This is a genomic window from Providencia heimbachae ATCC 35613, assembly GCF_001655055.1.
Lineage (GTDB): Bacteria > Pseudomonadota > Gammaproteobacteria > Enterobacterales > Enterobacteriaceae > Providencia > Providencia heimbachae.
Map to the genome: position 1 here is coordinate 57,672 of NZ_LXEW01000016.1, position 57,671 is coordinate 115,342.

The window sequence follows — 57,671 nt, forward strand, 5'->3', positions numbered from 1 at the left end:
ACCCGGCATTTACAGCCTCTGACTTGCTTTCCCAAGCAGAGCATGGGCCTGATTCTCAGGTCATCTTACTGACAGACGACGCAGCTTTTGCACAGCGTGTTATTGATGAAACTGAAAAACAGTTAATACAACTTTCCCGTGCATCAATAGCGAGAGAAGCACTCAGCGCAAGCCGTGTCATTATTGCTGACTCTATCGAACAATGTGTTGAAATCAGCAACCGTTATGGTCCTGAGCACTTGATTTTACAGACACGCAATGCCGATGATTTAGTCGATTCAATCATTAATGCAGGCTCTGTATTTGTTGGGGATTGGTCTCCTGAATCTGCGGGAGATTATGCATCCGGTACCAACCACGTATTGCCAACTTATGGGTATACCTCAACTTATTCAAGCCTTGGCTTAGCTGACTTTATGAAACGTATGACGGTACAAAAACTTTCACCACAAGGTCTATTGGGACTGGCAACAACTATCGAAACATTGGCGCAGGCGGAGCAACTCACCGCACACAAAAATGCCGTTACCTTACGTGTTACAAAATTAAAAGAACAAAATAAGGAGTAAGTGATGAGCCAGAATTTTAATGCTGCGAGCCTTGCACGCGAAAATGTAAAAACCATGACACCTTATATGTCTGCCCGCCGCTTAGGGGGAAAAGGTGATGTTTGGTTGAATGCTAATGAATACCCAATAGCGCCAGATTATCAATTTAATGATGCAACACTAAACCGTTATCCCGAATGCCAACCTGCGGCCGTGATCCAAAATTACGCCGCCTATGCAGGTATCGCCCCAGAGCAAGTTCTGGTATGCCGTGGCGCAGATGAATCGATTGAATTATTAATCCGTGCATTTTGTGAGCCGGGCAAAGATGCCGTGATGTTTTGCCCACCTACCTATGGCATGTATAGTGTTAGTGCAGAAACTTTTGGCGTCGAACAAAAAAAAATCATGGCATTGCCAGACTGGTCACTCAATGTTGAAGCTATTCGCGAAAACTTACCCAATACCAAATTAATTTATATTTGTAGCCCAAATAACCCAACCGGCAATATCATCGACAACAAAGATTTACTTGAAGTATTGGAAATGGCTGCTGGTCGCGCTTTAGTAGTGGTTGACGAGGCTTATATTGAGTTTTGCCCGCAATACAGCGTTGCTAATTGGTTAGATCAATTCCCAAATTTAGTGATTTTGAGAACCTTGTCTAAAGCATTTGCCTTGGCAGGTTTACGCTGTGGATTCACCTTAGCGTCACCTGAAGTAATTGAAGTCTTGCTTAAAGTGATCGCACCTTACCCATTATCAACCCCTGTCGCGATCATTGCAGCACAAGCTTTAGATATTAACGGCATTGCCACCATGAAAAGCCGTGTCGCTACGGTGACTGAAAATCGTATCGCGTTATCGGAAGCATTAAGTGGTTTATCGGTCGTTGAAAAAGTCTATCCAAGCGAAACCAACTATATTCTCGTGCGCTTTACTGATGGCAGTAAAGTATTCAAAGCACTTTGGGATCAAGGCATTATCTTACGCGATCAAAGTAAACAACCGGGGTTAATTAATTGCCTGCGTATTACTATCGGAACAGAGACAGAAAATGTCCGCGTTATTGAAGCTATTGAAGCACTTTGTTAATTAGGAATAACTCATGAGCCAGAAAATTCTATTTATCGACCGTGACGGTACATTAATTACAGAACCCCCGACAGATTTTCAGGTCGATAGTTTGAGTAAACTCGCCTTTGAAAAAGCCGTTATTCCTAGTTTACTGGCCTTACAAAAAGCCAATTATCGCTTGGTGATGATAACCAACCAAGATGGATTAGGAACCGATAGCTTTCCAACCGCAGATTTCGAGCCACCACATAATCTCATGATGCAAGTTTTTGAATCACAGGGAATAAAATTTGATGAAGTGTTGATTTGCCCTCATAAACCTGAAGAAAACTGCACATGCCGTAAGCCAAAAGTAAAACTGGTTGAGCGTTATTTAAAAGAAGGCACGCTTGATACAGAAAACAGTTATGTGATTGGCGATCGTCAAACGGATATCCAACTTGCTGAAAACATGGGTATTAAAGGCCTACTTTATGATGCAAAATCCTTAGATTGGTCTGCAATTACTGAGCAATTAACCAAACGTGATCGTCATGCACGTGTTGAGCGCGTGACCAAAGAAACCCATATCCTTGTGGAAGTTTGGCTAGATCAAGAAGGTGGCAGCAAAATAAATACCGGTGTTGGCTTCTTCGATCATATGCTAGACCAAATCGCTACCCATGGTGGTTTCCGCTTAAATGTTGAAGTTAAAGGTGATTTATTTATCGATGATCACCACAGTGTTGAAGATACCGGCCTAGCATTAGGGGAAGCACTTCGACTTGCCCTTGGGGATAAGCGTGGAATTGCTCGCTTTGGTTTTGTTCTGCCAATGGATGAATGCCAAGCACGCTGCGCCCTTGATATTTCAGGCCGCCCACACTTGGAATATAAAGCCGAATTTAAATATCAACGCGTTGGTGATTTAAGCACTGAAATGATTGAGCACTTCTTCAGCTCTCTTTCTTATGCCATGGGCTGCACCTTACACTTGAAAACCAAGGGTAAGAATGATCACCACAAAGCAGAAAGTCTATTCAAGGTGTTTGGCCGCACGCTACGCCAAGCTATTCGTGTCGAAGGGGATACTTTACCGAGTTCGAAAGGGGTTCTCTAATGAAGGTTGTGATCCTAGATACTGGTTGTGCAAATTTAGCCTCTGTGGCTTATGCGGTAAAACGTTTAGGTTACGACCCAATCGTTAGCCGTGACACCAATACTATTTTGCAAGCAGATAAAGTCTTTTTGCCCGGTGTTGGTACTGCGAGTGCGGCAATGGAAAAGCTCACAGAGCGTGAGCTAATCCCACTGATTAAAGCCCTAACTCAACCCGTTTTAGGTATTTGTTTAGGCATGCAGTTGCTGGGAAGTTTTAGCGAAGAAGGCCAAAATAATGTTCCGTTACTGGGCTTGATTGATAGCCCAGTACAAAAAATGGATGCCAATGGTTTGCCTGTCCCCCACAGTGGCTGGAATCAAGTTAAAGCACTCGCAGGTAATCCGCTATTTAGAGAGATTAGCGATGACGCTTACTTCTACTTTGTTCACGGCTACTCGATGCCAGTATCGACCAACACCATTGCACAAACTGAATATGGCAACATCTTTAGTAGCGCGGTGAATCAAGACAATTTCTATGGTGTGCAATTTCACCCAGAACGCTCGGGTGCTGCAGGCTCTCGCTTGATTCAAAACTTTTTGGAGATGTAAGCACTATGATTATACCTGCATTAGACTTAATCGATGGCACTGTCGTCCGGTTACATCAAGGGGACTACGCCAAACAAACAGATTATGGCACTGACCCTCTTCCACGCTTACAACAATATGAAAAAGAAGGTGCAAAACTACTGCACTTGGTTGATTTAACGGGTGCAAAAGACCCGCAAAAACGCCAAATTCCATTACTCAAAAAATTATTAGCCGGTGTTAGCGTTCCAGTGCAAGTTGGCGGTGGTATCCGTACCGAAGACGATGTAAAAGCCTTACTCGATGCAGGTGCAACCCGTGTCGTGATTGGCTCTACCGCAGTCACTCAGCCAGAGTTAGTTAAAACTTGGTTTGAGCGCTATGGTGGTGAAGCTATCGTATTAGCTCTTGATGTACGCATTAATGCCGACGGCGTTAAAGAAATCGCTATCAGTGGCTGGCAAGAAAACTCAAATTTATCCCTTGAGCAAGCTATTGAAATCTATCGCCCTTACGGGTTAAAACACGTTCTTTGTACCGATATTTCAAAAGATGGCACATTAACGGGTTCGAACGTCGATTTATATAAAGAAATTAGCCAAAAATTCCCTGATATTGAAATTCAAGCATCGGGTGGAATTGGTAATTTAGATGATATCGCTGCAATCCCAGCCTCTGGAGCCGCAGGTGTGATTGTTGGGCGTGCATTACTTGAAGGCAAATTTACCGTTGCGGAGGCAATCGAATGTTGGCAAAACGCATAATTCCTTGTTTAGATGTTCGTGACGGGCAAGTGGTTAAAGGGGTGCAATTTCGCAACCATGAAATCATTGGCGATATCGTTCCTTTAGCACAACGCTACGCAAAAGAAGGGGCTGACGAGCTGGTTTTTTATGATATTACCGCGTCATCTGATGGCCGAGTGGTCGATAAAAGCTGGGTATCTAAAGTTTCAGAAGTGATTGATATCCCTTTTTGTGTTGCCGGTGGCATAAAAAGTGTCGAAGATGCCGCGCAAATTCTGTCATTTGGTGCGGATAAAATCTCGATTAACTCCCCTGCGCTGTCAGACCCAACCTTGATCACTCGCCTAGCCGAACGCTTTGGTGTGCAATGTATCGTGGTAGGTATCGATACTTGGTTCGACCAAGAAACCAACGAATATTTAGTTTATCAATTTACCGGTGATGAAAAACGCACCACGCAAACCCGTTGGAAAACGTTAGATTGGGTAAAAGAAGCCCAACAACGCGGTGCCGGTGAAATTGTATTAAATATGATGAATCAAGATGGTGTACGTCAAGGTTACGATCTGGTACAACTGAAAAAAATTCGTGAAGTTTGCCAAGTCCCTTTAATCGCCTCCGGTGGCGCAGGTGAAAAAGTGCATTTCCTTGATGCCTTTACCGATGCCGGTGTCGATGGGGCTTTAGCCGCATCCGTATTCCACAAACAGATCATCAATATCGGTGACTTAAAACAATACCTAGCCGAAAATGGAGTTCAAATTAGAGTATGTTAACCACAGAGCAATGCAAGCAACTGGCTTGGCAAAAAGTTGATAACCTGATGCCGGTTATTGTCCAGCACGCAACATCTGGCGATGTCCTGATGCTTGGGTATATGAACCCTGAAGCACTACAAGTGACTTTAGATAGCCGCAAGGTAACGTTTTTTTCCAGAACTAAACAACGTTTATGGACAAAAGGTGAAACCTCAAACAACTTTCTTAATCTTGTCGATATCTTTGCCGATTGTGATAGCGATACCCTACTCGCTTTAGCGTTACCTGACGGACCAACTTGTCACAAGGGAACACAAAGCTGTTTTGCACCCGCGCAAAGCGATTGGGGATTTTTATTCGAGCTGGAAACCATCCTCAAAGCACGTAAAACTGCTGATCCGGAAAGCTCTTACACTGCTCGCCTTTACGCCAGCGGCACCAAGCGTATCGCACAAAAAGTCGGTGAAGAAGGGGTTGAAACCGCATTAGCTGCTACGGTCAACGACCGCGCCGAACTAACTAACGAAGCTGCCGATTTGATGTATCACCTAATGGTATTACTGCAAGATCAAGACTTAGATTTAAGCACCATCATTAAGCGTTTGAAAGAACGCCATCAGTGATTATCATAACCACCCGTACTGCGGGTGGTTTTAACTTACCAACAACTCACTCGTATTTGCTATTCCCCCACCTGTTTCAGCCTGTTGTATATCAATCCAATCTTGCTATCATTCCTTTTATTTATTATGGATTAAAAGGGAAGTATTCGTGTCAGAGAATCCTATTTTTAAGCGATTAACGCAGTTACTTGATGAAAATAACGCGGCATATCGTGTGATGGAACACCCGACTGCGGGTAAATCAGAAGAAGTGGCAAAAATAAGAGGAACGCAGTTAGGCCAAGGTGCAAAAGGATTAGTTTGCCATGTTAAAGGCAATGGTATTCGCCAACACGTACTGGCTATTTTACCTGCAGATAAACAAGCAGATTTGAGTAAAATAGCGCTCGCGGTAGGTGGAACTCGTGCTTCACTGGCTAGCCCAAAAGAAGTAGATGAATTAACCCAATGTGTTTTTGGTGCTATTCCGCCGTTTAGTTTTCATCCATCATTAATGCTAATTGCAGATCCACATTTATTTGTGCGTTTTGATGAATTAGCGTTTAATGCAGGCACTCTCGAACGTTCAATTATTTTAAGCACGAAAGACTACCAAAGAATAGCATCACCAACCTTAGTCGATTTTATTCGTGCTGAAGAAGAATAATTAGATATTAAAAAAGGGTTATTCAAAATAACCCTTTAAAAACAAGATATGGCTCGCCTTAAATAGCAGCCTGCTTGTCATACTTGATGCTCGCCTTTTTTAAGGCCATAAAATCTGAATTACAAATAAACGATTTTAAAGCGTTAAATTTTTCTTCCGGCCAATCGTAGATTTTTAACGCTAATAATGGCTCAATAATTTCCGGTGAAAAACGGCTACTAATTGGCTTCGCAGGGTTTCCGCCAACAATACTATAAGGCTCAACATCTTTAACCACGACACTGTTGGCTGCGATCACTGCACCTTCGCCAATATGAACGCCAGGCATAATAAAAGCACGCATCCCAATCCACACACCATCGCCAATAATCGTGTCTCCCTTTCCTACATAAGCATCTTCAATATGTTCAAGGAAAGGATATAAGCAAAACCAGTCTATTCGGTGGGTATGATTGCCCCCCATCAAAATCACGGCTTCACTGCCGATACAGACATAATTGCCAATATAGAGCTGGTCTACGTTCCAAGCGAGTTGCCAATCTCGGCTTTCTTCGTCCCCTTGTAAATAACGAACAACCGATTTTTCAAATCCTTCATCCCAACAGTCACTGTAATAACTATGATGCCCTTTAATATGAATGTTTGGGTTTTGAACAACTTCATGCAGTAATTCGTATTTTGACCAATGCTTTTTATTCATGGTAAACAACCTTTTAATAATGTTTATCCAAAAAATAATTCAATATGCAGATAACTGAGTATAGTCAACAGCCCTGCAACTTGAAAAATCACGGATATCGTTACCATAGAACGCTGTCTATAGTGATGTATGCACGTTCAACCTACATCACCTCTAGCCAACCCTCGGCTGTTTTAATAATGGGCTATTCATTATGTTTCCTAAATACTCTCTATTATTGCTTCTCGCTTTAAACTGGTTTTTCTTGCAACTAATCCGAATATACAGCCAATCAACATAACCAGTGCTAATGACAACTTAGGCTGTACCGGTAATGCAATGGCTAAAAGACCTAACGTTGCTCCACCAGCCATTTGAACGAATCCAACGAGTGCAGATGCGGTTCCAGCCTCATGACCAAAAGGTTCTAAAGCATAACTTGTTGCCGTTCCCATCATAAAGGCTAAACCGGTACAGGCACAAATAACAGGTAGCATATAAACAAGCCAATGGTTTTGTATATCGATAGAAAGAACAAAAACACCAAATAACAGACCCAAACATCCTAAAGCCATCATGGTGCTACCAATTAACAAACAGGTTGGGCGCCCTATTTTATGGATAAAGAAATTTGCAATATAACTGGCAAACATAATCCAAAAGCCATTGATCCCAAATACAATTGAAAATTCTAACGGACTAAGTTTTGCATCTCCCATTAATACACTTGGCGCAAGGGAAACATAAGTTAATGCCATTCCCATCGTTCCCGCATTGACCAGTGCAAAAATTAAAAAATGATTGCTACGTAAAATACGCAGGTAATTACCAAATTGAATTTTTTTAACTTGCTGCGCACTTACTGGGCGTGTTTCAGGTAAAAACATGACGGTTAAAAGTAAGATAACAACCGCATATAGCGCTAAAAACCAAAAGGGGGCTCGCCATCCCCATGCTTCTGCCAGCAAGCCACCTAATAATGGCGCTAAAGCAGGAACAATATTCAGTGTTCCATTTAAAAAACCAAAAGCGCGTGCAGCTTCCGTTCCATTCATTCGGTCGCGAACACTACTAAAGGCCACCACAGAAGTGCAGCAAACTGCGATACCTTGCAATAAACGCGAAGCGATAAATACGCTTGATGTTGTTGCGAATATTGCCACCACAGAGCCAATAATATAAAGAATAATTCCTGCTATCGCGATGGGTTTACGCCCATATCTATCCACTAATGGGCCTGAAATTAGCTGCCCTAATCCAAGTACCAAAATAAATAACGCAATTGTCGATTGAATAACAGATTCACTACTGTCTAAATCTTTTGCGATTGCCGGTATCGTGGGTAAATATAAATCGATCCCTAAAGGACCGAGTAAAACTAAAAGAAGCAATAAAATAAGAAATTTGCGCATATAACAGATTCTAAGGTTGAAAAATAAAATGAAATTATTAGCCCTACGTTTTAAATCACTTGTAAATATTCAAGTTATCTAAAGTAAGAGCGATTAAGAAAATAGCCAAAATTATCGGGATATTAGCTGAATATAATATTAAATTGTGTGCTAAAAATCTTAAGAAAAGTGACCTTTTAGAAGGCTAGAAAGGCGCTAAGAAATAGCGCCTTTGCGTTATGACCTAAAAATCCAGGCTAATTATTCCATCCATTCAGTATGGAATACACCTTCTTTATCCGTACGCTTATAAGTATGAGCACCAAAGTAGTCGCGTTGCGCTTGAATTAAATTCGCAGGCAATACCGCGGCACGGTAACTGTCATAATACGAAATTGCAGCAGAGAACGTTGGTGTTGGAATACCATTTTGCACACCGTAGCACACAACATCACGTAGTGCTTGTTGGTATTCGTCCGCAATTTGCTTGAAGTATGGCGCTAACAATAAGTTAGCGATCTTCGCATCTTCATTATATGCATCTGTGATTTTTTGCAAAAATTGCGCGCGAATGATACAGCCTGCACGGAAAATTTTCGCAATTTCACCGTAGTTTAAATCCCAATTATATTCATCAGAAGCAGCTTTCAATTGCTGGAAGCCTTGAGCATAAGAAACAATTTTACCTAAGTACAATGCACGACGTACTTTTTCGATAAATGCTTTTTTATCGCCTTCAACCGCTTTTAGAACTGGACCCGTTAATACTTTAGAGGCTGCAACACGTTGATCTTTTAAGAATGAAAGATAACGCGCAAACACAGACTCAGTAATCAGCGTAAGTGGAATGCCTAAATCTAAAGCACTTTGGCTGGTCCATTTACCCGTTCCTTTATTAGCCGCTTCATCTAAGATAACGTCAACAAGGTAGATACCCTCTTCGTCTTTCTTGTTAAAGATATCTGCGGTAATTTCAATTAGGTAGCTGCTTAGCTCACCATTATTCCAGTCAGTGAAAATAGCGGCTAGCGCTTCATTGCTAAGGTTTAATGAACCTTTAAGTAGGGAATATGCTTCTGCGATTAGCTGCATATCACCATATTCGATGCCGTTATGGACCATTTTCACATAGTGGCCAGCACCATCTGGACCGATATAGGTCACACAAGGTTCGCCTTCGGCTTTCGCTGCAATTTCTTTTAAAATTGGCGCAACTAACTCATAAGCCTCTTTCTGGCCACCAGGCATAATTGATGGACCTTTTAGTGCGCCTTCTTCACCACCTGAAACACCAGTACCAATGAAGTTAAAGCCTTGCTCTGATAGCTCACGATTGCGACGAATTGTATCTTTATATAAGGTGTTACCACCATCAATTAAGATATCGCCTTTGTCCAAATGCGGAGTCAGTGCAGCAATTGTTTTATCCGTTGCTTCACCCGCTTTCACCATCAACAAGATACGGCGTGGTTTTTCCAGAGAGTCAACAAACTCTTCGATAGTATAGTTGGGAACTAATTTTTTCCCTGGATTTTCAGTAATGACTTCGTCAGTTTTATCTTTTGAACGGTTAAAGATAGAAACAGAGTAACCGCGACTTTCGATATTTAGCGCAAGATTGCGCCCCATGACAGCCATTCCGACAACACCAATCTGCTGCTTTGACATGAAAAACTCCTGTCTGATTAGGACCAAGTCAGCATCATTTGTGCTGACATTCTGTTAACGGGATCACATGTTAACTCAGGATTGTGCTCCGTGGTAGTTATTGATGCAATCGATGACGTATTCGGAATAATTTTTATAAATAATCATCCAACTTAGATGAATTTTTATTGAAATTTCATTAAACAAACCGCATTATTCATTCGTCGGTATAAGCCGTCATATCAGAAGGTAAAACAAACTGTATGGAATGGATCGCAGATCCTACGATTTGGGCAGGCTTATCGACCCTTATCGTTCTAGAAATCGTTCTTGGTATTGATAACCTCGTCTTCATTGCCATTCTGGCAGACAAGCTCCCGCCAAAACTGCGTGATAGAGCTCGTATAACAGGATTAATGCTTGCGCTTATCATGCGTATAGTGCTCCTGTTTAGTCTGTCGTGGTTAATTACACTTACTAAGCCAGTTTTAACGCTATTCGATCATGCTTTTAGTGCCCGAGACCTCATTATGTTGGTCGGGGGGCTATTCCTATTGTTCAAAGCAACAATGGAGCTAAATGAACGGCTAGAAGGTAAAGACGAACACACTAATACTCAACGGAAAACCTCAAATTTTTGGGCAGTTGTTGCGCAAATTATTGTCCTTGATGCCGTATTCTCCCTCGACTCCGTAATCACGGCGGTCGGTATGGTTGATCATATTGGTGTCATGATTGCAGCAGTCACCATCGCCATGGCATTGATGATCTGGGCAAGCAAACCGTTAACTGCGTTTGTTAACCAGCACCCAACGATTGTCATCTTGTGTCTGAGCTTCTTGCTAATGATTGGTTTCAGCTTAGTGGCAGAAGGCTTCGGCTATGCGATACCAAAAGGCTATTTATACGCTGCGATCGGCTTCTCTATCATGATTGAAGTGCTCAATCAGTTTGCCCAATTTAACCGCCGTAAATTCCTAACCGGAGCCCGCCCGCTGCGTGAACGTACAGCAGAAGCGGTATTACGCATTTTAAGTGGTAAACATGAAAGTGGGGATCTCGACCCTCATACATCAAACTTAATCGCGGATAATAAATCAATTTTTGACCCGCAAGAACGTTTAATGATTGCACGTGTTCTCGGTATGGCTCAGCGAAATGTCGAAAGTATTATGACTTCTCGCCATGATGTGGACTATTTAGACATCAATAAATCATCCAGTGAATTATTGCAATTGATGGAAAAAAATCCACACTCACGCTTTGTGGTTATTGATGAAAATATCAGTGATGAACCGGTTGGCGTTGTGCATGTTCTCGATCTCGTTAGGCAGCAACTTAGCGGTGAACCACTGAATTTACGTGCATTGATTACACAGCCGTTAATCTTCCCTGAAGGTTTATCGTTACTTAAAGCATTGGAACAGTTCCGTAAGGCTCACACGCACTTTGCTTTCGTTGTCGATGAATTTGGTTCGATTGAAGGTATTGTAACCTTGACGGATGTCATGGAAACCATTGCAGGTAACTTACCGGTTGGTGAAGAAGAAAATGATTCACGCCATGATATTCAGAAGCTCGATGATGGTACTTGGATAGCCAATGGCTTCATGCCATTAGAAGACTTAATTATGTTTATTCCAATGGCGCTAGATGATAAGCGTGAATATGAAACCATTGCGGGCTTACTCATGGAACACTTACAACGTGTCCCTGAAGTAGGGGAGCAAGTCACAATCAATGGCTGCATCTTCCAACCTCTAGAAGTTAATAGTCATCGAGTCAATAAAGTTTTAATTACTCCCCCCACTCCGGAAGGTGATGGCTATGAGTATGAAGATGACTAATTAATCATTATCTTAAATACCGGCGATTGCCGGTATTTTTTTGCATGAAATCAGAGTAAATAGCAAAATTAATTTAGCTAAATTCTCAAAACTATAGTGGCGTTTTTTAAAAGAAATAATCATTGGACTATTGAATAATTCGTTCAGTTTAATAATCTAATTTTAATGAGAAAACGACCCATGACAATAAAAACCACCCCCAATCCAATAACAATTCCTCGTGCTAGCATCAGTATAAGTCGTGAGGATAATACAAAGAGCCAATTAACTAGCTCGACGAAGGCGGTAATAAATCACCCAGCTATTTTGCCTAAATCGATTCTAAAAAAAAGTAGCGCCCAACAAAAAAATGCAACAACAGAACCCCAGCATGTAACTTTTTCTGAGCATAGAACAGTAAAAGAATTTCATAAATCTATTCAAGAACAAGTCAACCTACAAGCAAAAACAATAGATCCTAAAAAACTAATAAAGACTGAAAGTAAAACTGTTCATTTTAAGCAGTTAAATAAACTAAGCGCTAACGTCACTGATTTAATCAAATTTATTGGTATGGCTTCTAATGATATCAATGCTAGGAATGAATTGACTAGCAACTCAAGATTTTTTGAGGTTGTACAACAAAAATTAGTCAATTTAACTGATAGCATTACCCATTATAAGGGTGACCTTGTTCGATCTTCTTACGACCATCACAAATCTAAACCAATCACTCTAGCTCAGTTAGATGATAAAATTAAACAAGGCACAGAGATGACGGATAATTTAAAAATAGAACTGATTAAAAATGAAAAATTTGCGGCTATTAAGGCAAAAGAACAAGATTTAGCGCCTAAAGAACAAAGAAACTATTATGATATAAGTGAGCATATTAACAATCAAAAAGCGAAATCATCAAAATATGAGTAAATATTTTTAACTTATCGTCAGTAAATAAAAACGCCAAGTTGGCGTTTTTATTTACTGATACAATCTTATGCTTTCTAAAATTTAAAGTGCATTTAATAAATTATTTAGCCCTTGTTTCTCTTCTTTTTTCAGCCAATTTCCTAATGCTTCTTTCGCTTGGCTTCGTAGCTCATTACGCAATAGTTTTTCCACGTCGAGTTGATATTGAAGGCTGTTCCAACCACCATAAATACGCAGTGGGATCGTCATTGCTTGTAATTGCTGAATAAGACGTGAATCGCCACCCCAGCCACCTGCAATATTGACACCTAAATTAACATCTATGGTCTCTTTTGGAATATTAACCTTTCCTTGACCACTAATATTAATCAGTGGTGAGTTGGCTTGTAACGAAGAAATATTCATATTGCCTTTATTTAACACACCTGACACGGTAAATAAATCTACCTCTGTATAGTTGTTCGTATTTGCAGGTGCATTGATTTTATTAGTGACTCGAGAAATAGATTGTTGAATAAGCTGGGGAATATTCAGTCCAGCAAGACGCGCATTTGTTAATTCAAAACTAACAGGACCTTGCCACTGATTTTTAACCGCATAATCATCATAGCCCGTACCCGATAATGCGGCATTCAATGAAATAATACCACTCAGTTTTTCAGGCATATTAAATGCTTTTAATAGTGGTGTTAAATTAATATTTTTAAAAATAGGTTTTGTTGAAACTTGAGCAGGAATAGCATTGTAATTAAGCGTCACTGGTAATGAAAACTCACCACCAAACGCTTTTCCTTCAAGTTTAGAAATCGTAAAACGCGGAGTCTGATTTTGCGCGCTAAAAATCACATCGGTCACCGTCATACCACGATAAATAAGATGACCAACCGTTAAATCTATTTTTGCTGTAAATGATTTTAGGCCTGATAAATCATATTGCTGTGGATTAGAACCTGAAATTACGGGTTTAACTCCAACTCTTACAGAACCATCAGTGGTATTCGACGAACTCGCATTGAGATTTGAAGCCCCAAGAAGACGGTCTAAATTTAATGAATCAGATGCGAGCGAAACAACCACTTCTGGAATATCCGTCAATTGAACGCTGATATCACCTTTCAATTCATTATCATTCGCTTTGATAATTAAATTACTCAAACTCGCGGCACCTGAGCCCGCTTTAGTATACAGAAAATCGGTAGTAACCTGCCCTGCAATACCACCTTCTGGTAGATCAACACCGCTAAATTGATAATTAAATTGCGTTAATTGCCCGCCAATCTGTTGAGCCAGCGCGGAAAGATCAATTTCAGCTTTCGTATCGAAACTCAGCTCTTGTTGATTCTTATTCAAATTTCCACTGAATTTTACAGTAACTTTTTTATCCGCATTTTTTTTCAATGAAAGATTAATATTGCGCAGGTTGTATTCATCTTTTTGGGTTTGCCAGATCACCAGACTATTAGAAATATCAATTTTTTCTATATCCAACAGCCATTTGCTTTTATCTGTTGAGTCTGTATCAACTTGACTTCCTTGGGGAGGCACTGGGGAGTTATTTTTTGCTTGTGCTTCACTCTCTGGGGTTTTACGGATAACCGCCCCATCTAAAACAATCTGCTCAACCGATAAACGGTGAGAAATTAAAGGCCATAGCTCGACATCTAAACGCATATTTTCTGCGCTCAATACAGGTTGGGTTGCATTATCTGCCGTTAGAGAAACAGGACCGGTAATTATGCTCAATGTTGGCCAAACATGCCAACGCATATCACCTTTAAACTCAAGCTGATAACCACTTTTTTTATCTACTTGTTCAACAAGATATTGCCGAAAATCATTTGGGTTTACTAACATGACTAACGTTGTCAGTCCTGCTACTACCACCACAAGTAAAATAATCAATGTTGTTAAAAACCGTTTCATCCTTCCCTCTCTTAAACTATGTCTGCTACGCCATTTAATTGGCCCACACCATACTTATCCTTCAAAACTAACGAAAATTGTCACTTTAGAGTCCATCATAAGAAACAATTTTCGTCATAGCCGTCGCGATTAGTCCTCGCTAATACGGCTACCAACAGCACCTTGTTGGTTTTTATATTTCGCATCTTGGCGACTATTATAAGGGCGATCCGCACTACCCGACAATGGTTCAAAGCTCAAAGCACCTATCACCATGCCTGGGCGTAATGCTAAAGGTAATTTACCAGAATTATAAAACTCTAGCACTATCTGACCACACCAACCAGGATCGATACGATGGGCGGTGACATGCACCATTAATCCTAGCCTAGCCAAAGACGAACGGCCATCCAACCAGCCAACTAAATTATCAGGAAGCGTGATAGATTCAAGGGTTACTGCAAGCGCTAATTCTCCGGGATGCAGAAAAAAAGGTTCATCATCTTTCAGAACAATTTCATCACTCATCACTCGCTCTAATGCAGCGTTAACTTCATCTTTTGGGCCACTAAGATCGATAAATGCGGCAGTGTGGGCTCGAAAAACACGGAATTGATTTCCAAGACGTACATCTGCTGTAGCACCATTGATCCGTTCAATAGGTGGGCGTGGGTTTATTTCTAATTTACCGTCATCCATCCATTGAATTATATCGCGGTCACAAAGACGCATGGTTATTTCCCCTTTCATTATTTTTATCCCAATAGCAAATTAACCGTCATTATAGTTGGCTAATCGCGCATCTCGACGCATTATCTTGCTATGCCTTATTCTTGGCAAAACTCGCCAATTTTTGCTTTCAGGATATCAATGGCTACGCGGTTTTTACCGCCACGTGGAACAATGATATCAGCGTACTGCTTGGACGGCTCAATAAACTGTAAAAACATCGGGCGAACCGTTTTATTATATTGGTCTATCACCGAATCCAAGGTTCGACCTCTTTCATTTACATCACGTTTGATGCGTCGCATCAAGCAAATATCCAGAGGCGTATCAACAAAAATAGAAAAATCCATTTCTTCACGTAGGCGTTTATCGGTTAGTAATAAAATACCTTCGATAATAATCACTTTTTTCGGTTTAAAGCTGATGGTTTTATCTTTACGGGTGTGAGCGACATAGTCGTACTGAGGAATTTCTACTGATTTACCACTTTTAAGTGATTTGAGATGTTCATACAACAAACTGTGATCCATAGAGTTGGGATGGTCATAGTTTACCTTGAGGCGTTCTTCCATTGGGATATCTGTTTGATCTTTATAATAACAATCTTCTGGAATAACACCGATATTATGATCACCGACCTTCTCTCTTAATTCCCGATATAGAGTGCTTGCAATAAGGCTTTTGCCCGATGCAGAGGCTCCCGATATACCTACAATGGTACAGTGATGCGCTATGTCAGTCATAAAATGATAACCTGGTTAAAAAATTCAGAAATGGAAATGCATAACAGCAAGGTGTTATGGTTTGCGGAATTATAGGGGGTAATCGCGCGCTGTTCCAGCCTCAGTGTGAAAAGACCTACAAAAAACGCACTAAGTTAGGTTAATACTCTATTTATGAAGCGCTATATTTAGCTTTAAAACTCTTTACGGCCTTCTAACGCCGCAATTCGATTCTCAATTGAAGGGTGTGTTGAAAAAACAGAATCCCCCTTATTAAAAATATAAGCCGCTTTACGATAAGCCTGACCTGTAGTTGATTTATCGTAATCATGGGTTTCATGTTGGCCCGATATTTTCTTTAGAGCACTAATCATTGCTTGGTTATCTGATGTCAAATCAACCGCAGCCGCATCGGCCATATATTCACGAGTACGGGATAAGTAAAAATAGAGAATTTGTGTAATCCAAGGCAGAACAAAATTTAAAACTAATAAAATAATCTGCGCTTTATTAGCTGCATTATTCCGACTGCGTCCCGCCGTACGAATAAATATCTGACTAAATAGGTTGGTTACCGTTAAAATAACATTCGCTAATATTCCAACATACAGAGTTAGCTTAGAGTCCCCATGAATAATATGTCCCACTTCATGAGCCATAACCGCTTGGACTTCTTGACGATTTAACGTTTGTAATAACCCACGGGTTACACCCACTAAAGCATTACGTTTATTCCAACCTGCCGCAAAGGCATTGGGTTCTTCACTTTCTAAAATATATAAGCGAGGGATATAACCTAAAGTCGCACTTAAACTGAGTTCTTCTAAAATATTAGATAATTGCTTTTCTTGTGATGTTGTTGCACTTTCAAGTGTCACTTCCTTGGCATTCATACCTGCCAGCATCATTTTATGTCCACGAAAATGGATATAAATAAGGCCAAGAAACGTTAAGCCTAAAATAATAAATGTCGCTACAGGGAGCTGTTTTAACGTAAGAAAATCTAATGCATTATCAAGCAAATCCGCTTGCTCATTAGGATGCGTAGCCGTATCCGCTAGCAAGCCAATGATTAACATTAAAAGTATGTAGCTAACAACCACTAGCCGTGTACGGATATTGTTTTTACGTATAACGTTTCTAAAATCCATAAAGCACCCTGTTATAGCCACATAAAACTTATCAGGATGCGCAAATGCACCCTGATATTGATAATAAATAAAACTCAGCGTGAATTAGTCAAAATTAATACGGCGTGATTCTTCTGTTTTAATGGTTTCCTCATCAAGACGCCAATATTCTTTCGAAATTTTCAGACTCGGAATAATGCCAACAATAATAGCAGCCGGCATTGATGCTATATACGCATTATACGTTTCTAATGTGCGATTATAACCACGCTTAGCAAACGACAGCTTATTTTCTGAAGAAACAATTTCTTCTTGTAAATTAGCCATAATTGCATCTGACTTCAGCTCTGGGTAAGCTTCAACTGCAACATTGATAGCCCCACTGGTCACCATTTTAGATAATGCATCTTCAGCTTCGCGGGCTTTATCACCTGTTGTATTTTGCGCCTGAGTTCTGAGCTCCGTAATTTTACTAAAGACCTCACTTTCATGACTTAAGTATTTTTTAACGGTTGCTAATAGGCTATCAAATACTTTTCCACGACGATCTAATTGAACTGAAATTTCAGTTTCACTTGAAATAACAGCTTCACGTAATGCAACGATGCGGTTATAAAAATAAATAACAATCAGCAGCAATACGACAATAATAATTAAAAATTTCATAATCACCTTTTAGGCATCAGCCAGAGGAGTAAATTTTGCTATGGACACCCTTAATTCAGGTATCTATGAATAGGTTCATAGGTGCATTCTACTCATCATCATGCAATAAAGAAACAATCGAGGAATAAATCAGAAAAGAGGAAAAATAATCGTGGTAAATACGCATAACCAAAAAGAGGTTATTTCTCAATAACCTCTATCTATCAATCTAATTAGACCGCACGGAAAGAAATTTCCGTTGGGATTTTATCCCCTTCCCAATACATTAATGCAGAAATACCCGACGCGATTTCACGGTAAATATCCGCAAACTCACCTTCAGGATCGCGCATTACAGTTGGCTGGCCACGGTCAAGGTCTTCACGTAAAGAGATGTGTAGAGGCACTTGTCCTAATAACTTAGTATGGTATTTTTCAGCGAGTTTTTCAGCGCCACCAGTCCCGAAGATAGGCTCAACATGACCACAATTACTGCAAATATGGGCACTCATGTTTTCGACAACACCAAGGACTGGCACGTTGACTTTCTTAAACATGACGATCCCTTTCATCGCATCCACTAGCGCAATATCTTGCGGCGTAGTAACCACAATAGCGCCCGTTACAGGGATATTTTGGGAAAGTGTTAGCTGTATGTCTCCCGTTCCCGGTGGCATATCGATAACGAGGTAGTCTAGGTCAGGCCATAAGGTATCTTGCAGCATTTGCATTAATGCTTTGCTCGCCATCGGTCCACGCCAAACCATGGCGTTATCATCAGTGACGAGATAACCAATCGAGTTGGTCGCTATACCATACGCCATGATAGGTGCCATGTGCTGGCCATCGGGTGATGTTGGGCGCTCAAGCGTAGTCCCTAGCATATTCGGAATTGATGGCCCATAAATATCCGCATCAAGAATACCGACTTTCGCCCCTTCTTGCGCCAAAGCTAGCGCTAGGTTAACCGAAGTACTGGATTTACCTACCCCACCTTTACCTGAACTTACAGCTAAGATATTACGAACACCGTTAATTCCCGGTAAATCATTAGCGCGTTTAAGTGTTGTCACATTGTGACGTAATTTCCACTCAACAGCGTGAGCACCTGTAAGCTGCTTTAATTCAGCCGTTTTTTCGCTGATCAGCGCCTGAAATGGCCCTTTCCAAACGAATGGCATTACGAGTTCGACATGCAAAACATTGTCCAACATTGCACAGTGATGTAACGCTTTGATAGAAATCAGATTACGCTGTAGCGTTGGGTGTGTAAATGAAGCCAAAACAGTGGAGACTTGTTCAGTCAGCAGTTCTGGTTTGTTCTGCTCGGGAGATTTATTGCTCATCCCTGCTCCTTTATTTTATATTTTTAAACTGTACCCCAAATAATTCAATTTGCTTGTAGGCGCAGAGCAAAGATAGCCGATGAGCATAGACGAACGCTATGATCCGGATAGCTGAGCAAATACAACACCCAAGCAACTTGAAGTATGACGAGTATATATTACTTTGACTGTGATTAATCATAACAGAGAACGTAAAAAATAGTGACCGCCATAAGACTGAAAACCCACGAAGCGTAAAAAATTATTTTCTGTTTTCAGAATAAATGCCGATTAATATTTTATTACCCTAGCAGCATCAGTTTTGATCGGTTAACATCAAAGTCCCTTTTAAATAATGGAAGTAAGAAAGTTACTATGTCTCAAGTCGCGAATAAATTACTGGTAACCTGTGCGTTACCCTATGCTAACGGTTCAATCCATCTCGGTCATATTCTGGAACATATTCAGGCTGATATTTGGGTCCGTTATCAGCGAATGCGCGGCAAAGAAGTTCACTTTATCTGTGCCGATGACGCGCATGGAACACCAATCATGCTAAAAGCCCAACAACTGGGTGTGTCTCCAGAAGACATGATTGCGGAAGTGAACCAAGAGCATCAGAACGATTTTGCTGGTTTTGCCATTAGTTACGATAATTACCACTCCACACACAGTGAAGAGAATAAAGTATTATCGGAACATATTTACAAGCAACTGAAAAATAACGGTTTTATTAAAAACCGCACTATTTCACAGCTGTATGACCCAGAAAAAGGCATGTTCCTGCCAGATCGCTTTGTTAAAGGCACTTGCCCGAAATGTAAAGCTGAAGACCAATATGGCGATAACTGTGAAGTCTGTAGCGCTACCTATAGCCCAACTGAGCTAATTAACCCACGTTCAGTGGTTTCTGGTGCGACTCCAGTAATGCGGGATACAGAACACTTTTTCTTCGATTTACCCGCGTTTAGTGACATGTTGCAAGCGTGGACCCGTTCTGGCGCACTGCAAGAGCAAGTCGCGAATAAAATGCAAGAATGGTTTGAATCTGGGCTTCACCAATGGGATATCACCCGTGATGCTCCCTACTTTGGTTTTGAAATTCCAGATGCACCGGGCAAGTACTTCTATGTTTGGCTAGATGCCCCTATCGGCTATATGGGGTCATTTAAAAATTTATGTGACAAACGTGGCGACCTAAACTTTGATGAGTTTTGGCAGAAAGATTCCAAAACCGACCTTTATCACTTTATTGGTAAGGATATCGTTTATTTCCACAGTTTGTTCTGGCCTGCAATGCTTGAAGGTAGCAACTACCGCAAACCAACCAATGTCTTCGTGCATGGTTATATCACAGTCAATGGTGCGAAAATGTCCAAATCTCGTGGGACATTTATCACTGCACGTTCTTACTTAGATCATTTAGATGCAGATTGCCTGCGTTATTACTACGCCGCGAAGCTTTCTTCACGTATCGATGATATTGATTTGAATTTAGAAGATTTTATCCAACGCGTAAACAGCGACATCGTCAATAAAGTGGTCAACCTTGCTTCTCGTAATGCAGGCTTTATCGCTAAACGTTTTGCTGGCAAGCTTTCGCCGACATTATCTGAACCTGAACTATATCAACAAGTTGTTGATGCAGCCCAAACAATTGGTGATGCTTATACCAGTCGTGAATATGGTAAAGCTATTCGCGAAATCATGGCTCTAGCAGACATTGCTAACCGTTATGTCGATGAAAAAGCGCCTTGGGTTGTCGCCAAGCAAGAAGGTCAAGATCAAGAACTGCAAGATATTTGCTCTATGGGTATTAACCTTTTCCGCGTTCTGATGACCTACTTAAAACCTGTATTGCCGGGTTTAACAAAACGTACAGAAGCTTTCCTCAATGTTGAATTAACGTGGGATTCAATTAACGCACCACTATTAAATCATACTGTTGCCCCTTTCAAAGCACTATTTACCCGTATTGAAATGGCAAAAGTGGAAGCGATGGTTGAAGCTTCAAAAGAAAGCATTAAACCTATCAAAGAACTCACCGGCCCTCTCGCGGAAGATCCGATTCAGGATACAATCACGTTTGATGATTTTGCAAAAATTGACTTACGCATCGCGTTAATCAAACAAGCTGATTTTGTCGAAGGGTCTGATAAACTGCTGAAATTACAACTTGATATCGGTGGTGAAACTCGCCAAGTATTCTCCGGCATCCGTTCTGCGTACCCTGATCCTAAAGCTTTAGAAGGGCGCCTGACCGTAATGGTTGCTAACCTTGCACCACGTAAAATGCGCTTTGGTATTTCCGAAGGCATGGTCATGGCAGCGGGTCCTGGTGGTAAAGATATTTACCTACTTAGTCCTGATAGCGGCTCGCAGCCGGGTATGCAAGTGAAATAAAATAACGAATTTAGTCTTAAACTCGTTATTAATTAAACGGCAGGCGGAGGAATTTAATATCCTCCGCCTTTTTATCATCTTTTTATCTGTGATCTGTAGCACAATTATAAAGTTAATTGTATGATGAATGGATGTCGAGTAACAGGACAAGTCTCATGTCATTTAAACAGGTGATGATAACTGGATGGCAATATTTGCGAGCTTTCGCAATACTTTACCTTTGCCTTATTGTCGGAAACCTTATTTCTACCCTACTTCCATTTTCGATTCCCGGCAGTATTGTCGGTATGCTCATTCTCTTTATCTTACTGGCTCTACAAATTGTTCCCGCTCATTGGGCGCAACCCGGTTGCAGTATTTTATTGAAAAATATGACAATACTCTTTGTTCCGATCGGTGTTGGTATCATGAATTATTACGACCTATTAAGCCAACAGATGATCCCTATTCTGGTTTCCTGTGTTGTCAGTACGCTCATCGTAATGATTGTGGTTGCGATCAGCTCTAACTACGTACATAAAGAGCGCCCTGTTGTTGGTGCAAAACCAGATGAGGTCTCTCTTCCTCCAGAAGAATCTATTTCTTCCGCTATCAATAATGATAAGTCAAAGGGGAATGAGTAATGTTAGCGCATATTTGGTGGTCACTACCGTTAACCATCGCTGTATTTTATTTAGCTCGTGCACTTTCTATTAAAAGTAAATTGCCGATTTTAAATCCTTTATTGATAACAATTGCCGTTATTATTCCTTTGCTTGTGATAACCAGTACACCTTATGAGCATTATTTCGCGGGCAGCAAATTACTCAATGATTTACTACAGCCTGCCGTTGTAGCCTTAGCCTTTCCATTATATGAGCAGATGCATCAAATTCGGGCGCAATGGAAATCCTTATTCAGTATTTGTTTTGCGGGTAGCTTAGTGGCTATGTTCACTGGCGCTGCGGTTGCATTATGGCTAGGTGCGACGCCAGATATAGCTGCTTCTGTATTACCTAAATCCGTTACGACCCCAATCGCCATGGCTGTTGCTGATTCAATTGGTGGGATCCCAGCCATTAGTGCGGCTTGCGTGCTGTTTGTTGGTATATTAGGTGCCATGTTTGGTCATAGCTTATTTGATGTTTTACGTATACGCACTCACGCTTCAAGGGGTTTAGCCATGGGAACGGCTTCACACGCATTAGGAACTGCACGTTGCGCCGAAGTCAATTATATTGAAGGCGCTTATAGCTCTCTTGCTCTAATGACATGCGGTGTAATCACATCTTTAATCGCCCCGTTTATATTTCCTGTCATACTTCATCTTTTTAGCTAAACTTATTAGTAAGATAAGTGAATAAATCATAGGGGTAAGAGAAAAAATCTTTTTCTTACTCCATTACGGATAACCAAAACATGAGATACATCTCTCATTTACAGGATTTGTTTCATGCGTTTCACTGAAAAAGTGATCGCTATCACATGCAATAATCAGTTTATTGAATAGAATGAAAAACTATTAAATAGGGAGGGTAATTTATGCATTCAAGATTTAAGGCCGCTTGGGCCGAGCTTCCAGAAAAACTACAGGCTGTACTTAAACCTATTATCGATCAACCTAACTTTCCAGCCATGTTGACAGCTGAGCAAGTTAAACAAATTAAAGTAGAATGTGGCTGTAATGATTCTGAGCTTGCATTTTCACTCCTACCCTTTGCTGCTGCTTATGCTATCACCCCCATCTCTCACTTTTATGTAGGCGCAATCGCTTGCGGCGAGAGTGGTAACCTTTACTTCGGCGCTAACATGGAATTTAGCCATGTATCGATGGGACAAGTGATTCATGCTGAGCAATGTGCAGTCACCCATGCGTGGCTAAAAGGCGAGAAAAAACTCACCTCAGTGACCGTAAACTATACCCCTTGCGGACATTGCCGACAGTTTATGAATGAGCTTCGTGATGGTGGTAAAATTATGATCCATCTACCAGAACGCCAACCTGCCACCCTGCACGATTATTTACCCGATTCATTTGGCCCTTCAGACTTAGATATTACCACTTTGCTTATGGATGCGGTTGACCATGGGTTTACTACACAAAGCCGTGACAGATTATTATCCGCAGCTATTGAAGCGGCAAACCAATCTCACGCGCCATACAGTAATTCCCAATCAGGTATAGCCCTGCAATTAAAAGATGGTTCTTTATTTACTGGCCGTTACGCAGAGAACGCGGCATTTAATCCAAGCTTGCCACCACTACAAGCCGCATTGATTATGATTAATCTCGCGAGTAAAGATATTCACGCCATTGAACAAGCCACTTTTGTTGAGAAACAAGATGCGATTATTAATCATTGGAGTGTAACTGAAAATACCTTGAAGGCATTAGGTTGCAAGCAAGTCGAATTAGCTTATCTTGACTAATTTAATATTTATTTAAAATAACGGTTATTGCTAGTAGTATAAATAGACAGCAATAACCGTATATTGTTATAAATCATCATAATGTGAATACTTATTTTTTATCATTATCACTTTTAAATATTAATTAAAACTGAAAGTCCCCCCAGAAGAATAACCGCTATAACTAAATTCTGGAATGTTCGGCATTTTAGGTACTGAATATCTATCATCAAGGAAACCTTTATCTAAAATAATATCGCTATTGAATCGGAAGTATAACGTCAAACGCCCCCAAAAACCTGATTCACTTCCACTCAATCCTGCAAATAAAGCATATCTATCGCCTTTACTCGCTAGATATTGATACATTCCCTTCGGGTTTTTATCTTTCCTTAATATTTTTTTGATCGTAATAAGATCATTTTTTGTAAACACTCTACTTGTACTATAATTTGTATTATTTGACATTAAAAATACCTTTCTATTTAGTATGATTTATTAAAAATTCTTTTGATTTTAATAAAATACTTTCCCATTTACGCATTTGATTCCATTTTATATTCACTTGAATATAAGCATCAACTTGGGGTATTTGACCTTTAATTTCACAAAAGTAATATTCATTTTTTATTTGAACCCAATCACAACGAATAACACTCATTACTTCATTTTTACTTTCAAACCAATAAACTCTCCTTTTTCTTTGATAATACTCACTTTCATTCTTCATTAATCCTTTATCTTCATATTCAACAAAATACAAATCAAGTTCATCATCATAATAAACACTACTTCTTTTACCAAAAAAATCGTTATTAATTGAATTATTCCTAAGCTCGTTCATTGTTGCCGTATCACTTGTCATTGGCTTTACTGCAATGCTTATCTCTTCTTCATTTGGATCTAATTTCATTCTATCGACGGGTTGCATTTCCGGCCATGTCATTCTTAAAGGGAGTACGGTGAAATTAGCATCACATCCATTTTCATTATTGATTGCCCTACGGTCAAAATAACTATACCCTTCATATTCAGCGATAAAATCAACATAATTTCTAGGCACTTCCACAACGTTGCCATTAAATTTCCCACAAACAAACCCCGAGCGGTTATTTCCCATCAAAAAACCCGAAAATAACAACAGTGGTATTATTAATATAAGTTCAGATTTCATAATTTAAAAACCTTGTTATTAAAAAATAGATTTTAATTAATTAGGTACTGATACTTTATTGTATGCTAATATTTTTTTCATACGTTCTACCCAATTTTTAATCGCAACTTTTTTCTTTGTCGATGCAGACTTCTCTTTTTCTATAACCTCTTTCATTAGACTATATACAACAGCTAACTCTTGGCTTCTATCACCTGATGCATGAAAAATCTTTTGCCAATAATGTTCTTTTTTAGCTTCATCTAGAACAGAACTGCCATATCTATTTTCATAAGTGTAGTTATCAATTTTTTGTAATGTCTCAACTGGATTATAATTTGCTTTTGAGGTGCTAAATATAGAAAAAAACATAATGATAATTAAAAAATCAATATATTTAGATAATAAACTCACTTTAAACACAAATAACCCTTATATATTATGATGCATTAAATTAAATAAGAGTTTAAATCTATGACAATTAAAAACATGCAGCAATATATGATATAGATAAATATATTTTTAATGCTCAGTATCTAAATATTCATATCTAAATAAATCATCAACACCAAAAGAATTGAATATAAATATCAACGGAATTCCCTAAGCGTGATCCCCTCGCTGTCATAGAGATAAGGTTCCGTAGTAAAATCCTATCCTTGTTATAAATTCCTTATCATATACACAATATTTTTCAGTAAATTTTTTAACCCTTTTGTATCATTATTTACTGTACATATTTTCTGTTTAGCTTAGGATCTAACCTGACTGTTGTTTATTAATCGTCCGAAGAGTGATATTTAATGGAACATGAACACGAAACAAAACGCCCTCTCTACATACCCTACGCTGGTCCAATTTTGCTTGAGTTTCCTTTACTGAATAAAGGAAGTGCTTTTACTGAAGAAGAACGTGCAAACTTTAACCTTCATGGCTTATTGCCCGAACAAGTTGAAACGATAGAAGAACAAGTTGAGCGAGCTCATCGTCAATTAGTTGATTTTAAAACAGATATCGATAAACATATTTACCTGAGAAATATTCAGGATACCAATGAAACCCTGTTTTATCGACTGATTGATGCACACCTTACCGATGTTATGCCAATTATCTACACCCCAACAGTGGGTGAAGCTTGTGAGCATTTTTCTGATATCTACCGCCGGGCTCGTGGCCTTTTTATCTCTTACCCAAACCGCGCGCATATCGATGATATGCTGCAAAATGCCACAAAACAAAATGTAAAAGTTATCGTTGTCACGGATGGCGAACGTATATTAGGTTTAGGCGATCAAGGTATTGGTGGAATGGGTATACCTATTGGTAAATTAGCCCTCTATACCGCCTGTGGTGGTATTAGCCCCGCCTATACATTGCCAGTCGTTATTGATGTGGGAACCAATAACCCACAGCGTCTCAATGACCCTCTGTATATGGGATGGCGTCATCCCCGTATCACAGGTGATGAATATAACGAATTTCTTGATGAATTTGTTCAAGCCGTTAAACGCCGCTGGCCAAATGTATTACTGCAATTTGAAGATTTCGCACAGAAAAATGCGATGCCACTGTTGACTCGCTATCGTGACCAACTGTGCTGCTTTAATGATGATATTCAAGGTACTGCATCCGTCGCACTAGGCAGTTTAATTGCCGCAAGCAATGCTGCCGGCAGCAAGCTTAGCGATCAACGAGTCACTTTCTTAGGTGCCGGCTCTGCAGGTTGTGGTATTGCAGAGCAAATCATCTCGCAAATGAAATCTGAAGGCCTCAGTGATGAGCAAGCCCGTTCACGTATTTATATGGTGGATCGTTTCGGTTTGTTAACGGATAAACTACCTAATCTACTAGATTTCCAAAGTAAGTTAACTCAAAACAGTGAAAACCTGAGTGATTGGGATGTCAATAGCGACTCGATTTCTTTATTAGATGTGGTACGTAATGCCAAACCAACGATTTTGATTGGTGTTTCAGGCCAAGCGGGTCTCTTTACTGAAGAGCTTATCAAAGAGATGCATAAGCATTGTGCTCGACCTATTGTGATGCCGTTATCAAACCCAACGTCACGTGTGGAAGCGCGCCCTGAAGACATTATTAACTGGACTGATGGCCAAGCGCTTGTTGCAACCGGCAGCCCATTTAGCCCTGTGTCGTATAAAGATAAAGTGTATCCAATTGCCCAGTGTAATAACTCTTATATCTTCCCAGGTATTGGTTTAGGGGTTATCGCCTCTGGTGCAAAACGTGTTACCGAAGCGATGTTGATGGCCGCTAGCCGTGCATTAGCTGGTTGCTCACCATTAGCCCAAAATGGTGAAGGCCCGTTATTACCCCTGCTTTCTGATATTCAAGATGTTTCACGCATTATTGCGAAACAAGTTGCCAAAGAAGCTCAAGTTCAAGGCGTTGCCACTGTCACCTCCGATGACGCACTTGATGAAGCTATTGAACGCAATTTCTGGAAACCAGAATACCGTAATTACAAACGAACATCATTCTAACGGTTTGCTAATAACTTTCTCTAAAGGGGTGCGATAGCGCCCCTTTTTCTTTATCTGAACACTATTTTTAGAAAGTGTCTGAAAAATGCAATTAACCGCGATCCTCATTGGTTTTTCATTGCGATAGTAAACTTCCTTATTTAATATGATGAAATACGTTTTGATCAGCAGGATGTTACAATGGTAGAAAACACCAGCATGGAGCCACCTAAACAACCTAAATTTTCATTGTGGGCGATGGCACTGACCTTGTTCATTGTATTATTGAATATAGGAGTGTATTTCTATCAGCTATACTATGCCTCACCGCTTGAGTCACAAGAAAACAATTTGCTACTCTTTGGCGCGAATGTATACCAACTATCTCTTACAGGTGACTGGTGGCGTTACCCTATCAGTATGGTGTTGCACTCCGGTGGGTTTCATTTAGGGTTAAATAGCTTAGCATTATTTGTGATTGGAATTGAGTGCGAACGTACTTTCGGTAAATTTAGGATGCTGGCTATTTACCTCATATCCGGTATTGGTTCTGCCTTTTTTAGTGCCTATTGGCAATATCAAGAAACGATTAATGCCGCTATTCGCCGTGCATCATTTAATTCATTAGAAAATATGTTTCAGGCGGATAATACCATTTATATCACCGTAAGCCTCGGGGCTTCTGGCGCAATTATGGGGCTTGCTGCAGCTTCGGTTATTTATCTGCTTAAAGCCATTAATGATCAACGTTTATCCCCTGACTATCGCCAAAAATTAAAGCGTCCTCTTTACAATATTATTGGGATGATCGCCTTAACGCTTGTCAACGGGCTGCAATCAGGCATTGATAATGCAGCCCATATTGGAGGTGCTATTGTTGGCGCTATTGTCAGCGGTGCTTTTGTTGTAGCGCCGCACTCGACCCGTCTTATCCGGTTTATATCCAGCTTATCTATCACTTTAATTGCCGTTGGGCTGCTTATTTTCATGCTTCAGTCTTTTTCATCTTCACAAGATGAAGAACTTAATTATGAGCGCGACTTTATTTATCAAGAAATGACTAAAGAACTCAATCATTTAAAGAAATGGGATCTGGATTAGTCATAAAATAAACCCTGCAATTATTGAATAAATAGCAGGGTTTAAATCATTATTTAGGACTAAAAAGAAAATAGATTTAGCGTCATCATAATGGCACTACATGCAATTAAGAATAGTGTGATGTATTGAAATGCACGTTCAGATAAACGTAATAGTAAATACTTTGCCAAAGGCATTACGATTAATGCCCCTGCACATAGGATTAAAGCCAATTTTAAATCCGTATGACCATCTTGCGCATAGGCTAATGCTGATGACCCCGATAGTACGGTGGTCACAAAAATAGATGTCCCAATAGCTTGTTTGATATTCAGTTGCATATAACGCAGCAACATGGGTAATACAACGACACCACCACCAACGCCTGTGGCACCAAGTACTACCCCCGCTAGAATAGCGGGAATTGCCATCGCCTTTAATTGATTAGTTTTCGCTACTCCCGCTTTAATTGGCGAGAAAAAAAACATTCGATTAATAAATAAATATAAAGAAAAGATAATTGCGCCGGCAACAAGAAGATTTATACCCCATTCAACCTGCTTTTCATATTCAGGCAAACTCCCCAACCATGTCACCAATAAGCTAGATAAAAAGGTACTAGGTAACATAATAGCTAAAACAATCATTGCACCTTTAAATGGGATATTACCTAATCGAAAATGCATATAAGAAGAAGATATCTTCATTAGCATCGATAGAAAATTCGCTGTTGCGACAGCAGCAAGTGCATTCAATCCAAAAAAATAGGTCAATATTGGTAAAACGATCACCCCTCCACCGACACCTGTTGTGCTGATAATCAGCCCAATCACCGCGCCGATAGCTAATTCAGTTAAAATCATTGGCTTTTGCCTTGTATCAGAGCTTGCCGCCCTTTTTGTAACGCGATATCTGTGTCGCTATCCGCCAGTGTCAGATATTTGAAAAATAACGTATCGAATGCCACCATTTGTAAGACCTGTGGGGTAATCACCCCTAATTGAGAATGTTGTTCATCATAAAAATAAGGTAGCGTAAAATCGGCTAATTTCGAGGCATCATCTTGACCAAAACGGGTAAGTGCAACGGTTGTACATCCTGTCTCTTTCGCCGAATGCAACATATTATTAATTTCCTGTGTATTGCCCCTTGCAGTCACTGCAATTGCAATATCATCTGGGCTAAGATTAGCTGAATAACTGAGCTGAACATGTAAATCATAACTAAATAAAGTGTGTTTATTAACGCGAATTAGCTTATGAAATATATCACTGGCAACAATGGCCGATGAGCCAATACCAAACAGAACAATACGCTTTGCCTTCACCATTTTTTGTGCAATTTCATCCACAATCGAAGGCTCGAGCAACTCGAGTGATTTTTCAATTGCTGAAATAAACATTAGCCCTGTTTTAGCAATAATTTGAGCCGTATCATCGCTACGGCTCAGGTTGCCATATAAGCTCTCGGCCTTATGTTGTTTTTCATCCGATAAATAATCCACTTTAAATTCAGGGTAGCCACGATAACCCATTTGACGAGAAAATCGAATGACAGAGGCACTACTAACACCCGCAGCTTGCGCTAATTCAGCCGCATTCATCGCAATAAGACTTTCGCGGTTATCTAACAAGAAACGTGCTATACGTTGTTCTGTGCCCTTTCCTCTGGTCTGCAAACTTTCCAACTTTACCGTCAATGTCGACATGGCTATTCCTTTTAATTATTTTTCTGGATCATTGAAGCCTATTATCATACTGGCAATGAAACCGACAATCCATGCACCTGCAACGGCAATTAAGAAATCAAGGATTTGCCCATCCCCGACTAATGGGATCAATGATAAGCCAGCGGTACCAAATGGGATGATAATACCGACATGAAAGAACGCCATTAATGCGCCCCCCGCGGCACCCCCGATACAACCGGCAATAAAGGGCTTACCTAATGGTAGTGAGACACCAAAGAGTAAGGGTTCCCCAACACCAAAGATACCTACCGGCAATGCGCCTACTAAGGTTTTTTTCAAGCGTTGGTTTTTAGTTTTTAGGAATACCCAGAAACACGAACCCACTTGCCCCATTCCACCCATCGCGAGAATAGGAAAGAGATAGTTAAGCCCAAAGGTTTGCAAAATTTCAGCATGAATGGGGATAAGCCCTTGATGCAAACCCGTTAGCAGTAGGAATAAGAAACTACCACCTAGGATCCCTCCGGTTGCAATAGCCCCGCTGCCACTGTCAAGTAACGCAACAGATACGCCCTGTGCCAAGATTTGGTTCAAATAATGACCGGCTGGCTGGAAGACAATAATCGCCACCATGGCAGAGACGAGGATCGTCAAAAAAGGTGTGATGATAAGGTCGAGGCTCTCTTTGATAATACTTCTAAACCATACTTCAAATTTGGAAGAAAATACAACCACCATCAAAACAGCAAAAATACCGCCACTATTAGGCTGTAATTTCTCACCAAACAGGGTGATATCGGCAAGTCCTGGCATAGAAAGTAACCCCGCCATTACTGCACCAATAGAAGTTGATGCCCCCAATTCTTTCGCCGTATTCATACCAATCATAATAGAAAGATATACAAATACCGCACTGCCAATAAGTTTCAATAATTTGAACAGTTCAGGGAATTGATCGACAACACCCGGCGCCACAAGACGCACGATATTGATTAGACCCATGATCAGACCACATCCAATCAATGCGGGAATGGTGGGCACAAATATAGCCGCTAATGTATTTAGCGTTCGGCGAATTGAAAACCCTTTTTTCTCCGCGATAGGCGGTGTGTTATCACTATCAGCACGGGTAGATACACTGCCCTGCATGTGTTTATTCAGCACAGTGAATACTTTTGCCGCGGTTCCCATGCCAACAATCACTTGTTGCTGTTCACCATTAAAGATAACCCCTTTCACACCTTCGACTTGTTTAAGTGCTTGTGCGTCAAATTTGGTATTATCTTTTAAAACCAAGCGAATACGTGTCATACAATGTGTTAATGTCGCCACATTTTCAAAGCCGCCCGCGTATTTTTCTATTTCTCTGGCGAGTACTTCCAGATGCTCTATTTTATTAGCCATAATATTCCCCTGGTGTCGACTAAATCATGCTCTATTGGTATTAGCATGACCTACCATCACACTATCCCATTATTTAACGATGAGTTTCCAACATGCTATCCAACGTGGTGTGCGGATGCTGTTGAACAATCTCTGTTGCTTGCTGTGCATTAATATGGAGTTCATACATTAAAATTGCGCGCCGTGGGTGGTAATCCACTTGTTTTAATAATTGTGCGGCAGTTTCTATATCAATGCCGCACACTTCACCAACTATGCGTTCTGCTCGGCGCAGTAACTTAATATTACTCGCGACGACATCAACCATTAAATTAGTATGAATACGACCTAAACGCGCCATGACACAAGTACTTAGCATGCCTAAGATCATTTTTTGTGCGGTACCACTTTTCATCCGGGTTGAGCCTGATAACACCTCAGCCCCCACGTCTGGTGCAATCACATACTGAGCAATTTCACTGAGCAAGCCCCGCCCACGCGTTGTGATAGCAACCGTTAATGCGCCAATTTTATTACCGTATTCAACCCCCGATAATGTAAATGGTGTTCGGCCACTTGCCGCTATCCCAATAACGACATCTTTTTCACATAAATGACGTTTTTTTAATTCATCAACTGATGCTTCCGTTGAATCCTCAATGTTTTCAACCGCCTTTAACATTGCCTCTTGGCCCCCCGCAATGATTGACTGTACCAATTCGGGTGATGTACCAAAGGTTGGTGGGCATTCTGCACTGTCTAAAACGGCCAATCTGCCACTCGTGCCAGCACCGACATAAAAAAGCCTTCCTCCTAGCTTTAAGCGTTCGGCAATGGCATCAATGGCATCGGCAATTGCCGGTAGAACTTGTTGGATCGCGCTTGCAACAGTGCTATCCGCTTGATTGATCGCTGCGACCATAGAAAATGTCTCCAAACGAGAAAACTGTAATGTTTCCTGATTGAATTCATTTTGCAGGCAGTTGTTCAGTGTATTTTCAGCTAGGGACATTGATTTACCTTCATTGAAATTATATTTCATTAAAAATTACTATTTATGAATTTTAATTTCAACTTAAATTATCATTAAATCTAAGCTTAATTAACTTACGTGATCACTCTCACAATTTACTGGGATTTGCCGGTAACCAGCCGTCACCGACAATCAAATTATTTAACGAATTTGCAGTTACCAAAAGCGGATGGGATGTGGAAGTCTGGTTTTACAGAATCAGGTTTAATCCAGCTGATCCATTTACGGACTTGCTTAGGTTCGCCAGCACTAAATTCACCACGAAGGATCGCACACATTAGGGTTTTCTTATCAGCATCTTGCCATAAATTAAGGCGTGTAAATTCGTCAAGATCGATTTTTCCTGTTAAAACATAGCCGGCAGGTGTAATTTCCCCGACGGTTTGTAGCGTTTCCCAATTCCAACTTGGGTCAACCTCGCGATAGAAATTGGCTTTCGCATCGAATGTTCGGCCTTTAGGATCCATTTCTGCTGTGTAATACGGCTTCAATTCAGGACTTGTTGCAAAGAAAAGTTCGACGCGATCTGAGTCTAATACTGCTTGGTCTTTATCAGGATCATCGCCTAACTGAATATCTTTATCATCTGCGATAAAACGAAAATAGAGCGCATCATCACTCCAGAGTGCCCGAAAATCGGTTTTTGGTGGTGCTTCTTTTTCCCATGGGTAAATAAAGTCAGTCAGCACTTCCGCTTGCTCCCACACGGCTGCGCTTTTTGCATCATTCAATGATTTTATCTGTTGCGTGTGATTAATTTGATAGTCTTTCGCTGCCACGCTTGCTGTAACTAACATTGCGGTAGCCGCTAACAGTGTTTTTAGTTTCATACTTTCCTCGCGTATCAGATAATAAAGTTTGTTTTTATGCATTTCACTGCCTTTGTCGCTAACTCAATCAGTTATAGACAAATTAAGTTCAGTTGTTAAGAAATTAAATTTCATAACTTATAATTAATATAGAATTAAAATTTCAAAACAAACAGTCTCTATCACCATAAAACTATCGCTCTGTGAGGTAGCTCACTTTCCAATTGAGACTAAAAACACCTTTTTTACAGACCTAGTAATTGGAATTCAGTATAATTTTAGGCTGATATTTGTATTATCTAAGTTAGGCCAAACTATCGATAAAAATAGCGTGTTAAATTAAACAATCTAACGCTATGCGGGTATTTAGGGGCTTATTGACACGACTTTACGTTATGCGACTTGCGTCACTAATTTAACTCAAGTAGCCTAATCACTATGACTATTTTTTTTCAAGGCTAGGACATGAGGAAGCGTCTGCTTTATGGTCTGTTAATTTTCGCAGGGATAGCTTTTGCCACTGTTATTTTACTCGACCGTTGGATTGGCTGGGACACTGCACCCTATATCTATGAAGATGTAGAACAACTTCCTGCACGAGATGTTGGAATGGTACTTGGCACATCTAAATATTATGCATCTGGCGTCACAAATCTCTACTACACCTATCGAATCAAAGGTGCTGCAGAGGCGTACCACAGCGGAAAAGTAAAATATTTACTGCTAAGTGGTGACAATGGTGCTCATAACTACAATGAGCCGATTGCCATGCGTAAAGACCTAATAAAAGCCGGTGTTCCTGCCTCTAAAATCGTGCTCGACTTTGCGGGTTTTAGAACGCTGGATTCGGTAGTTCGTACCAAAAAAGTATTTGATACTGATAATTTCACTATTATCACTCAACGCTTTCACTGTGAAAGAGCGGTATTTATCGCCAAGCATAAAGGGATAGATGCACAATGCTTAGCGGTTCCAACGCCGCAAGGTATGTACAAAGTTCGCGTTCGCGAAGTATTTGCGCGCCTTGGTGCACTTGCAGATTTATATATTCTGAAACGTGAGCCTAAATTTCTAGGGGAGCAAGAATCTATTCCGGCCCCCATAAAAATGCCTGACGGAATTAAAGGCTATCCGGCTGTTTCACCTGATGAAATCAATAAATTGAATTAATTTTTATTGGTTTATTGTTGCGAGATAAAGCTTATCAGTTAGTTTTCGCCAGCACCATTCAACTGGCCCCTGTTTGAAAGTACGTAACCAGTAATAAGAAAAAGCGAGGTTAACGAACCAAATAGGGGCAATAAAGCCTAATAATTCAATCCGGTTAAATTGATTAAAATAACTTAGATGAAAGAAAATTATTGTACAGATAAGCGTTTGCAACAAGTAGTTACTCAATGCCATTCTCCCTACATTCTGCAATAATTTTGCTATTAAACTATTTTTGAGCCTATCCCAAAAACCATAAATAAGCGCAATATATCCTAAAGATTGTAACGGGATCATTAGCTCATTGATGATATAACCAACAATTGAAGTCGCAAAAAAACTCCATAAATATACGCTTTGAAAATATAGAGAAATAATTTGAATGACGAATGCTGGAGGGATTAGAATAAGCGCCATACGGCGATAATGTTGTTGGCTAAATAACCCTCTCAACCAACCATTTCTCATCAATAGCGCACCGATAATCATCAATGCAAGTAATTGCCATCCATATTGAATAAACAGCATTTCTATCATCAATAACATGCCTTCTGCTCGAGCCGTTAAGCTTTCTAGACCACCCGCGACAGTCTGCCCCACTTCAAAAAACACTTGTTCTTCCGTCGACTGCCAATGGTCAGTAGGATCAATGGCACTACCAAGGATAAATAAAATAATTAACCCTATGATATAAATGGCAGAAGAGAGCTTTAATAAGGCCGTATCACTGTAATGCTCTAGCATATAAATGGCCGCTAATCCCGTTAATGAATAAGCGAGAAGAATGTCGCCATCCCAAAAGCCAATCCCATGAATTAACCCTAACATGGCTAATATTAATAACCTGCACTGATTCCAACGTGTTGAGCGCTGATGCAGTAAAGCAAGCGTTGCGCCAAATAATAAGGAGAAAATAGCGAGCACTTTACCTTGAAAAAAAAGATTAAAAACGCCCCATACAATGGCATCAGGAGTCGAAGTGGTTAAAGTATAAAACGGATTAAGGTATGCCGTTTGAGGCAATGCAAAAGCAAAGATATTCATTAAAAGAATACCTAATATTGCGATGCCGCGAACAGTATCAAGCTGATCAATACGCCCTTTTGGGGCGATTGAAGATCGGAATTCACGCATCAATTAATTATGACGCACCGCACGTAAAAACTCTTGACGCGTATTTTGGCTAGATTTAAATAATCCACCGAGAGAGGTCGTAGTTGTGGCACTAGTTGCATCACGAATACCCCGCGCCTTTACGCAATAATGTACTGCATCAATTGATACGGCGACATTATTTGTTCCAAGCAAGGTTTGTAATGCCAACAAAATTTGCTGTGTTAGGCGCTCTTGCACCTGTGGGCGCTGAGAAAAGAACTGTACGATACGATTGATTTTAGATAAACCAATCACTTTATCTTTTGGTATGTAAGCCACTATCGCTTTACCATCAATAGTCACAAAATGGTGTTCACAAGTACTCGTCAATGTAATGTCACGAACCGTCACCATTTCATCAACTTTCATCTTATTTTCGATCAATGTAATTTTGGGGAAATTGGCATAATCGAGCCCTGAAAAAATTTCATCAACATACATTTTTGCTATACGGCGAGGCGTATCCGCTAAGCTGTCGTCGGTTAAATCGAGATTCAGTAACTTCATAATCTCTGTCATATGCCCTTCAATCAGTTGCTTACGATCTTCGCCTGATTTTGGCTGAATACGCAACGGGGTTTCAAGCCCTCTCGCTTCCAAAGCAGCATGAACTAATTCGGCCTCTTTACTCAGAGATGACATGTATCCTCCACAAGTGGTGAAACTATTTTTATAAAATGCAGGTGTTGAAGTACTCTAAAACAGCAGGTGTAGATAATCCAGCACTACCTCGGCATTTACAGTGAAATATTTGCATAAGCTGATGCGAATTTATTCAACTTTCAAATGTATTATTCTGTAGACCCATGCAGGGTAAGCGACTACTGCACTATTCGGCACTATTTGGCATGATTTTATCGATTAAGTGAACGTATCATTGATTGTTTTGCGGTATTTAAATGATTACGTAACTCATTAGCTGCCTGTAAATCACAATGACTAACAATCGCGCTGAGAATAGTCATATGCTCCTCAATCGCTAAAATATTTCGTTGCCGAAGGTCACTATCATCCCATTGATAATGAAAATGAAAAATAATTGTCACCATATCCAATGACTGTTCAAAAAAAGGATTATCTGCCGCCGAAAGTAATAAGGAATGAAATTTACGGTCTAACTCGGAAAAAGTGCGATAATTATCAACAACCGTTTCTCTTAATTCCCTGTGCTGATATAAAAGTTCTTTTGCTTGAACCCAACGTTTATCCTCTTTTGGTAGATTCATAAATCGTGTTAAAGCGTGTGTTTCTAATAGCTCACGTAATTCAAATAATTTCTCGGCATAATTTTGCTCAAATTTCTTTAAACTCCATAATCCCCTACGTATATTTTCAATGAGATTATAACGTGAGAATCGTAGTAAAAACTCCCTAACGGCAACAGGGCTCACGTTCGCTCGGTGAGCCAATTGCAGTTCCGTAAATTTATCACCGGGTTGGAGTTCTCTTCGTTGGATCATCTTGTAGAAAAAAGATTCAAATTCATCAAGTTGAATATCGGGTAAATCAATAATTGTATCAAGAAGATCATCATCATTTGGCTCTCTAATGAGAACATAATCGTTACCAACACAGGCTAAAATTTCTTTTTTTGTGAGGTAATTTAGCACATGGCGGATAGTGGTACGGCTAACATTATACATATCAGCAAGTAACGATTGAGAGGGTAAAGGCGAGCTTATATGCTGATGGCGAATAGCATCAATAAATTGATTGATAACTTTATGTCGTAGATTTTGTGTTCTTGCCATATTGATATCCAACATCTCAGTATGTTGACTAAGAAACCACATATTTAATATGGTGATAATACGTCCATTGTGCCACTGCTTCGATGCAATGACACAATAGCACTAGTGAATAAAATAATTAATTAAGTTTATTTAATGCTGCCCGCATACCTTGATTTAAAATAGCATCAATTTGTTTAGATACCTTATCAACTAATTCTTCATTTTGGCTTAAATCCTGTTCCCAATGTTTTTTATCGGAGAGAACAGTACTGACAAACTCTTTTGAACTGATGCTATCACCGACTTTAGGCCATAATTGTGCAAAGCGGGTTAACCAAATCTCATCATCTTGCAAAGGGTAAACCTCGCCTGAACGCTGACCCCGATAAAAAATAAGCAGTGCCGCAAGTGCAAAACATAACCGTTCAGAGACATATCCCTGATGAATACCCGCCATAAGTTGTGGCAATAAACGCGTTTTAAATTTAGTCATGCTATTTAAAGCAATAGAAAGTAGTTGATGCTGAATATAAGGGTTCTGAAAGCGCCCGGTCACAGCATCAGCAAAAGTGCGTAACTCAGCTTCAGGTAAATCTAAAACAGGAATAATGTCATCATTCAATAATTTCTCGATAAACAATTTAACATCTTTATCTTCCATCGCTTGGCCTACCGTATTTAACCCACATAACCAAGCAATCGGCACCATCGCTGTATGTGCGCCATTAAGAATAGCAACTTTACGCTCTTTATACGGTTTAATATCATCAACGATATGAACATTCATTGGATATTTATCAATACATAATTTTTGGGCTAACCAATCAGGGCCTTGAATAACAAATAAATAAAAATACTCTGCTGTATCAACAAATTCATCTTGATAGCCTAACTCTTGTTGAATTGATTCAATTTCATCACGAGGATAACCCGTTACAATTCTATCAACGAGTGTTGAACAAAATGTATTTGCTGTTTCTATCCATTCAACAAACGCTTTTGGTAATTTCCATTCGAGTGCATAACGCAGAATAATTTCTTTTAAAGCTTCACCATTATAGTCAATCAATTCACAAGGAATAATGACCCAGCCTTTATCTCTATCCCCATTAAAATGATTGAAGCGAGCAAATAATAATTGAGTGAGTTTAGCGGGATAACTTATCGGTGGTGTATCATCAATTTTATCATTTGGGTTGTAGCTAATCCCAGCTTCAGTGGTATTCGAAAAAACAAATTGAATATTTTTATCTTTAGCAAGCGCAAGATAGCTATCATGCTCTTTATATACATTTATTTCATTATTAACTGACCTAATAAGTCGTGATTCACTGACTTTCTCGCCTTTTTCATTTAATCCGCGAATAAGTGTCGTATACAAGCCATCTTGGCAATTCAACGAAGGTGGAAAATCAGTATTAATAGGACGAATAATAGTTATTCCAGCATTAAGATCTGTTTTCTCATTTAAAACATCAACTATCCAGTCAACAAATGCGCGTAAAAAATTTCCTTCACCAAACTGAATAATACGTGTTGGAAAACGTGCACCTGGAAAATTTTCTCGATTTAATTTTTTCATCTTCAGCTCTCCGAAATTAAAATTGAATAACGCCTTTAATCAATTCATGATTATTGATAACGTCTTTTTCATATATTTCGGCGAGTGAGCTAAATGAATAATGGTGTGTAAGCATCATATTTGCATTGAGCTTATTGTTTGCCATTAGTCTGCCTACTTTTTCAAAATCTTCTGGCGTCGCATTTCGGCTCCCCATCATGGTAGTTTCTTTTTTATGAAAATCAGGATCTGAAAATTGCAGGTCTCCTTTAAATAAACCGACAAATACAATCGTTCCACCATGGCGAATTAAGTTAACACTGTTATTCATCGCGTGCTGATTACCTGTCGCATCAATAACCTTTAATGGTAAAGCCCCTGAAAAATATTCTCTTAACTGACTTTCAAAGTTGTCGGCAGATGGATCAATCGTAGATAACGATAAATTTTTAGAAACGTGTTCACGCCGAGCTGCGCTGGTATCAGCAACCACAACTTGGGCACCATCGGCAGCAGCGATAGCGGCAACACCAAGGCCAATAGGACCTGCACCAACAACCAGTACCGCCTCATTAGCTTGAACATCCGCTCGACGCACAGCATGAGCACTGATAGCAAAAGGCTCTATTAGTGCCGCTGCATCAGCTTCAATACCTTCTGCTAATAATAAATTCGCTACAGGTACATTTAAATAATCAGCGAAACCACCATCTTCATGCACACCAATAACCGAAATATTTTCACAGCAATTTGTGCGGCCACTGAGGCAAGAAGGACATTTATAACAAGCCACATAAGGAATAACCGCAACCTGCTGGCCGACTTTAAACTCAGATTGCCCCGAGCCTAATTGAACAATTTCACCACAAATTTCATGACCTAGAACTCTAGGATAACTGAAAAAAGGTTGATTTCCCGCCCATGCATGAATATCGGTTCCGCATATTCCCACTGTTTTGATTTTAATTTTCGCTTCGTTCGATGAAGGCGCTAGAGCGGCACGTTTTTCCCAAACTAATTTTTTAGGTTCTAAGCAAACTAATGTATTGATGATTGACATAATGCTCTCCTTATTTGTATTGCAATTAATTTCAGCCAAAAAAGAGCAAAAAAACGTTATATCAATTTAGTTTGTGATGGAATACGCATAAACCTGAACTAAATGTGTTTTTTATTTATAAAGTACCAATAAATATGATTTTTATTTATTAAGTACCAATAAAAAACAGTAATTTTCTATCAAGCGCACGGATCAATGAAATTATCAGTTATAAATATATCTTCCTGCCTATTCTCAAGTTGAATTAAATAAATCAGTTCTTAACAAGGGAAATCCTTGAGTCAAAAAATAAATAAAAAACAGAGATAGATAAAGCTTTGATGATTATCTAATCAGTAATAAACTTACTGTAAAATAAGGAGTTAGGCGTGGAGAACAAAGATAATACTCTCAACCCTCAAGCTAATTTAAATACCATAAAAAAAACCGATATACCCCAAGAACAAAATGCTATCCCCATAAAAAGTAAACGTTTAAAACGGATACAAATGACAGCAATGATACTTTTATTTTTAGCGGCTGTTATTAATTACCTTGATAGAAGCTCACTTTCGGTTGCCAACCAAACTATTCGTGATGAATTAGGTTTAAGTGCCACTGAGATTGGTATCTTACTTTCGGTTTTTTCATTTGCTTATGGCATAGCCCAGCTTCCCTGCGGCCCATTATTGGATAGAAAAGGGCCTCGCTTAATGTTGGGGATAGGGATGTTTTTTTGGTCACTTTTTCAAGCCTTATCTGGATTAGTGCAAACCTTTTCTCAATTTGTTCTCGCTCGTATCGGTATGGGAATTGGTGAAGCACCAATGAATCCCTGTGGCGTGAAAGTGATAAATGACTGGTTCAATATTAAAGAGCGTGGTCGACCAATGGGCTTTTTTAATGCGGCATCAACGATTGGTGTCGCCATCAGCCCCCCTTTACTTGCTGCAATGATGCTGGTTATTGGCTGGCGAGGGATGTTTGTTACCATCGGCGTATTAGGTATATTTCTCGCTATCGGTTGGTACATGCTGTACAGAAACCGTGAAGATATTGCCTTAAATAGTGAGGAGCAAGACTACTTAAATGCAGGCAGCGTCAATACTCAACGTAATCCGCTCAGTTTTGCTGAATGGCGAGGGTTATTTCGTAACCGCACCATGTGGGGAATGATGCTCGGCTTTAGTGGTATTAACTATACTGCTTGGCTTTATTTAGCATGGTTACCCGGCTATTTACAATCTTCCTATAACCTTGATTTAAAAAGCACGGGAATGATGGCAGCCATCCCTTTCCTATTCGGGGCTGCGGGAATGCTCATTAATGGATATGTGACGGATAGTCTAGTCAAAAAAGGCATGGAGCCCTTAAAAACAAGAAAAGTGAGCATTGTTATTGGAATGGTACTTTCCGCATTATTCACCTTCATCGTGCCACAAGCAACAACCTCGATGTCTGCCGTATTACTTATTGGTATGGCGCTGTTTTGCATCCACTTTGCGGGCACTTCCGCATGGGGGTTGATTCATGTCGCTGTTGCTTCGAGAATGACCGCTTCTGTGGGCAGCATTCAAAACTTTGCTAGCTTTATATGTGCTTCATTTGCACCTATTGTGACGGGATTTATCCTCGATAAAACCAACTCTTTTAACTTAGCATTAATTATTTGTAGTTGTGTAACCTTATGTGGCGCACTGGCTTATGTATTTTTAGTCCGCCAACCGATTATTGATACTAACGCTAACTAATCTAAGATGAGCCTCATATCTGACTGAGGCTCATCTTCATTATTTTAAATCACATCAATCAATCTATCTAAAAGCTATCTCGAATCAATTTCTATTCATTCACCCACTGGCTAATCTCTGACATAATAAGCAGCACTAACCAATTTTAAGCCTCTAAGGCAAAATGATAATGGGGTAACTGCATTATGGATCAGAGCCATACTAAAGATTTGATTTCTCTTGAGCTTGCACTCGAAAAATTACTTTCACAAACACCCGTGATAACTCAAACAGAAATTATTCCACTCACTGATTCTGCTCAACGCATTATCGCCACTGACCTAATATCTCCCATTAATGTTCCCCCATTTGATAACTCTGCAATGGATGGCTACGGTCTACGTTTTGATGATTGGGACGGCACAACACCGATGCCTGTTGTTGGCAAATCATTTGCAGGCAACCCAATGCAAGGGCCATTAGAAAAAGGGGGCTGTGTCCGCATTATGACAGGCGCGCCTATCCCTCAAGGCGTTGATACTGTAGTGATGCAAGAATCCACTGAACAAACCGAACAAGGGATTCTTTTTACTCAACCATTTAAAAAAGGCAGTAATATTCGTAAAGTTGGTGAGGATATCGTCCAAGGAAAGCCTGTTTTCCCTGCGGGAACCTTGCTTTCAACCGCTCAACTGCCGCTAATTGCCTCTTTAGGCATTAGTGATGTCACGGTATACCGTCGTTTAAAAGTGGCCGTTTTTTCTACCGGCGATGAACTTCAAGCTGTCGGTAAGCCGCTTGCTGATGGGCAAATTTATGATACCAACCGCTTCGCTGTTCGTTTGATGTTAGAAAAATTAAATTGCCAAGTATTGGATCTGGGTGTCATTCCGGACTCGCCAGAAAAACTGAAGCAGACCTTTATTGAAGCCAATAGCCAAGCAGATTTAGTGATCAGCAGCGGTGGCGTTTCTGTTGGGGAAGCGGATTACACCAAACAGATACTTGATGACCTCGGCCAAATTGGTTTTTGGAAGTTAGCGATTAAACCAGGTAAACCTTTTGCCTTTGGTAAGCTCAGTTCCGCCTGGTTCTGTGGATTACCGGGTAATCCGGTTTCCGCAGCACTGACTTTTTATCAGCTGGTTCAGCCACTCATTGCACGCCTTTCAGGCCATAGCCAATGGAAAGCCCCTATTCGTTTCAAAGTTCCCGTAACGACGCCATTAAAAAAATCACCGGGACGATTGGATTTTCAGCGTGGAGTTTTAACCTCCAATGAACAAGGACAATTGCAGGTTGAAACTACAGGACATCAAGGTTCTCATATCTTTAGCTCATTTAGCCAAGCGAATTGCTTTATCGTTCTAGAAAGAGAACGTGGTCATGTCGCTGCAGGCGAAATGGTTGAAGTTGAAATGTTCAATTACTTATTGAAAAGTGAATAATACCCGTGCAAGAACTTAGCGATGATGAAATGCTGCGTTATAACCGTCAAATTATACTTCGAGGGTTTGATTTTGACGGCCAAGAAAAACTGAAAGCCAGTACGGTGTTAGTGATCGGCTTAGGGGGTCTTGGTTGTGCCGCAACGCAGTACCTTGCCGCGGCAGGCATTGGGCATTTGACCTTAGTTGATTTTGATACAGTGTCATTGTCAAATCTGCAAAGGCAAACGCTTCACCGTGACGCGACCATTGGCGAGCCAAAAGTTGACTCTGCAAAATCACAGCTTGCAGCTATCAATCCACACATTCACATAGATACCATCAATGCTCAACTCGATGATCAGCAACTTGATGCCTTAATCATTGATCACCATGTGGTGCTTGATTGTACCGATAATGTCGCAATACGTGAGCAGTTAAACCGTTTATGCCTAGCGCATAAAAAACCACTCGTTTCCGGTGCTGCCATTCGTATGGAAGGGCAACTTGCAGTATTTACCTATGATGACGATGCCCCTTGTTATCACTGTTTAAGCCGTTTATTTGGTGAAAATAGTTTAACCTGCGTTGAAGCCGGTGTGATGTCGCCATTAGTCGGTACCATTGGCACCCTCGAAGCCATGGAAACGATTAAATTGCTAACGCAATACGGTAAAGTCATCACCGGTAAAGTATTACTTTTTGATGCAATGACGATGGATTTTCGCCAATTCAAACTTCGTAAAGATCCTCATTGTGAAGTTTGCGCTAACAGCCCCTTATCAGTCTAATTTTCGGTGGCGAGATAATCTCGCTACCTCTCCTTCAATGTAACATGCCGTCAAAAAAATTAAGAATAATCCGAAAAAATGATTTTATTGGCCTTTAACCTTATACTATCCCTCTTTCGTGGTGATAGTGCACAGACTCATCACCACATTTTATTTTTGATAAGTTACTGAGAATATTATTATGCAATTCCCTCCTTGCCCAAAATGTCAGTCTGAATACACCTACACTGATAACGAAATGTATGTCTGTCCTGAGTGTGCACATGAATGGAATGATGCCGAAGCTGTTGAAGAAACTGATGAGCTAATCGTTAAAGATGCAAATGGTAACTTGTTAGTAGATGGCGATACCGTCACGGTTATCAAAGATCTTAAAGTGAAAGGCAGCTCAACAATGCTGAAGATTGGAACTCGCGTGAAAGGGATCCGTTTAGTCGAAGGCGATCACAACATTGATTGTAAAATTGATGGTTTTGGTCAAATGAAACTAAAGTCTGAGTTTGTGAAAAAGAACTAAGTTAGTTAAAAGTAGCTTCTTCAGAAATAAATTAGCCCCTTCCGCTTTACTGCCATGAAGGGGCTATTTGTATTCTACAAAGCAAATTTTTGGTTTAGAGAACTACGCCTTGACTCGCCAGATACTCATCATAAGTACCTTTAAAATCAATCACTTTATCTTCTCTAATTTCGATAATACGGCTTGCTAGTGAGCCCACAAATTCACGGTCATGGGATACAAAAATCAGTGTTCCTTCGTACATTTCAAGGGCAAGGTTCAATGATTCGATAGATTCCATATCTAAGTGGTTGGTTGGCTCATCCATAATAAGCACATTTGGCTGTTGCATCATCAATTTACCAAATAGCATACGGCCTTGTTCACCACCAGATAGAACCGAAACTTTTTTCTTGATGTCATCTTGGGAGAACAGTAAACGACCAAGAATGCTGCGTACTGCTTGCTCGTCATCCCCTTCGCTTTTCCACTGACTCATCCAATCAAACACATTCAAATCAATAGCAAATTCATCCGCATGATCCTGTGCATAATAGCCAATATTGCTATTTTCTGACCACTTAACGGTACCGTTAGTCGCAGCATGCTCACCAACCAATGTTTTCAAAAAGGTGGTTTTACCGATACCATTCGCACCGATAACCGCCATTTTCTCGCCAACTTCAAGCAGTAAATTCAAGTTTTTGAATAAAGGAGCTTTACCATAACCATTGCTCACATCTTCTAACTGAAGCGCGTTACGGAACAGTTTTTTCTCTTGCTCAAAACGAATAAATGGGTTTTGACGGCTTGATGCTTTTACTTCATCTAATTGAATTTTATCAATTTGACGTGCACGAGATGTCGCTTGTTTGGATTTAGATGCGTTGGCACTAAAGCGGCTAACAAAGGATTGTAACTCTGCAATTTGTGCTTTTTTCTTCGCATTATCAGAAACTAAGCGTTCTCTAACTTGTGTCGCCGCAATCATGTATTCGTCATAGTTACCCGAAAAGAGACGCAGCTCACCATAGTCTAAATCGGCCATATGAGTACAAACGGTATTCAAGAAGTGCCTATCATGGGAAATAATAACCATAGTGCAGTCACGGTCATTTAGCACTTGCTCCAACCAACGAATGGTATCAATATCCAAGTTATTCGTTGGCTCATCAAGCAACAAAATATCTGGATTTGCAAACAGTGCTTGAGCCAAGAGAACACGTAATTTCCAACCAGGAGCGACTTCACTCATTGGCCCATAATGTTGCTCAACAGGAATACCAACACCAAGCAGTAATTCGCCAGCACGAGACTCTGCGCTATAGCCATCCATTTCGCCATAAGCGACTTCAAGATCAGCAACACGGTAGCCGTCTTCTTCGCTCATCTCAGGCAATGCGTAGATACGGTCACGTTCTTGTTTTACATTCCAAAGCTCAGCATGTCCCATGATAACAGTATCAAGCACGGTAAATTCTTCGAATGCAAACTGGTCTTGGCGTAGTTTACCAATACGTTCATTCGGATCTGTCACGCTCACATTACCGGCAGAAGGAATTAAATCGCCACCCAAAATTTTCATGAATGTTGATTTACCTGCGCCATTCGCGCCAATCAAACCGTAGCGGTTACCCGTTCCAAATTTAACTGAAATATTTTCAAACAGCGGCTTACTGCCAAACTGCATAGTGATATTGTTTGTCGTTAACACTTCTATGCCTTACTTAAATTAATCTGTATGTAGTGATACCCGCTATACCTTAAATAATTCGAGCTGCATGAAGGCGTTAAGCGTAGCTATTTCATGAAGAACTATTTTCGTTCATGCAACACAAACCCGATAGCATGAACATACTGCGCAATACAGGTCGCAAATAGCCACCCTGATTTGAAGTATGACGGGGATAAATAGCGGCGCATTATGCCACAACTCGATGCTTAGGTCTCGCAGAGTTTAGTACGTTTTTTAGCACGCCGGGCTAAAACTGGATTTTGATTTGATGTTTTAAATAAAAAGATCTGTCCTTATTTTATACTGACCTCTTTATGCTAAATTTTAATCCCCATTGTCCGCGTTATTTCTGTTAACCCTTCTCGTTCATAAAATTTAATCGCTCTACGATTTTGAGAAAGTACAGAAAGTTCCAAGTGACTTAGTTGATTACACTTCGCCCATTCTTTCATTTCATTCAGCAAGTTATGCCCTACTTTTTCACCTCGAAAATTAGGCTCAACCACCAAATCAAAAACATAAGCAAAGTCTCTAGCTACCATACAATTGAAAGGGGCAGCTGATTGTTTTTGTGCAATACAGAAGCCTTTTATCTGTCCTTCAACATCAGCAACAATAAGGTGAAACTTTACGTTATTTATGGCTTCTTCAATAAATTCAGGTTGTTGTTCCGCTGACTGTATCCGTTCATTATCCAGCGCAGCCATTTCTGAAAATAATAGTTGGTATAAATCGAGGATCCCATGAAGGTCATTTTTCACTGCTTTTCTTATCTTCATTTACCTATCCTTAATTTACTGCTGATTTTAATTAATACTATATCCAAAACAATTCAAGTTGCATAAGGCCAGCCAGTATAGTTATCCCGATAGCATACGTAATGATATGATTCGAACAGCTAAAAAACTAACGCGTAGGCAACTTGATGTATTAAAAGCATAAATATTAATCGTATGTTTTTACTGGTGGCGCAATATAGGTTTCAAAACGATCTAATAATGCGCTCGGCGTTGTTTCTACAATCGCCATATTTCGATATTTTTCATGTAAAAAACCTTCATCCGCCATTTTATTCGTCATATCAATTAGTGGCTGCCAGTAGTTATTGATATTGAATAATGCGCAGGGTTTAGTGTGAAGGCCAATTTGGCTCCACGTAAACACTTCCGCATACTCTTCTAATGTGCCGTACCCACCGGGCAATGCGACAAATGCATCCGCTAACTCGATCATTTTATTTTTGCGCTGATGCATCGTTTCAACTTTATAGAGCTCAGTGAGGTTTTTATGGGAAATTTCACGCTCTTCAAGTAGTGAAGGAATAACGCCAATCGCCTTACCGCCTAGCGATAAAACGGTATCTGCAATTGTTCCCATGATCCCAACACTTGCACCACCATAAACTAACGTGATGTCGCGCTTTACCATCTCTTTCGCAAATTCAATCGCTTGTTGCTTATAAAGCGCATTCGACCCCATGCTTGAGCCACAATAAATTGCGATACTTTTAATTTTTCTCATCTCTTCCTCATTTTTATTTTATTGTTACTTTTTTTCAAAAAAGCATTATACGGCGCCGCCTAGGAAGCTCAACAAACATTCTAGCTCATAGTCAATTAATATAAGTGGGTCTTGATGCTACACATATTTTTGTAACCTAATGATTGCTTAGACTTCATTACCTTAAATATTATTAGAGACTTCAATAAAGAAATATTAACCCAATGGCTTTTATGACATAATTGGGGCAGAAATATTTGCGTAGCAAAATACCATTTAGGCGGCGCGGTGTTTCCCTATTATTACTATTTGCAGTTCTTTTAAGACAATCAGCCTGTTTTGTCTACTCGTCACGTATTTTCTGAGGTTTAATTATTCATGTCTGCCAATACAAAAAAGAGCGCATTTCCGCTATTGCCTATAGGGTTGCTATTATTAGCGATGGCCTCTATTCAAAGTGGTGCATCTTTGGCTAAAACATTATTTCCAATGATCGGCGCTCCCGGTGTCACTGGATTACGTTTATTACTCGCCACTATCATTTTGTGCACTATTTTTAAACCTTGGCGTTTAAATTTTAGAAAAAGCTCACTTGTTCCATTACTTGCCTATGGTGTTTCTCTTGGGACCATGAATTACCTTTTTTACCTCTCACTTGAGCGTATCCCTTTAGGTATTGCCGTAGCATTAGAATTTACAGGCCCTTTAGCTGTAGCGATGTTTTCATCTCGCCGCCCTATTGATTTTCTGTGGATAGGACTGGTTATTGCCGGCTTACTCTTTTTATTACCTATCGGCGATAACATTAATTCAATTGATACCGTAGGTGCGTTATATGCACTTGGTGCCGGTGTGTGTTGGGCAATTTATATTATATTTGGCCAGCGTGCGGGAGCCGGTTATGGTGCAGCAACTGTTGCCATTGGTTCATTTATTTCAGCGTTGATCTTCTTCCCAATTGGTTTAATGCAAACGGGTTTTGAGGTGATGTTTGACCCTGCGATTTTACCGCTAGCGTTAGCCGTAGCGATACTGTCTACCGCGTTTCCGTATACGCTAGAAATGATCGCATTAACCCGCTTACCTGCTCGTACTTTTGGTACACTGATGAGCCTTGAACCTTGCATGGGCGCATTTTTAGGTATTGTCTTCTTGCATGAACATTTAACTTTAACTCAGTGGCTTGCCCTGCTTTTCATTGTTTGTGCCTCAATTGGTTCAACATCAACGGCTGTTCCTAAATCAAAAATAGAAAAAGTCACCTAATCAAATATTTAAACGTTTAGTTATTATTTAACGAACTAAAAGGGTTAATGAAATTTAAATATTCATTAACCCTATTTTTTTGTAAACATTTCTTCATTTATTTGAAATATTAGTTTATTACTTTCAATCTAATATAGAGATAATTAAATTCTCACAAAATAGCATTTATTGCATAAAATAATTACCTCAGAGTTATACCCTGAATATTAGATAGAGCTTGATGAATAAAGAGTATATCGAGTTCACCTATTAATTTAATCGATTATTACATTATGACAAATTAAATTTGGTGCTCTATAGTAATTAACAGATGGAGTTATTAAATAAATTCATATTTAAGAGAGGATGAATCATGAGTACAGCTAAACTATTTAAAACATCTTCAAACGAACTTTTATATACTCGTAACGATCTGGAAGATAGCGTAAAATTAGAAACTATTGGTATTTTAAATATCATGGTTATCCATTTTACTGACCTATCCTTAATGACTAAACAAGCTCATTGGAATATGCGTGGACGCAACTTTATTGCCGTACATGAGATGCTAGATGGCTTTAGAACAACCCTCGTTGAACATCTTGATGAATTCGCAGAGCGCGCAGTTCAACTGGGTGGTGTCGCTATCGGGACAACCCAAGAGGTCAATAAATTCACATCACTAGAAGCTTACCCGATCAATATTCACAGTGTGCAAGATCATTTAAAAGCGTTAGCCGATCGCTACGCCGTTGTCGCTAATGATATCCGTAAAGCTATTGATGAAGTTGAAGACGAAGATACTGCGGATATGTTTACCGCCGCATCCCGTGATATGGATAAATTCTTATGGTTTTTAGAAGCTAATATTGAGTAGTGTCGTAAACAGAGTCAATTAATTGACCACGAGGCCACAGTAAAGTGGCCTCAACTTATTATCGCTTTGCAATTAATTTATAAAAACTATAACTTATAAAAGCTATAATTGGCAAAAACAATCAATCAACGATAAATAATTTAGCACCTATCTGTGTTGATGAGCGATGAGCTTCGGCATTATCTGCCACTTGATAGCTAACACCAGGGGTTAATACGAAAGTACGGCCATCATCTAGCTCAGAATGTAATTCGCCTTCTAAGCACAATAAAATATGCCCTTTCAAACACCAGTGATCCGCTAGATAACCTGCGGAATATTCAACCATACGTACACGAATATCACCAAATTTTGCTGTCCGCCACAATGCATAACCCTGCTCACCTTGATGCGTCTCAGGTTCAATACTCGCCCAATCAGTTAGCCCGAATGGAATATTATTTATCTGCATTCAGTGAATCTCTATTATTAATATTGTTAATCATCAACCTTGGGTACTTCAGGCTGTTCTATTGGAAATACAGGCAGTGCATTCAATAAACGTTTTCCATAACTTTTGGTCAACAATCGTTTGTCATAAATAATAATTTCACCATAACATTCATTGCTGCGGATCAACCTTCCCGCTTGTTGGATCAAATTAAATGAAGCGCTCGGCAAACTTTGCACCTCAAAAGGGTAACGTTTAAGTGATTTGAGCCAATCCCCTTCAGTGATAATGACAGGGTTTGTCACAGGCGGAAATGCGATTTTATGAATATGCACCTGAGTTAAATATTCACCTTTTAAATCAAGCCCTTCTGCAAATGATTGTAAGCCAATGAGAGCACTTGATAAGCCTTTATCGATTCTTTCCCGATGTGTTTCGACTAAACGATAACGCGGTTGATCCCCTTGAACAAGCAATTGCAAACGGAGGTCTTTGACATGTTCTAAAAAGCCTTCCATTGCTCTTTGGCTGCTAAATAAGATTAACACACCTTTATGGACTTCTTTTATAAATTCACTGCGAAAATAGGTTGCCATTTCCGCAAGATGTTGAGCTTCACTCTGCATTGTCGGTTCATATTGCATCTGAGGAATGACTAATTTTCCTTGCTCAATATGATTAAATGGTGAGGTAAGCGTCACAAAACGGTCATCGCTTTTTTCCGATAAACCGGTTAATTCCATAAAACGTGAATAGCTATTAAGCGATCTTAACGTCGCTGAGGTGATCACAATATGTGGAATGTTGCGCCACAATAGATATTGAAGTTGCTCACTCACACGGATCCCAGCACAATGCATAAAGAAACGGGACTGGTTTTTTTCATAACGACGGCTTAACCACTTTGATACTGGCGCACCTGAGCTTTGATCAAGAGCAGCAAGACGCCAAAGTTTTGCCATACTTTCAAAATACCCCATCGCACGACTTGTGGTTAATATTGAACGATGTAGACGCACAATATCTTGCTTAGCAGTTTGTTCCGTTAAATCACTCAGTATCGATTCTGCAAGCCCTTTCAAGCTATCTGTTAGCTTAAATAATTCCTGACAGCTGAGCTGCATTGCTTCAGGTAATATACCTAACGGGAATAGGTATTCAGCCTCTTTTGAAGTTTCTGGCAATAATGCATTCGCTTGCAACGAAAAATCCCGAAACGTTTCTCTTAATTTCTCAGCATGTTTTTGTAGCCGTTCAGGGTTGGCTAGTTTTGGTGGTTTTGCAGGCCTAAATTGCGCCATATATTGCCCAACATGATGAATAAAATTATCAATCTGCCCAGTTAATTGAACCAAGGTAATTTCCCCTTCAACTTCTAGGGCATCTCGTGCGACATCAGGGACGTGGTGGCCTTCATCAAGCACTAATAACAATTTTTTAGGATCCGGTAAAACAGACTCGCTTTCCATTGCCGCCATAACTAACGCATGGTTAGCAACGACCACATCCGCATCTTCAATTTCACGACGAGCAATAAAAAATGGACAGCGCTGATAGAACTGGCAGTTTCGTCCCAAACAGTTCATTTTATCCGTACTGACTTTTCGCCATAAATTGTCACTGAACGCTTTTTTATGGTGGTCTCTTAATCCATCCCATAAAAAACTATTAAAATCATTACGTAGTTCTTGGCAAATAGCGCGCTCTTCGCTATTCGCGATTTCTGTTTTATCTTCAACCAAGAGCATTAAATCAATTTGATCGCCTTCCGCGGCGCAAATCGCTGCCAAATTGCGAGGGCAAACATAACGGGCTCGCCCAAATGCCCCTGTAAATTTCAAATCAGGAATGATCTTGCTCAGTAGCGGTAAATCTTTGCTAAAAATTTGATCTTGTAATGCCACATTAGCCGTACTCACCACTAACGTTTTATTTTCTTCACGCCCAACAGCAATACCGGGTATCAAATACGATAACGTTTTACCCACTCCCGTCGGCGCTTCAATCACCAAATGACGCCCCTCTTCATCGGCTAAATTTTTAGCCACTTCCGCTATCATTTGGCGTTGTGCATCACGAGGTACAAACCCGTCAATTTGTAGTGATAAACCTTTATACCACTGAGTTATTTGTTCTTTTATTTTATTAGACAGAGACATAAATTATGCTAATGACCGAATATGAAAGGTAAGATAACCGAATGGGCTACTGATGCAAAAATGAAAAGCTTATTTTGCCAACCGCTTCGCAAAACTACTGTATTAAAACCCATTATACATTAAAAGTGGAAAGCCTTTCGCAGAACTACACAAAAATCTGCTTTTAACTTGTTTGCAACAACCATATGGTTATACTTTGTATTCTTTAATTGAATGTAGGCTATAAAAAATGAAAACAGTAGCAATCGCAATATGCGCTTTATTTGCTTTAGGCTCAGTCGGTGGCATTGTCTTGGCTGGCATGAATATTTATACCCGCTCCACCACACCATTAGAGCAAGGGCAGCCCCAAACTCAATCCTTGCTGCCTACACCAAACCAGATGCAATAATCTCATTAAATAATTTATCAACCAGGACGGAGATAGCTTATGTACAACGACTATTTTGTTACACCACAATGGTTAAACACGCATTTATTTGATGCAAATATCATTGTACTTGATGCTTCGTCTCCCCCTCCAACTGCACCGTATGATTGCTATCAAAAATACCTTGAAGAGCACATCCCAAGTGCACAATTCTTTAATCAAGATGAAGTCGCCGATAAATCATGTGACCTGCCGCATATGCTTCCTGACGCTAAAACCTTTAATCAAGCGGTTGGTGCTATGGGAATTGATAATCATAGCCAAGTTATCATTTACGCCCAGAATAATTTATTTTCAGCACCTAGAGCTTGGTGGACATTTACCACAATGGGCTGCAAAAACGTCAAAATTCTCGCGGGCGGCATAGAGGCATGGAAAGCGGCAGGGTTTGAAATACAGTCTGGTAATGTTACACCACCAGCAGAAAAAACGTTTAATGCAACACGTAAAGACAGTAATGCCTTAAACCAAAATCAAGTCCTTGAGATAGTTAAACAAGGTAATATCCAAATTATAGATGCTCGGGCAGCACCTCGATTTTTAGCGCAGGCACCTGAGCCACGCCCGGGCTTGCGTATGGGGCATATACCCGGAAGTAAAAACGTCCCTTGGGATCTCCTCGTCCAACAAGGTGAATTTAAATCACCAGAACAATTAAAAGCTATTTTTGCTCAGCAAGGTGTCGATATTCATGCGCCTTCCGTCACGACTTGTGGTTCTGGTATGACAGCTGCGGTTGTATTAATGGCATTAACCCTACTGGGTAATACCAATGTACGCTTATATGATGGCTCTTGGGCGCAGTGGGGGCAAGATAACGGCCTACCTATTGAAGCTTAGTTTACCGAGTTCCGTTAAAAATAAAGGCTGCAATTTTATATGATATGACGTCATATAAAATTGCAGCCTTTATAAAATTCATAAAATGTACCGCTAACTCTCTGTAACGAGTTAGTTACCTTGCAAAAATACCCGCTAAAAAGAGCACCACAATTGCACCGATAACAGCAACGACAAAGCTACCAAAGTTGAAACCATCAACCTTGCCTTTGCCAAAGAAAGTACTGATATAACCACCGACAACCGCACCAACAATCCCCAGAACGGTAGTCATAATGAACCCCATTTGATAGGTTCCAGGCATGAGCCATTTAGCTAAAACACCCGCAATCAGACCAAAAATAATCCAAGCAATAACACCCATTTACGCCTCCAAAAGTCTAGGTTGTCGATAGATAACGTTTTACTTGCGTTACCTTATCCTTATCACATTCCAAGCCTAACACATCATTTTGATCCCGAAAAATACTGTGACGCTAATTAGTTCGAGATGATTTCGCTTAATGCCTATAGCGAACTCGGAATACATAAGGTATATAGTGATGATTAATATAACTTAATCACAACTACATCTTCTAAGTAAAGACCCTAGCGATTAATTTCGCAAATAAAAATTTTATTTATCAGAATTTTCACACCCGATTTGAGGCGACCATTTTAGCGATAACGTCGCTAATTTGTTCGGCATTTTTTAAAGCTCTGACTTGTTGAAATAAGTCATCAGCTTGCAAATATTCTTTACGCAAATAACCTAGCCATTGCTTGATACGCGCCGCATGGTAATGTCCTGTATCCCCACGTTTTTCTAGTTCAGTGTATTTTAGTAATAACTGACCGACTTGTTCCCAAGGCATTTTTGGATCATTGTATTTAATGACACGACTTAGATTCGGGGTATTTAATGCACCACGCCCAATCATAATGGCATCGCAGCCCGTTATTTCGATACAACGTCTGGCGCTTTCGTAGTCCCAAATTTCCCCGTTAGCAATAACAGGGATAGATAGTCGACGGCGAATTTCGCCAATAGCCTGCCAGTTGATACGCTCAGCTTTATAGCCATCGTCTTTGGTTCGGCCATGAACCGTTAGCTCTGTTGCACCCGCTTGTTGCACTGCATCTGCAATTTCATGGGAAAACTGGCTACTATCCCAACCGAGCCTAATTTTTACAGAAACGGGTAACTCTTTAGGTATCGCCTCACGCATCGCTTTTGCCGCACGATAAATTAAATCAGGCTGCTTTAACAATGTAGCTCCACCACCGTGGCCGTTGACTGTTTTTGATGGGCAACCACAATTTAAATCAACCCCCCAAGAACCAAGCTCAACGGCTCGATAAGCATTTTCAGCTAACCATTGGGGATGTTGACCTAAAAGCTGCACCCTAACTAGGGTGCCTGATGGTGTATAGCTTTTATTGCGTAATTCAGGGCATAACCGATAAAAAGTCTTAGCGGGCAATAAAGTATCAACGACCCGCACAAACTCGGTAATGCAGAGGTCATAATCATTGACCTCACTTAATAATGAACGAACGAGTGAATCCAAAACCCCTTCCATTGGGGCCAGTAACACACGCATTAGCCTTCACCACGTCCTTGTCTTACTTTACTTTGCGCATTTTTCCAAGGCGAACCTGATGACTCAGATTTTCCTTTCGCGGCTGGAGCACTCGTACGACGAGGACGATTATTGCCTTTATCACCGTGACCACTTCTTTCATTAGGGCGTCGCTCGGATGGACGTCTATCACCACGTTGTGGCGTTTTTTGGATCGGTTCGGCTTTAATCGAAGGATCAGGATCGAATCCTTCAGTTTCCATTACTGGAATTGATTTTTTTAGCAATTTTTCAATGTCTTTCAGTAATTTGTGTTCATCAACACACACTAAAGAAATCGCTTTTCCTGTCGCTTCCGCACGGCCAGTACGACCAATACGGTGAACATAATCTTCTGCGATATTTGGTAACTCGTAGTTGACCACATATGGAAGCTGCTCAATATCAAGGCCGCGAGCAGCGATATCTGTCGCCACTAAAACACGGATGCCGCCTGATTTAAAGTCAGCAAGTGCGCGGGTACGTGCCCCCTGACTCTTATTACCATGAATAGCGGCGGCTTTAATGCCATCTTTATTCAAATGTTCTGCTAATCGGTTAGCACCATGCTTTGTACGTGTAAATACCAGCACTTGCTGCCAATTTTCACGGCCAATCATGAAAGATAAAAGTTCAGCTTTACGCTTTTTATCAACAAAATGAACAAATTGCGCTATTTGTTCTGATGCTGAATTACGACGCGCTACTTCAATCGTTACCGGATTGGTAAGCAACTTGCCAGCCAGCTGTTTGATTTCATCAGAAAATGTGGCTGAAAAAAGTAAATTTTGGCGTTTTTTAGGCAATTTATTGATAACACGACGGATATCATGAATAAAACCCATGTCCAACATGCGATCCGCTTCATCAAGTACTAGTATTTCCACTTGAGAAAGATCAACCGCATTTTGGTGCTCTAAATCGAGTAAACGCCCTGGCGTTGCGATAAGAATTTCAACACCACTGCGCAATTTCATCATCTGCGGATTAATGCTAACGCCGCCAAAAATAACCAATGAACGAACATTTAAATGGCGGCTATATTCTTTCACGTTTTCAGCTACTTGAGCTGCCAACTCACGAGTAGGGGTTAAAATCAGTGCACGAACGGGTCGGCGATTTTTACCACGTGGAGTTTCAATGAGTTTTTGCAAAATAGGTAACGTAAAGCCAGCGGTTTTACCGGTACCTGTTTGTGCGCTCGCGAGCAAGTCATGACCTGCAAGTACCGCAGGGATAGCTTGTTGTTGGATAGGCGTAGGTGTTTCATAGCCTAACTCATTAATGGCAAGCAAAATTTCCTCGTTTAATGCGAGGTCTGAAAAATTAGTCAAATTAAATTACTCCGGGCTTCACCGTATCAAATCATTGAGGCAGTTCAAGGGGAAGTGGGTCAGAAGAAGAAAAAAGCGCAAACTGCCGTGCGACATTAGGAAATTCTAACATTATTTAATGATTATAAGTATATTAATTTAGTTTGGTTTATAAAATATTATAAAACTCCATTCATATAGTATATATACTTACATAACACTATGCGTTATCGTTTTTGTCTCTTAAAACAATAAAAACACGATTAAGAGCCTATTTGGGTGTTATTTAATTCTGATATTAAAGGAATGTTTATGAATACAAACTCATCGTCAACCTCACGTGGAGAGAATGCAAAGTTGCAATTACTCTACGCAGCGGCTGATGTTTATGGAGAGCAAGGACTTGATGGTGCAACTACGCGCCAAATCGCACAGGCTTCGGGTCAAAATATCGCAGCAATATCCTATTATTTTGGCTCCAAAGACGGGCTTTATCTTGCGGTCGCACAGCTTATTGCCGATAACATAAAGGAAAATTTTCAGGACGTATTTAGCATGATAGATGATTTTCTTGATCATCCTATTACCGCTGAAACACCTGAAATAGCCCTTGCGTTATTGCAAAAAACCGTCATTTCCTACAATTATTTTCAGTTAGAAAAAAAGAATTTGAGCTTCTCCCGCATTTTAGCACGAGAACAACTCAACCCAACAGAAGCCTATACCATTATTCATGAACAGGCTTTAGGTCCCATACACTCCCGCCTGAATCGCTTAATTGCCACTTATATCGGCGCAGATCCCAACAATTTAACCACACTTATCCATACTCACGCTATTTTAGGGGAAACACTTTCATTCCGGATTGCCCGTGAAACCTTACTTCGGCAAACAGGCTGGAAGCACATCAACGAAAATGAATTTAAAATTATTAATCAAGTTCTTATCGAACATACAAATATATTATTAGCGGGACTACGTGATCG

The 57,671-nt window shown here is 40.1% G+C and carries 55 protein-coding genes and 1 pseudogene (2 of these 56 cut by a window edge); 26 read left to right on the top strand and 30 right to left on the bottom strand.

Annotation, left to right across the window (positions count from 1 at the left end; all coding sequences use genetic code 11):
* The 8 genes from hisD to M998_RS05130 form a co-directional block, all read left to right on the top strand.
* A protein-coding gene (hisD, locus tag M998_RS05095) for a histidinol dehydrogenase (RefSeq protein ID WP_068907881.1) crosses the window boundary here: on the top strand, nucleotides 1-569 show its 3' portion. Its footprint begins 748 nt before the window's first position; the window shows 569 of its 1,317 coding nt (coding positions 749-1,317); its start codon lies off the left edge, out of view; its stop codon occupies nucleotides 567-569.
* 3 nt (nucleotides 570-572) lie between these two features.
* Nucleotides 573-1,643: a histidinol-phosphate transaminase gene (gene hisC, locus M998_RS05100; RefSeq protein WP_068907883.1), complete on the top strand. Its 1,071-nt coding sequence runs from the start codon at nucleotides 573-575 to the stop codon at nucleotides 1,641-1,643.
* 13 nt (nucleotides 1,644-1,656) lie between these two features.
* Complete coding sequence (gene hisB, locus M998_RS05105; RefSeq protein WP_068907885.1) at nucleotides 1,657-2,724, top strand: bifunctional histidinol-phosphatase/imidazoleglycerol-phosphate dehydratase HisB; 1,068 nt, start codon at nucleotides 1,657-1,659, stop codon at nucleotides 2,722-2,724.
* Nucleotides 2,724-3,317: an imidazole glycerol phosphate synthase subunit HisH gene (gene hisH, locus M998_RS05110; RefSeq protein WP_068907887.1), complete on the top strand. Its 594-nt coding sequence runs from the start codon at nucleotides 2,724-2,726 to the stop codon at nucleotides 3,315-3,317. Before hisB ends, hisH begins: the two co-directional genes overlap by 1 nt.
* A gap of 5 nt (nucleotides 3,318-3,322) precedes the next feature.
* Complete coding sequence (gene hisA, locus M998_RS05115) at nucleotides 3,323-4,060, top strand: 1-(5-phosphoribosyl)-5-[(5-phosphoribosylamino)methylideneamino]imidazole-4-carboxamide isomerase (protein ID WP_068442012.1); 738 nt, start codon at nucleotides 3,323-3,325, stop codon at nucleotides 4,058-4,060.
* Nucleotides 4,042-4,818 carry an imidazole glycerol phosphate synthase subunit HisF gene (hisF, locus tag M998_RS05120; RefSeq protein ID WP_068442007.1) on the top strand — a complete coding sequence of 259 codons (777 nt, stop codon included), beginning with the start codon at nucleotides 4,042-4,044 and terminating at the stop codon, nucleotides 4,816-4,818. The genes hisA and hisF overlap by 19 nt, the downstream gene beginning before the upstream one ends.
* Nucleotides 4,812-5,423, top strand: a complete 612-nt coding sequence (hisIE, locus tag M998_RS05125; RefSeq protein WP_068442006.1) for a bifunctional phosphoribosyl-AMP cyclohydrolase/phosphoribosyl-ATP diphosphatase HisIE — start codon at nucleotides 4,812-4,814, stop codon at nucleotides 5,421-5,423. The genes hisF and hisIE overlap by 7 nt, the downstream gene beginning before the upstream one ends.
* Nucleotides 5,424-5,640: 217 nt before the next feature.
* Nucleotides 5,641-6,069, top strand: coding sequence for a YbaK/EbsC family protein (locus tag M998_RS05130; protein ID WP_145980653.1), 429 nt, complete (start codon nucleotides 5,641-5,643; stop codon nucleotides 6,067-6,069).
* Between the two features lie 58 nt (nucleotides 6,070-6,127).
* Here the strand turns inward: M998_RS05130 and M998_RS05135 are convergent, their stop codons facing one another.
* From M998_RS05135 to gnd, 3 genes are all read right to left on the bottom strand, one after another.
* On the bottom strand, nucleotides 6,128-6,769 hold the full coding sequence (locus M998_RS05135; RefSeq protein ID WP_068442000.1) for a CatB-related O-acetyltransferase: 642 nt from the start codon (nucleotides 6,767-6,769) through the stop codon (nucleotides 6,128-6,130).
* 200 nt (nucleotides 6,770-6,969) lie between these two features.
* Nucleotides 6,970-8,160, bottom strand: coding sequence for a multidrug effflux MFS transporter (locus tag M998_RS05140; protein WP_068907889.1), 1,191 nt, complete (start codon nucleotides 8,158-8,160; stop codon nucleotides 6,970-6,972).
* A gap of 240 nt (nucleotides 8,161-8,400) precedes the next feature.
* The gene (gene gnd, locus M998_RS05145; RefSeq protein WP_068907891.1) at nucleotides 8,401-9,807 is read right to left on the bottom strand and encodes an NADP-dependent phosphogluconate dehydrogenase; all 1,407 of its coding nucleotides are present in this window, start codon (nucleotides 9,805-9,807) and stop codon (nucleotides 8,401-8,403) included.
* A 242-nt stretch (nucleotides 9,808-10,049) separates the two neighbouring features.
* Here gnd and M998_RS05150 point away from each other — a divergent pair, with 242 nt between their 5' ends.
* Together M998_RS05150 and M998_RS05155 are read left to right on the top strand one after the other, a co-directional pair.
* A complete protein-coding gene (locus M998_RS05150) occupies nucleotides 10,050-11,633 on the top strand; it encodes a TerC family protein (RefSeq protein ID WP_068441993.1) in 1,584 nt (527 codons plus the stop codon).
* Between the two features lie 180 nt (nucleotides 11,634-11,813).
* A complete protein-coding gene (locus M998_RS05155; RefSeq protein ID WP_068907893.1) occupies nucleotides 11,814-12,542 on the top strand; it encodes a hypothetical protein in 729 nt (242 codons plus the stop codon).
* A gap of 81 nt (nucleotides 12,543-12,623) precedes the next feature.
* Here M998_RS05155 and asmA read toward each other — a convergent pair whose 3' ends face one another.
* The 6 genes from asmA to apbC form a co-directional block, all read right to left on the bottom strand.
* Nucleotides 12,624-14,465 (bottom strand): outer membrane assembly protein AsmA, encoded by a 1,842-nt coding sequence (asmA, locus tag M998_RS05160; protein ID WP_068907895.1) that lies wholly within the window; start codon nucleotides 14,463-14,465, stop codon nucleotides 12,624-12,626.
* A 129-nt stretch (nucleotides 14,466-14,594) separates the two neighbouring features.
* Entirely contained in the window at nucleotides 14,595-15,176 is a 582-nt protein-coding gene (gene dcd / locus M998_RS05165; RefSeq protein ID WP_068441984.1) for a dCTP deaminase, read from the bottom strand.
* A 95-nt stretch (nucleotides 15,177-15,271) separates the two neighbouring features.
* Nucleotides 15,272-15,916 carry a uridine kinase gene (udk, locus tag M998_RS05170; protein ID WP_068441981.1) on the bottom strand — a complete coding sequence of 215 codons (645 nt, stop codon included), beginning with the start codon at nucleotides 15,914-15,916 and terminating at the stop codon, nucleotides 15,272-15,274.
* Between the two features lie 173 nt (nucleotides 15,917-16,089).
* The gene (gene htpX / locus M998_RS05175) at nucleotides 16,090-17,046 is read right to left on the bottom strand and encodes a zinc metalloprotease HtpX (protein WP_068441976.1); all 957 of its coding nucleotides are present in this window, start codon (nucleotides 17,044-17,046) and stop codon (nucleotides 16,090-16,092) included.
* An 84-nt stretch (nucleotides 17,047-17,130) separates the two neighbouring features.
* Nucleotides 17,131-17,691, bottom strand: coding sequence for a LemA family protein (locus tag M998_RS05180; protein WP_068441975.1), 561 nt, complete (start codon nucleotides 17,689-17,691; stop codon nucleotides 17,131-17,133).
* Between the two features lie 212 nt (nucleotides 17,692-17,903).
* Nucleotides 17,904-19,016 carry an iron-sulfur cluster carrier protein ApbC gene (apbC, locus tag M998_RS05185; protein WP_068907897.1) on the bottom strand — a complete coding sequence of 371 codons (1,113 nt, stop codon included), beginning with the start codon at nucleotides 19,014-19,016 and terminating at the stop codon, nucleotides 17,904-17,906.
* Between the two features lie 354 nt (nucleotides 19,017-19,370).
* On the opposite strand from apbC, the gene metG reads away from it, so the two are divergent.
* The 4 genes from metG to cdd all read left to right on the top strand — a co-directional run bounded on the left by metG (nucleotide 19,371) and on the right by cdd (nucleotide 23,807).
* Complete coding sequence (gene metG, locus M998_RS05190; RefSeq protein ID WP_068907899.1) at nucleotides 19,371-21,398, top strand: methionine--tRNA ligase; 2,028 nt, start codon at nucleotides 19,371-19,373, stop codon at nucleotides 21,396-21,398.
* Between the two features lie 155 nt (nucleotides 21,399-21,553).
* Nucleotides 21,554-22,021 carry a CidA/LrgA family protein gene (locus M998_RS05195; protein WP_068907901.1) on the top strand — a complete coding sequence of 156 codons (468 nt, stop codon included), beginning with the start codon at nucleotides 21,554-21,556 and terminating at the stop codon, nucleotides 22,019-22,021.
* Nucleotides 22,021-22,716, top strand: coding sequence for a CidB/LrgB family autolysis modulator (locus tag M998_RS05200; protein ID WP_068441965.1), 696 nt, complete (start codon nucleotides 22,021-22,023; stop codon nucleotides 22,714-22,716). Before M998_RS05195 ends, M998_RS05200 begins: the two co-directional genes overlap by 1 nt.
* Before the next feature lie 203 nt (nucleotides 22,717-22,919).
* The gene (gene cdd / locus M998_RS05205) at nucleotides 22,920-23,807 is read left to right on the top strand and encodes a cytidine deaminase (RefSeq protein WP_068907903.1); all 888 of its coding nucleotides are present in this window, start codon (nucleotides 22,920-22,922) and stop codon (nucleotides 23,805-23,807) included.
* 120 nt (nucleotides 23,808-23,927) lie between these two features.
* Here cdd and M998_RS05210 read toward each other — a convergent pair whose 3' ends face one another.
* Genes M998_RS05210 through M998_RS05220 form a run of 3 tightly spaced genes read right to left on the bottom strand, consistent with a single transcriptional unit; the run spans nucleotide 23,928 to nucleotide 25,362 of the window.
* Nucleotides 23,928-24,254 carry a hypothetical protein gene (locus M998_RS05210; RefSeq protein ID WP_068907905.1) on the bottom strand — a complete coding sequence of 109 codons (327 nt, stop codon included), beginning with the start codon at nucleotides 24,252-24,254 and terminating at the stop codon, nucleotides 23,928-23,930.
* 13 nt (nucleotides 24,255-24,267) lie between these two features.
* Nucleotides 24,268-24,960, bottom strand: a complete 693-nt coding sequence (locus M998_RS05215; protein WP_068907907.1) for a hypothetical protein — start codon at nucleotides 24,958-24,960, stop codon at nucleotides 24,268-24,270.
* 36 nt (nucleotides 24,961-24,996) lie between these two features.
* Nucleotides 24,997-25,362 (bottom strand): hypothetical protein, encoded by a 366-nt coding sequence (locus M998_RS05220; RefSeq protein ID WP_068907909.1) that lies wholly within the window; start codon nucleotides 25,360-25,362, stop codon nucleotides 24,997-24,999.
* A gap of 380 nt (nucleotides 25,363-25,742) precedes the next feature.
* On the opposite strand from M998_RS05220, the gene M998_RS05225 reads away from it, so the two are divergent.
* Both M998_RS05225 and M998_RS05230 read left to right on the top strand, forming a co-directional pair.
* Nucleotides 25,743-27,440 (top strand): NAD-dependent malic enzyme, encoded by a 1,698-nt coding sequence (locus M998_RS05225; RefSeq protein WP_068907910.1) that lies wholly within the window; start codon nucleotides 25,743-25,745, stop codon nucleotides 27,438-27,440.
* Nucleotides 27,441-27,620: 180 nt separating this feature from the next.
* A complete protein-coding gene (locus M998_RS05230; RefSeq protein WP_068907913.1) occupies nucleotides 27,621-28,520 on the top strand; it encodes a rhomboid family intramembrane serine protease in 900 nt (299 codons plus the stop codon).
* A 59-nt stretch (nucleotides 28,521-28,579) separates the two neighbouring features.
* Here the strand turns inward: M998_RS05230 and M998_RS05235 are convergent, their stop codons facing one another.
* The 5 genes from M998_RS05235 to M998_RS05255 all read right to left on the bottom strand — a co-directional run bounded on the left by M998_RS05235 (nucleotide 28,580) and on the right by M998_RS05255 (nucleotide 33,435).
* The gene (locus M998_RS05235) at nucleotides 28,580-29,362 is read right to left on the bottom strand and encodes a sulfite exporter TauE/SafE family protein (RefSeq protein WP_068907915.1); all 783 of its coding nucleotides are present in this window, start codon (nucleotides 29,360-29,362) and stop codon (nucleotides 28,580-28,582) included.
* Nucleotides 29,359-30,207: a MurR/RpiR family transcriptional regulator gene (locus tag M998_RS05240; RefSeq protein ID WP_068907918.1), complete on the bottom strand. Its 849-nt coding sequence runs from the start codon at nucleotides 30,205-30,207 to the stop codon at nucleotides 29,359-29,361. The genes M998_RS05235 and M998_RS05240 overlap by 4 nt, the downstream gene beginning before the upstream one ends.
* A 15-nt stretch (nucleotides 30,208-30,222) precedes the next feature.
* Entirely contained in the window at nucleotides 30,223-31,593 is a 1,371-nt protein-coding gene (locus M998_RS05245) for a PTS transporter subunit EIIC (RefSeq protein ID WP_068907920.1), read from the bottom strand.
* 73 nt (nucleotides 31,594-31,666) lie between these two features.
* Nucleotides 31,667-32,584: an N-acetylmuramic acid 6-phosphate etherase gene (gene murQ / locus M998_RS05250; RefSeq protein WP_068907921.1), complete on the bottom strand. Its 918-nt coding sequence runs from the start codon at nucleotides 32,582-32,584 to the stop codon at nucleotides 31,667-31,669.
* 158 nt (nucleotides 32,585-32,742) lie between these two features.
* A complete protein-coding gene (locus M998_RS05255; protein WP_111751004.1) occupies nucleotides 32,743-33,435 on the bottom strand; it encodes a carbohydrate-binding family 9-like protein in 693 nt (230 codons plus the stop codon).
* Between the two features lie 444 nt (nucleotides 33,436-33,879).
* Here M998_RS05255 and sanA point away from each other — a divergent pair, with 444 nt between their 5' ends.
* A complete protein-coding gene (gene sanA, locus M998_RS05260; protein WP_068441929.1) occupies nucleotides 33,880-34,584 on the top strand; it encodes an outer membrane permeability protein SanA in 705 nt (234 codons plus the stop codon).
* A 3-nt stretch (nucleotides 34,585-34,587) separates the two neighbouring features.
* On the opposite strand, the gene yeiB is transcribed toward sanA, so the two are convergent.
* From yeiB to M998_RS05285, 5 genes are all read right to left on the bottom strand, one after another.
* Nucleotides 34,588-35,757: a DUF418 domain-containing protein YeiB gene (yeiB, locus tag M998_RS05265; RefSeq protein WP_068907925.1), complete on the bottom strand. Its 1,170-nt coding sequence runs from the start codon at nucleotides 35,755-35,757 to the stop codon at nucleotides 34,588-34,590.
* Between the two features lie 3 nt (nucleotides 35,758-35,760).
* Complete coding sequence (gene folE / locus M998_RS05270) at nucleotides 35,761-36,420, bottom strand: GTP cyclohydrolase I FolE (protein WP_068441924.1); 660 nt, start codon at nucleotides 36,418-36,420, stop codon at nucleotides 35,761-35,763.
* A 212-nt stretch (nucleotides 36,421-36,632) separates the two neighbouring features.
* Nucleotides 36,633-37,529 carry a GntR family transcriptional regulator gene (locus M998_RS05275; RefSeq protein ID WP_068441921.1) on the bottom strand — a complete coding sequence of 299 codons (897 nt, stop codon included), beginning with the start codon at nucleotides 37,527-37,529 and terminating at the stop codon, nucleotides 36,633-36,635.
* 118 nt (nucleotides 37,530-37,647) lie between these two features.
* Nucleotides 37,648-39,093 (bottom strand): tagaturonate reductase, encoded by a 1,446-nt coding sequence (locus M998_RS05280; protein WP_068907927.1) that lies wholly within the window; start codon nucleotides 39,091-39,093, stop codon nucleotides 37,648-37,650.
* A 16-nt stretch (nucleotides 39,094-39,109) separates the two neighbouring features.
* Nucleotides 39,110-40,132 carry a zinc-binding alcohol dehydrogenase family protein gene (locus M998_RS05285; RefSeq protein WP_068907929.1) on the bottom strand — a complete coding sequence of 341 codons (1,023 nt, stop codon included), beginning with the start codon at nucleotides 40,130-40,132 and terminating at the stop codon, nucleotides 39,110-39,112.
* Between the two features lie 464 nt (nucleotides 40,133-40,596).
* Between M998_RS05285 and M998_RS05290 the strand changes: the two are divergent.
* From M998_RS05290 to M998_RS05305, 4 genes and pseudogenes are all read left to right on the top strand, one after another.
* Nucleotides 40,597-41,862 (top strand): annotated as a pseudogene (locus tag M998_RS05290) (MFS transporter); the annotation flags it as partial.
* 185 nt (nucleotides 41,863-42,047) lie between these two features.
* Nucleotides 42,048-43,289: a molybdopterin molybdotransferase MoeA gene (gene moeA / locus M998_RS05295; RefSeq protein ID WP_068907931.1), complete on the top strand. Its 1,242-nt coding sequence runs from the start codon at nucleotides 42,048-42,050 to the stop codon at nucleotides 43,287-43,289.
* A gap of 5 nt (nucleotides 43,290-43,294) precedes the next feature.
* Complete coding sequence (moeB, locus tag M998_RS05300) at nucleotides 43,295-44,059, top strand: molybdopterin-synthase adenylyltransferase MoeB (RefSeq protein WP_197713309.1); 765 nt, start codon at nucleotides 43,295-43,297, stop codon at nucleotides 44,057-44,059.
* A 181-nt stretch (nucleotides 44,060-44,240) separates the two neighbouring features.
* Nucleotides 44,241-44,576 carry a zinc ribbon domain-containing protein YjdM gene (locus M998_RS05305; protein ID WP_068441907.1) on the top strand — a complete coding sequence of 112 codons (336 nt, stop codon included), beginning with the start codon at nucleotides 44,241-44,243 and terminating at the stop codon, nucleotides 44,574-44,576.
* A gap of 94 nt (nucleotides 44,577-44,670) precedes the next feature.
* On the opposite strand, the gene M998_RS05310 is transcribed toward M998_RS05305, so the two are convergent.
* The 3 genes from M998_RS05310 to M998_RS05320 form a co-directional block, all read right to left on the bottom strand.
* Nucleotides 44,671-46,269, bottom strand: coding sequence for an ABC-F family ATPase (locus tag M998_RS05310; protein ID WP_068441904.1), 1,599 nt, complete (start codon nucleotides 46,267-46,269; stop codon nucleotides 44,671-44,673).
* A gap of 338 nt (nucleotides 46,270-46,607) precedes the next feature.
* The gene (locus tag M998_RS05315; RefSeq protein ID WP_068907933.1) at nucleotides 46,608-47,069 is read right to left on the bottom strand and encodes a GNAT family N-acetyltransferase; all 462 of its coding nucleotides are present in this window, start codon (nucleotides 47,067-47,069) and stop codon (nucleotides 46,608-46,610) included.
* Between the two features lie 166 nt (nucleotides 47,070-47,235).
* Entirely contained in the window at nucleotides 47,236-47,811 is a 576-nt protein-coding gene (locus tag M998_RS05320; RefSeq protein WP_068441898.1) for an LOG family protein, read from the bottom strand.
* A 357-nt stretch (nucleotides 47,812-48,168) separates the two neighbouring features.
* Between M998_RS05320 and rhtA the strand changes: the two genes are divergently transcribed.
* Both rhtA and dps read left to right on the top strand, forming a co-directional pair.
* The gene (gene rhtA, locus M998_RS05325; RefSeq protein WP_068441895.1) at nucleotides 48,169-49,056 is read left to right on the top strand and encodes a threonine/homoserine exporter RhtA; all 888 of its coding nucleotides are present in this window, start codon (nucleotides 48,169-48,171) and stop codon (nucleotides 49,054-49,056) included.
* A 352-nt stretch (nucleotides 49,057-49,408) separates the two neighbouring features.
* Entirely contained in the window at nucleotides 49,409-49,912 is a 504-nt protein-coding gene (dps, locus tag M998_RS05330) for a DNA starvation/stationary phase protection protein Dps (RefSeq protein ID WP_068441892.1), read from the top strand.
* 121 nt (nucleotides 49,913-50,033) lie between these two features.
* Here the strand turns inward: dps and M998_RS05335 are convergent, their stop codons facing one another.
* Both M998_RS05335 and dinG read right to left on the bottom strand, forming a co-directional pair.
* Nucleotides 50,034-50,363: a DHCW motif cupin fold protein gene (locus M998_RS05335; RefSeq protein WP_068907935.1), complete on the bottom strand. Its 330-nt coding sequence runs from the start codon at nucleotides 50,361-50,363 to the stop codon at nucleotides 50,034-50,036.
* Nucleotides 50,364-50,389: 26 nt separating this feature from the next.
* Entirely contained in the window at nucleotides 50,390-52,501 is a 2,112-nt protein-coding gene (dinG, locus tag M998_RS05340) for an ATP-dependent DNA helicase DinG (protein WP_068907936.1), read from the bottom strand.
* Nucleotides 52,502-52,730: 229 nt separating this feature from the next.
* Between dinG and M998_RS19645 the strand changes: the two genes are divergently transcribed.
* On the top strand, nucleotides 52,731-52,892 hold the full coding sequence (locus M998_RS19645) for a YohO family small membrane protein (RefSeq protein ID WP_166696373.1): 162 nt from the start codon (nucleotides 52,731-52,733) through the stop codon (nucleotides 52,890-52,892).
* Nucleotides 52,893-52,931: 39 nt separating this feature from the next.
* Nucleotides 52,932-53,771, top strand: coding sequence for a 3-mercaptopyruvate sulfurtransferase (sseA, locus tag M998_RS05345; protein ID WP_068907937.1), 840 nt, complete (start codon nucleotides 52,932-52,934; stop codon nucleotides 53,769-53,771).
* Nucleotides 53,772-53,886: 115 nt separating this feature from the next.
* Here sseA and M998_RS05350 read toward each other — a convergent pair whose 3' ends face one another.
* The 3 genes from M998_RS05350 to rhlE all read right to left on the bottom strand — a co-directional run bounded on the left by M998_RS05350 (nucleotide 53,887) and on the right by rhlE (nucleotide 56,706).
* Nucleotides 53,887-54,135, bottom strand: coding sequence for a GlsB/YeaQ/YmgE family stress response membrane protein (locus M998_RS05350; RefSeq protein ID WP_068441878.1), 249 nt, complete (start codon nucleotides 54,133-54,135; stop codon nucleotides 53,887-53,889).
* Nucleotides 54,136-54,403: 268 nt separating this feature from the next.
* Nucleotides 54,404-55,354, bottom strand: a complete 951-nt coding sequence (gene dusC, locus M998_RS05355; RefSeq protein WP_068441875.1) for a tRNA dihydrouridine(16) synthase DusC — start codon at nucleotides 55,352-55,354, stop codon at nucleotides 54,404-54,406.
* Entirely contained in the window at nucleotides 55,354-56,706 is a 1,353-nt protein-coding gene (gene rhlE / locus M998_RS05360) for an ATP-dependent RNA helicase RhlE (RefSeq protein WP_068907939.1), read from the bottom strand. The genes dusC and rhlE overlap by 1 nt, the downstream gene beginning before the upstream one ends.
* Nucleotides 56,707-56,997: 291 nt before the next feature.
* Here rhlE and M998_RS05365 point away from each other — a divergent pair, with 291 nt between their 5' ends.
* On the top strand, nucleotides 56,998-57,671 hold the 5' portion of the coding sequence (locus M998_RS05365; RefSeq protein WP_068907940.1) for a CerR family C-terminal domain-containing protein. The gene runs 19 nt beyond the window's last position; the window shows 674 of its 693 coding nt (coding positions 1-674); its start codon is at nucleotides 56,998-57,000; the stop codon falls past the right edge of the window.

What these genes read in the sequence shown, in the direction of transcription:
- sanA (WP_068441929.1), top strand. Translation starts at nt 33,880, where the DNA reads ATGAGGAAGCGTCTGCTTTATGGTCTGTTAATTTTCGCAGGGATAGCT.
- htpX (WP_068441976.1), bottom strand. Translation starts at nt 17,046, where the DNA reads ATGGATTTTAGAAACGTTATACGTAAAAACAATATCCGTACACGGCTA.
- M998_RS05180 (WP_068441975.1), bottom strand. Translation starts at nt 17,691, where the DNA reads ATGAAATTTTTAATTATTATTGTCGTATTGCTGCTGATTGTTATTTAT.
- M998_RS05235 (WP_068907915.1), bottom strand. Translation starts at nt 29,362, where the DNA reads ATGATTTTAACTGAATTAGCTATCGGCGCGGTGATTGGGCTGATTATC.
- M998_RS05140 (WP_068907889.1), bottom strand. Translation starts at nt 8,160, where the DNA reads ATGCGCAAATTTCTTATTTTATTGCTTCTTTTAGTTTTACTCGGTCCT.
- M998_RS05245 (WP_068907920.1), bottom strand. Translation starts at nt 31,593, where the DNA reads ATGGCTAATAAAATAGAGCATCTGGAAGTACTCGCCAGAGAAATAGAA.
- M998_RS05285 (WP_068907929.1), bottom strand. Translation starts at nt 40,132, where the DNA reads ATGTCAATCATCAATACATTAGTTTGCTTAGAACCTAAAAAATTAGTT.
- M998_RS05210 (WP_068907905.1), bottom strand. Translation starts at nt 24,254, where the DNA reads ATGTCAAATAATACAAATTATAGTACAAGTAGAGTGTTTACAAAAAAT.
- moeA (WP_068907931.1), top strand. Translation starts at nt 42,048, where the DNA reads ATGGATCAGAGCCATACTAAAGATTTGATTTCTCTTGAGCTTGCACTC.
- sseA (WP_068907937.1), top strand. Translation starts at nt 52,932, where the DNA reads ATGTACAACGACTATTTTGTTACACCACAATGGTTAAACACGCATTTA.
- hisIE (WP_068442006.1), top strand. Translation starts at nt 4,812, where the DNA reads ATGTTAACCACAGAGCAATGCAAGCAACTGGCTTGGCAAAAAGTTGAT.
- yeiB (WP_068907925.1), bottom strand. Translation starts at nt 35,757, where the DNA reads ATGCGTGAATTCCGATCTTCAATCGCCCCAAAAGGGCGTATTGATCAG.
- M998_RS05320 (WP_068441898.1), bottom strand. Translation starts at nt 47,811, where the DNA reads ATGAGAAAAATTAAAAGTATCGCAATTTATTGTGGCTCAAGCATGGGG.
- folE (WP_068441924.1), bottom strand. Translation starts at nt 36,420, where the DNA reads ATGTCATCTCTGAGTAAAGAGGCCGAATTAGTTCATGCTGCTTTGGAA.
- M998_RS05280 (WP_068907927.1), bottom strand. Translation starts at nt 39,093, where the DNA reads ATGAAAAAATTAAATCGAGAAAATTTTCCAGGTGCACGTTTTCCAACA.
- M998_RS05350 (WP_068441878.1), bottom strand. Translation starts at nt 54,135, where the DNA reads ATGGGTGTTATTGCTTGGATTATTTTTGGTCTGATTGCGGGTGTTTTA.
- M998_RS05155 (WP_068907893.1), top strand. Translation starts at nt 11,814, where the DNA reads ATGACAATAAAAACCACCCCCAATCCAATAACAATTCCTCGTGCTAGC.
- M998_RS05150 (WP_068441993.1), top strand. Translation starts at nt 10,050, where the DNA reads ATGGAATGGATCGCAGATCCTACGATTTGGGCAGGCTTATCGACCCTT.
- dps (WP_068441892.1), top strand. Translation starts at nt 49,409, where the DNA reads ATGAGTACAGCTAAACTATTTAAAACATCTTCAAACGAACTTTTATAT.
- dusC (WP_068441875.1), bottom strand. Translation starts at nt 55,354, where the DNA reads ATGCGTGTGTTACTGGCCCCAATGGAAGGGGTTTTGGATTCACTCGTT.
- M998_RS05215 (WP_068907907.1), bottom strand. Translation starts at nt 24,960, where the DNA reads ATGAAATCTGAACTTATATTAATAATACCACTGTTGTTATTTTCGGGT.
- M998_RS05275 (WP_068441921.1), bottom strand. Translation starts at nt 37,529, where the DNA reads ATGGCAAGAACACAAAATCTACGACATAAAGTTATCAATCAATTTATT.
- M998_RS05315 (WP_068907933.1), bottom strand. Translation starts at nt 47,069, where the DNA reads ATGAAGATAAGAAAAGCAGTGAAAAATGACCTTCATGGGATCCTCGAT.
- M998_RS05135 (WP_068442000.1), bottom strand. Translation starts at nt 6,769, where the DNA reads ATGAATAAAAAGCATTGGTCAAAATACGAATTACTGCATGAAGTTGTT.
- hisC (WP_068907883.1), top strand. Translation starts at nt 573, where the DNA reads ATGAGCCAGAATTTTAATGCTGCGAGCCTTGCACGCGAAAATGTAAAA.
- apbC (WP_068907897.1), bottom strand. Translation starts at nt 19,016, where the DNA reads ATGAGCAATAAATCTCCCGAGCAGAACAAACCAGAACTGCTGACTGAA.
- rhtA (WP_068441895.1), top strand. Translation starts at nt 48,169, where the DNA reads ATGTCTGCCAATACAAAAAAGAGCGCATTTCCGCTATTGCCTATAGGG.
- M998_RS05230 (WP_068907913.1), top strand. Translation starts at nt 27,621, where the DNA reads ATGGTAGAAAACACCAGCATGGAGCCACCTAAACAACCTAAATTTTCA.
- M998_RS05255 (WP_111751004.1), bottom strand. Translation starts at nt 33,435, where the DNA reads ATGAAACTAAAAACACTGTTAGCGGCTACCGCAATGTTAGTTACAGCA.
- dcd (WP_068441984.1), bottom strand. Translation starts at nt 15,176, where the DNA reads ATGCGTCTTTGTGACCGCGATATAATTCAATGGATGGATGACGGTAAA.
- cdd (WP_068907903.1), top strand. Translation starts at nt 22,920, where the DNA reads ATGCATTCAAGATTTAAGGCCGCTTGGGCCGAGCTTCCAGAAAAACTA.
- M998_RS05130 (WP_145980653.1), top strand. Translation starts at nt 5,641, where the DNA reads ATGGAACACCCGACTGCGGGTAAATCAGAAGAAGTGGCAAAAATAAGA.
- gnd (WP_068907891.1), bottom strand. Translation starts at nt 9,807, where the DNA reads ATGTCAAAGCAGCAGATTGGTGTTGTCGGAATGGCTGTCATGGGGCGC.
- M998_RS05195 (WP_068907901.1), top strand. Translation starts at nt 21,554, where the DNA reads ATGTCATTTAAACAGGTGATGATAACTGGATGGCAATATTTGCGAGCT.
- hisH (WP_068907887.1), top strand. Translation starts at nt 2,724, where the DNA reads ATGAAGGTTGTGATCCTAGATACTGGTTGTGCAAATTTAGCCTCTGTG.
- M998_RS19645 (WP_166696373.1), top strand. Translation starts at nt 52,731, where the DNA reads ATGAAAACAGTAGCAATCGCAATATGCGCTTTATTTGCTTTAGGCTCA.
- dinG (WP_068907936.1), bottom strand. Translation starts at nt 52,501, where the DNA reads ATGTCTCTGTCTAATAAAATAAAAGAACAAATAACTCAGTGGTATAAA.
- M998_RS05335 (WP_068907935.1), bottom strand. Translation starts at nt 50,363, where the DNA reads ATGCAGATAAATAATATTCCATTCGGGCTAACTGATTGGGCGAGTATT.
- hisF (WP_068442007.1), top strand. Translation starts at nt 4,042, where the DNA reads ATGTTGGCAAAACGCATAATTCCTTGTTTAGATGTTCGTGACGGGCAA.
- metG (WP_068907899.1), top strand. Translation starts at nt 19,371, where the DNA reads ATGTCTCAAGTCGCGAATAAATTACTGGTAACCTGTGCGTTACCCTAT.
- M998_RS05200 (WP_068441965.1), top strand. Translation starts at nt 22,021, where the DNA reads ATGTTAGCGCATATTTGGTGGTCACTACCGTTAACCATCGCTGTATTT.
- M998_RS05305 (WP_068441907.1), top strand. Translation starts at nt 44,241, where the DNA reads ATGCAATTCCCTCCTTGCCCAAAATGTCAGTCTGAATACACCTACACT.
- asmA (WP_068907895.1), bottom strand. Translation starts at nt 14,465, where the DNA reads ATGAAACGGTTTTTAACAACATTGATTATTTTACTTGTGGTGGTAGTA.
- M998_RS05240 (WP_068907918.1), bottom strand. Translation starts at nt 30,207, where the DNA reads ATGTCGACATTGACGGTAAAGTTGGAAAGTTTGCAGACCAGAGGAAAG.
- hisA (WP_068442012.1), top strand. Translation starts at nt 3,323, where the DNA reads ATGATTATACCTGCATTAGACTTAATCGATGGCACTGTCGTCCGGTTA.
- murQ (WP_068907921.1), bottom strand. Translation starts at nt 32,584, where the DNA reads ATGTCCCTAGCTGAAAATACACTGAACAACTGCCTGCAAAATGAATTC.
- hisB (WP_068907885.1), top strand. Translation starts at nt 1,657, where the DNA reads ATGAGCCAGAAAATTCTATTTATCGACCGTGACGGTACATTAATTACA.
- udk (WP_068441981.1), bottom strand. Translation starts at nt 15,916, where the DNA reads ATGACTGACATAGCGCATCACTGTACCATTGTAGGTATATCGGGAGCC.
- M998_RS05225 (WP_068907910.1), top strand. Translation starts at nt 25,743, where the DNA reads ATGGAACATGAACACGAAACAAAACGCCCTCTCTACATACCCTACGCT.